Annotated in this window: 60 protein-coding genes and 1 pseudogene (1 of these 61 cut by a window edge); 30 read left to right on the forward strand and 31 right to left on the reverse strand. The window is 45.3% G+C overall.

The genetic code is table 11. From position 1 onward, the window contains the following. On the forward strand, nt 1-125 hold the final stretch of the coding sequence (locus M5J74_RS29940; protein ID WP_250017590.1) for a transposase. Its footprint begins 784 nt before the window's first position; only the last 125 of its 909 coding nucleotides appear in the window; its start codon lies off the left edge, out of view; the stop codon is at nt 123-125. 139 nt (nt 126-264) lie between these two features. On the opposite strand, the gene M5J74_RS29945 is transcribed toward M5J74_RS29940, so the two are convergent. The 6 genes from M5J74_RS29945 to M5J74_RS29970 all read right to left on the reverse strand — a co-directional run bounded on the left by M5J74_RS29945 (nt 265) and on the right by M5J74_RS29970 (nt 3,421). Then, the gene (locus M5J74_RS29945) at nt 265-495 is read right to left on the reverse strand and encodes a hypothetical protein (protein WP_250017591.1); all 231 of its coding nucleotides are present in this window, start codon (nt 493-495) and stop codon (nt 265-267) included. 126 nt (nt 496-621) lie between these two features. Next, nucleotides 622-1,506: an ArdC-like ssDNA-binding domain-containing protein gene (locus M5J74_RS29950; protein WP_250017593.1), complete on the reverse strand. Its 885-nt coding sequence runs from the start codon at nt 1,504-1,506 to the stop codon at nt 622-624. A gap of 89 nt (nt 1,507-1,595) precedes the next feature. Further along, entirely contained in the window at nt 1,596-1,988 is a 393-nt protein-coding gene (locus M5J74_RS29955) for a DUF3268 family zinc-finger domain-containing protein (RefSeq protein ID WP_250017595.1), read from the reverse strand. After that, nucleotides 1,985-2,524, reverse strand: a complete 540-nt coding sequence (locus M5J74_RS29960) for a hypothetical protein (protein WP_250017597.1) — start codon at nt 2,522-2,524, stop codon at nt 1,985-1,987. The genes M5J74_RS29955 and M5J74_RS29960 overlap by 4 nt, the downstream gene beginning before the upstream one ends. A 50-nt stretch (nt 2,525-2,574) precedes the next feature. After that, on the reverse strand, nt 2,575-3,087 hold the full coding sequence (locus M5J74_RS29965; protein WP_250017599.1) for a methyltransferase domain-containing protein: 513 nt from the start codon (nt 3,085-3,087) through the stop codon (nt 2,575-2,577). A 193-nt stretch (nt 3,088-3,280) separates the two neighbouring features. Beyond that, nucleotides 3,281-3,421: a hypothetical protein gene (locus tag M5J74_RS29970; RefSeq protein WP_250017601.1), complete on the reverse strand. Its 141-nt coding sequence runs from the start codon at nt 3,419-3,421 to the stop codon at nt 3,281-3,283. On the opposite strand from M5J74_RS29970, the gene M5J74_RS29975 reads away from it, so the two are divergent. The 3 genes from M5J74_RS29975 to M5J74_RS29985 are packed head-to-tail and all read left to right on the forward strand — an operon-like array spanning nt 3,415 to nt 4,940. Further along, nucleotides 3,415-3,648: a hypothetical protein gene (locus M5J74_RS29975; RefSeq protein ID WP_015163053.1), complete on the forward strand. Its 234-nt coding sequence runs from the start codon at nt 3,415-3,417 to the stop codon at nt 3,646-3,648. The genes M5J74_RS29970 and M5J74_RS29975 overlap by 7 nt on opposite strands. Beyond that, nucleotides 3,638-3,844, forward strand: coding sequence for a glycosyl transferase (locus M5J74_RS29980; protein WP_250017603.1), 207 nt, complete (start codon nt 3,638-3,640; stop codon nt 3,842-3,844). The genes M5J74_RS29975 and M5J74_RS29980 overlap by 11 nt, the downstream gene beginning before the upstream one ends. Nucleotides 3,845-3,887: 43 nt before the next feature. Further along, complete coding sequence (locus M5J74_RS29985; protein WP_250017604.1) at nt 3,888-4,940, forward strand: Fic family protein; 1,053 nt, start codon at nt 3,888-3,890, stop codon at nt 4,938-4,940. A 205-nt stretch (nt 4,941-5,145) separates the two neighbouring features. On the opposite strand, the gene M5J74_RS29990 is transcribed toward M5J74_RS29985, so the two are convergent. Together M5J74_RS29990 and M5J74_RS29995 are read right to left on the reverse strand one after the other, a co-directional pair. Next, the gene (locus M5J74_RS29990) at nt 5,146-5,727 is read right to left on the reverse strand and encodes an ImmA/IrrE family metallo-endopeptidase (RefSeq protein WP_250017605.1); all 582 of its coding nucleotides are present in this window, start codon (nt 5,725-5,727) and stop codon (nt 5,146-5,148) included. A 45-nt stretch (nt 5,728-5,772) separates the two neighbouring features. Then, nucleotides 5,773-6,123 carry a helix-turn-helix domain-containing protein gene (locus tag M5J74_RS29995; RefSeq protein ID WP_250017606.1) on the reverse strand — a complete coding sequence of 117 codons (351 nt, stop codon included), beginning with the start codon at nt 6,121-6,123 and terminating at the stop codon, nt 5,773-5,775. 38 nt (nt 6,124-6,161) lie between these two features. Between M5J74_RS29995 and M5J74_RS30000 the strand changes: the two genes are divergently transcribed. Genes M5J74_RS30000 through M5J74_RS30010 form a run of 3 tightly spaced genes read left to right on the forward strand, consistent with a single transcriptional unit; the run spans nt 6,162 to nt 7,564 of the window. Continuing rightward, a complete protein-coding gene (locus tag M5J74_RS30000) occupies nt 6,162-6,746 on the forward strand; it encodes a multiubiquitin domain-containing protein (RefSeq protein ID WP_250017607.1) in 585 nt (194 codons plus the stop codon). 3 nt (nt 6,747-6,749) lie between these two features. Further along, nucleotides 6,750-7,130 carry an E2/UBC family protein gene (locus M5J74_RS30005; RefSeq protein WP_250017608.1) on the forward strand — a complete coding sequence of 127 codons (381 nt, stop codon included), beginning with the start codon at nt 6,750-6,752 and terminating at the stop codon, nt 7,128-7,130. Beyond that, nucleotides 7,127-7,564: a Mov34/MPN/PAD-1 family protein gene (locus M5J74_RS30010; protein WP_250017609.1), complete on the forward strand. Its 438-nt coding sequence runs from the start codon at nt 7,127-7,129 to the stop codon at nt 7,562-7,564. Before M5J74_RS30005 ends, M5J74_RS30010 begins: the two co-directional genes overlap by 4 nt. On the opposite strand, the gene M5J74_RS30015 is transcribed toward M5J74_RS30010, so the two are convergent. After that, on the reverse strand, nt 7,550-8,917 hold the full coding sequence (locus tag M5J74_RS30015) for an IS4 family transposase (protein ID WP_250017610.1): 1,368 nt from the start codon (nt 8,915-8,917) through the stop codon (nt 7,550-7,552). The two genes, M5J74_RS30010 and M5J74_RS30015, sit on opposite strands and share 15 nt — an antisense overlap. A gap of 364 nt (nt 8,918-9,281) precedes the next feature. On the opposite strand from M5J74_RS30015, the gene M5J74_RS30020 reads away from it, so the two are divergent. Both M5J74_RS30020 and M5J74_RS30025 read left to right on the forward strand, forming a co-directional pair. Continuing rightward, a complete protein-coding gene (locus M5J74_RS30020) occupies nt 9,282-9,650 on the forward strand; it encodes a hypothetical protein (RefSeq protein WP_250017611.1) in 369 nt (122 codons plus the stop codon). Further along, entirely contained in the window at nt 9,647-11,101 is a 1,455-nt protein-coding gene (locus M5J74_RS30025) for an SAVED domain-containing protein (protein ID WP_250017612.1), read from the forward strand. The genes M5J74_RS30020 and M5J74_RS30025 overlap by 4 nt, the downstream gene beginning before the upstream one ends. A 166-nt stretch (nt 11,102-11,267) precedes the next feature. Here the strand turns inward: M5J74_RS30025 and M5J74_RS30030 are convergent, their stop codons facing one another. Then, nucleotides 11,268-12,287 carry a tyrosine-type recombinase/integrase gene (locus tag M5J74_RS30030; RefSeq protein ID WP_250017613.1) on the reverse strand — a complete coding sequence of 340 codons (1,020 nt, stop codon included), beginning with the start codon at nt 12,285-12,287 and terminating at the stop codon, nt 11,268-11,270. 256 nt (nt 12,288-12,543) lie between these two features. Here M5J74_RS30030 and M5J74_RS30035 point away from each other — a divergent pair, with 256 nt between their 5' ends. The 6 genes from M5J74_RS30035 to M5J74_RS30060 all read left to right on the forward strand — a co-directional run bounded on the left by M5J74_RS30035 (nt 12,544) and on the right by M5J74_RS30060 (nt 15,845). Next, nucleotides 12,544-13,296 (forward strand): Uma2 family endonuclease, encoded by a 753-nt coding sequence (locus M5J74_RS30035; RefSeq protein WP_250017614.1) that lies wholly within the window; start codon nt 12,544-12,546, stop codon nt 13,294-13,296. A 25-nt stretch (nt 13,297-13,321) separates the two neighbouring features. After that, on the forward strand, nt 13,322-13,873 hold the full coding sequence (locus tag M5J74_RS30040; protein WP_250017615.1) for a hypothetical protein: 552 nt from the start codon (nt 13,322-13,324) through the stop codon (nt 13,871-13,873). After that, complete coding sequence (locus M5J74_RS30045) at nt 13,870-14,622, forward strand: hypothetical protein (RefSeq protein ID WP_250017616.1); 753 nt, start codon at nt 13,870-13,872, stop codon at nt 14,620-14,622. Before M5J74_RS30040 ends, M5J74_RS30045 begins: the two co-directional genes overlap by 4 nt. A gap of 85 nt (nt 14,623-14,707) precedes the next feature. Further along, the gene (locus M5J74_RS30050) at nt 14,708-14,887 is read left to right on the forward strand and encodes a hypothetical protein (RefSeq protein WP_250017617.1); all 180 of its coding nucleotides are present in this window, start codon (nt 14,708-14,710) and stop codon (nt 14,885-14,887) included. 73 nt (nt 14,888-14,960) lie between these two features. After that, entirely contained in the window at nt 14,961-15,329 is a 369-nt protein-coding gene (locus M5J74_RS30055) for an MbcA/ParS/Xre antitoxin family protein (RefSeq protein WP_250017618.1), read from the forward strand. 27 nt (nt 15,330-15,356) lie between these two features. After that, nucleotides 15,357-15,845 (forward strand): RES family NAD+ phosphorylase, encoded by a 489-nt coding sequence (locus M5J74_RS30060; protein ID WP_250017619.1) that lies wholly within the window; start codon nt 15,357-15,359, stop codon nt 15,843-15,845. A 233-nt stretch (nt 15,846-16,078) separates the two neighbouring features. Here the strand turns inward: M5J74_RS30060 and M5J74_RS30065 are convergent, their stop codons facing one another. The 11 genes from M5J74_RS30065 to M5J74_RS30115 all read right to left on the reverse strand — a co-directional run bounded on the left by M5J74_RS30065 (nt 16,079) and on the right by M5J74_RS30115 (nt 25,297). Then, nucleotides 16,079-16,297: a hypothetical protein gene (locus M5J74_RS30065; protein WP_250017621.1), complete on the reverse strand. Its 219-nt coding sequence runs from the start codon at nt 16,295-16,297 to the stop codon at nt 16,079-16,081. 86 nt (nt 16,298-16,383) lie between these two features. Beyond that, the gene (locus tag M5J74_RS30070) at nt 16,384-17,856 is read right to left on the reverse strand and encodes a toprim domain-containing protein (protein ID WP_250017622.1); all 1,473 of its coding nucleotides are present in this window, start codon (nt 17,854-17,856) and stop codon (nt 16,384-16,386) included. Nucleotides 17,857-18,672: 816 nt separating this feature from the next. Next, on the reverse strand, nt 18,673-18,921 hold the full coding sequence (locus tag M5J74_RS30075) for a hypothetical protein (protein ID WP_250017624.1): 249 nt from the start codon (nt 18,919-18,921) through the stop codon (nt 18,673-18,675). 52 nt (nt 18,922-18,973) lie between these two features. Next, nucleotides 18,974-19,960, reverse strand: a complete 987-nt coding sequence (locus M5J74_RS30080) for a ParB/RepB/Spo0J family partition protein (RefSeq protein WP_250017625.1) — start codon at nt 19,958-19,960, stop codon at nt 18,974-18,976. Further along, on the reverse strand, nt 19,891-20,520 hold the full coding sequence (locus tag M5J74_RS30085; protein ID WP_250017627.1) for a ParA family protein: 630 nt from the start codon (nt 20,518-20,520) through the stop codon (nt 19,891-19,893). The genes M5J74_RS30080 and M5J74_RS30085 overlap by 70 nt, the downstream gene beginning before the upstream one ends. 403 nt (nt 20,521-20,923) lie before the next feature. Continuing rightward, entirely contained in the window at nt 20,924-21,343 is a 420-nt protein-coding gene (locus M5J74_RS30090; RefSeq protein ID WP_250017629.1) for a hypothetical protein, read from the reverse strand. Nucleotides 21,344-21,449: 106 nt separating this feature from the next. Then, nucleotides 21,450-21,845 (reverse strand): single-stranded DNA-binding protein, encoded by a 396-nt coding sequence (gene ssb, locus M5J74_RS30095; RefSeq protein WP_250017631.1) that lies wholly within the window; start codon nt 21,843-21,845, stop codon nt 21,450-21,452. A gap of 162 nt (nt 21,846-22,007) precedes the next feature. After that, a complete protein-coding gene (locus tag M5J74_RS30100) occupies nt 22,008-22,193 on the reverse strand; it encodes a hypothetical protein (protein ID WP_250017633.1) in 186 nt (61 codons plus the stop codon). 188 nt (nt 22,194-22,381) lie between these two features. Next, complete coding sequence (locus M5J74_RS30105) at nt 22,382-23,317, reverse strand: hypothetical protein (protein WP_250017635.1); 936 nt, start codon at nt 23,315-23,317, stop codon at nt 22,382-22,384. Between the two features lie 118 nt (nt 23,318-23,435). Beyond that, nucleotides 23,436-24,686 carry a PcfJ domain-containing protein gene (locus M5J74_RS30110; protein ID WP_250017636.1) on the reverse strand — a complete coding sequence of 417 codons (1,251 nt, stop codon included), beginning with the start codon at nt 24,684-24,686 and terminating at the stop codon, nt 23,436-23,438. Nucleotides 24,687-24,952: 266 nt separating this feature from the next. Beyond that, nucleotides 24,953-25,297, reverse strand: coding sequence for a helix-turn-helix transcriptional regulator (locus M5J74_RS30115; RefSeq protein ID WP_250017638.1), 345 nt, complete (start codon nt 25,295-25,297; stop codon nt 24,953-24,955). Between the two features lie 91 nt (nt 25,298-25,388). On the opposite strand from M5J74_RS30115, the gene M5J74_RS30120 reads away from it, so the two are divergent. Together M5J74_RS30120 and M5J74_RS30125 are read left to right on the forward strand one after the other, a co-directional pair. Further along, nucleotides 25,389-25,838: a beta-lactamase hydrolase domain-containing protein gene (locus tag M5J74_RS30120; RefSeq protein ID WP_250017640.1), complete on the forward strand. Its 450-nt coding sequence runs from the start codon at nt 25,389-25,391 to the stop codon at nt 25,836-25,838. Nucleotides 25,839-25,890: 52 nt separating this feature from the next. After that, the gene (locus M5J74_RS30125) at nt 25,891-27,315 is read left to right on the forward strand and encodes a rhodanese-like domain-containing protein (protein WP_250017641.1); all 1,425 of its coding nucleotides are present in this window, start codon (nt 25,891-25,893) and stop codon (nt 27,313-27,315) included. Between the two features lie 7 nt (nt 27,316-27,322). Here the strand turns inward: M5J74_RS30125 and M5J74_RS30130 are convergent. The 3 genes and pseudogenes from M5J74_RS30130 to M5J74_RS30140 all read right to left on the reverse strand — a co-directional run. After that, a pseudogene (locus M5J74_RS30130) lies at nt 27,323-27,745 on the reverse strand (cation diffusion facilitator family transporter); the annotation flags it as partial. A gap of 397 nt (nt 27,746-28,142) precedes the next feature. Further along, entirely contained in the window at nt 28,143-29,123 is a 981-nt protein-coding gene (locus tag M5J74_RS30135) for a cation diffusion facilitator family transporter (RefSeq protein WP_250017643.1), read from the reverse strand. A 16-nt stretch (nt 29,124-29,139) separates the two neighbouring features. After that, nucleotides 29,140-30,021, reverse strand: coding sequence for a lipid kinase (locus tag M5J74_RS30140; protein WP_250017645.1), 882 nt, complete (start codon nt 30,019-30,021; stop codon nt 29,140-29,142). 611 nt (nt 30,022-30,632) lie between these two features. On the opposite strand from M5J74_RS30140, the gene M5J74_RS30145 reads away from it, so the two are divergent. Beyond that, nucleotides 30,633-32,000 (forward strand): IS4 family transposase, encoded by a 1,368-nt coding sequence (locus M5J74_RS30145; protein WP_250017610.1) that lies wholly within the window; start codon nt 30,633-30,635, stop codon nt 31,998-32,000. Between the two features lie 113 nt (nt 32,001-32,113). Here M5J74_RS30145 and M5J74_RS30150 read toward each other — a convergent pair whose 3' ends face one another. Then, nucleotides 32,114-34,096: a heavy metal translocating P-type ATPase gene (locus tag M5J74_RS30150; protein ID WP_250017646.1), complete on the reverse strand. Its 1,983-nt coding sequence runs from the start codon at nt 34,094-34,096 to the stop codon at nt 32,114-32,116. Between the two features lie 233 nt (nt 34,097-34,329). Between M5J74_RS30150 and M5J74_RS30155 the strand changes: the two genes are divergently transcribed. Both M5J74_RS30155 and M5J74_RS30160 read left to right on the forward strand, forming a co-directional pair. Then, entirely contained in the window at nt 34,330-34,476 is a 147-nt protein-coding gene (locus M5J74_RS30155) for a hypothetical protein (RefSeq protein ID WP_250017647.1), read from the forward strand. 304 nt (nt 34,477-34,780) lie between these two features. Further along, nucleotides 34,781-35,914: a M23 family metallopeptidase gene (locus M5J74_RS30160; protein WP_250017648.1), complete on the forward strand. Its 1,134-nt coding sequence runs from the start codon at nt 34,781-34,783 to the stop codon at nt 35,912-35,914. Nucleotides 35,915-36,027: 113 nt separating this feature from the next. Here the strand turns inward: M5J74_RS30160 and M5J74_RS30165 are convergent, their stop codons facing one another. Further along, nucleotides 36,028-36,864 (reverse strand): CPBP family intramembrane glutamic endopeptidase, encoded by an 837-nt coding sequence (locus M5J74_RS30165; protein WP_250017667.1) that lies wholly within the window; start codon nt 36,862-36,864, stop codon nt 36,028-36,030. Nucleotides 36,865-37,533: 669 nt separating this feature from the next. On the opposite strand from M5J74_RS30165, the gene M5J74_RS30170 reads away from it, so the two are divergent. The 5 genes from M5J74_RS30170 (at nt 37,534) to M5J74_RS30190 (ending at nt 43,338) form a co-directional block, all read left to right on the forward strand. Next, entirely contained in the window at nt 37,534-38,532 is a 999-nt protein-coding gene (locus tag M5J74_RS30170; RefSeq protein ID WP_250017649.1) for a bestrophin family protein, read from the forward strand. A 106-nt stretch (nt 38,533-38,638) separates the two neighbouring features. Beyond that, nucleotides 38,639-39,613: an RNA polymerase sigma factor, RpoD/SigA family gene (locus M5J74_RS30175; protein WP_250017650.1), complete on the forward strand. Its 975-nt coding sequence runs from the start codon at nt 38,639-38,641 to the stop codon at nt 39,611-39,613. Nucleotides 39,614-40,026: 413 nt separating this feature from the next. Then, nucleotides 40,027-40,518, forward strand: coding sequence for a hypothetical protein (locus tag M5J74_RS30180; protein WP_250017651.1), 492 nt, complete (start codon nt 40,027-40,029; stop codon nt 40,516-40,518). Nucleotides 40,519-40,795: 277 nt separating this feature from the next. Further along, nucleotides 40,796-41,710 (forward strand): cation diffusion facilitator family transporter, encoded by a 915-nt coding sequence (locus M5J74_RS30185; protein ID WP_250017652.1) that lies wholly within the window; start codon nt 40,796-40,798, stop codon nt 41,708-41,710. Nucleotides 41,711-41,955: 245 nt separating this feature from the next. Continuing rightward, nucleotides 41,956-43,338, forward strand: coding sequence for a proton extrusion protein PcxA (locus M5J74_RS30190; protein ID WP_250017653.1), 1,383 nt, complete (start codon nt 41,956-41,958; stop codon nt 43,336-43,338). A 176-nt stretch (nt 43,339-43,514) separates the two neighbouring features. On the opposite strand, the gene rppB is transcribed toward M5J74_RS30190, so the two are convergent. The 5 genes from rppB to M5J74_RS30215 form a co-directional block, all read right to left on the reverse strand. Next, a complete protein-coding gene (rppB, locus tag M5J74_RS30195) occupies nt 43,515-44,909 on the reverse strand; it encodes a two-component system sensor histidine kinase RppB (RefSeq protein WP_250017654.1) in 1,395 nt (464 codons plus the stop codon). Next, the gene (rppA, locus tag M5J74_RS30200) at nt 44,866-45,570 is read right to left on the reverse strand and encodes a two-component system response regulator RppA (RefSeq protein ID WP_250017655.1); all 705 of its coding nucleotides are present in this window, start codon (nt 45,568-45,570) and stop codon (nt 44,866-44,868) included. The genes rppB and rppA overlap by 44 nt, the downstream gene beginning before the upstream one ends. Nucleotides 45,571-45,720: 150 nt before the next feature. Continuing rightward, nucleotides 45,721-47,181: a TolC family protein gene (locus M5J74_RS30205; protein WP_250017231.1), complete on the reverse strand. Its 1,461-nt coding sequence runs from the start codon at nt 47,179-47,181 to the stop codon at nt 45,721-45,723. 67 nt (nt 47,182-47,248) lie between these two features. Beyond that, nucleotides 47,249-50,368 carry an efflux RND transporter permease subunit gene (locus M5J74_RS30210; protein WP_250017232.1) on the reverse strand — a complete coding sequence of 1,040 codons (3,120 nt, stop codon included), beginning with the start codon at nt 50,366-50,368 and terminating at the stop codon, nt 47,249-47,251. Between the two features lie 11 nt (nt 50,369-50,379). After that, nucleotides 50,380-52,059 (reverse strand): efflux RND transporter periplasmic adaptor subunit, encoded by a 1,680-nt coding sequence (locus M5J74_RS30215; protein WP_250017234.1) that lies wholly within the window; start codon nt 52,057-52,059, stop codon nt 50,380-50,382. A gap of 524 nt (nt 52,060-52,583) precedes the next feature. On the opposite strand from M5J74_RS30215, the gene M5J74_RS30220 reads away from it, so the two are divergent. The 5 genes from M5J74_RS30220 to c2c8 all read left to right on the forward strand — a co-directional run bounded on the left by M5J74_RS30220 (nt 52,584) and on the right by c2c8 (nt 56,727). Beyond that, nucleotides 52,584-53,069 carry a DUF2808 domain-containing protein gene (locus M5J74_RS30220; protein WP_250017235.1) on the forward strand — a complete coding sequence of 162 codons (486 nt, stop codon included), beginning with the start codon at nt 52,584-52,586 and terminating at the stop codon, nt 53,067-53,069. 406 nt (nt 53,070-53,475) lie between these two features. After that, nucleotides 53,476-53,709 (forward strand): hypothetical protein, encoded by a 234-nt coding sequence (locus M5J74_RS30225; protein WP_250017237.1) that lies wholly within the window; start codon nt 53,476-53,478, stop codon nt 53,707-53,709. Between the two features lie 77 nt (nt 53,710-53,786). Continuing rightward, nucleotides 53,787-54,137: a hypothetical protein gene (locus M5J74_RS30230; protein ID WP_250017239.1), complete on the forward strand. Its 351-nt coding sequence runs from the start codon at nt 53,787-53,789 to the stop codon at nt 54,135-54,137. 329 nt (nt 54,138-54,466) lie between these two features. Next, nucleotides 54,467-54,811 carry a hypothetical protein gene (locus tag M5J74_RS30235; protein ID WP_250017241.1) on the forward strand — a complete coding sequence of 115 codons (345 nt, stop codon included), beginning with the start codon at nt 54,467-54,469 and terminating at the stop codon, nt 54,809-54,811. 404 nt (nt 54,812-55,215) lie between these two features. Beyond that, a complete protein-coding gene (gene c2c8, locus M5J74_RS30240; RefSeq protein ID WP_250017242.1) occupies nt 55,216-56,727 on the forward strand; it encodes a type V CRISPR-associated protein C2c8 in 1,512 nt (503 codons plus the stop codon). The last annotated feature ends 177 nt before the right edge of the window (nt 56,728-56,904 follow it).

The following is a 56,904-nucleotide window of genomic DNA, read 5'->3' on the forward strand; positions in this document are numbered from 1 at the left end:
CCTTTGCTGGGGTGAAGCGCTATCGAGCTGTTGCAGAAGTATACAGGAATCGTGTGTCTGGATTCGATGACCACTTGATGTTGACCGCTTGCGGACTGTGGAACTTCTACCTGAGTGCTGCTTAAGGTTAACGGAGTAGTGAAAGCGGGATGAAAGCTGATTATCTTGCCGTCTTTTCGCTATTGAGCAACAAGTCTATTGAACCATTATGCAGTTTACGCTACATACAATTCGGTAGGGCCATCATCTATGAGTTTTTACAAGCTAATAATTTTTCCGACTGAGTTTGTCCGCTCTTGCTTTCAATTCGATCGCGTAACTTCTAATGACTGAGAGTGCTGTATAAACTGCATTGTTATATGTTGTGGAACTACCCTCCATGACTGAACTTATCTCTAAAATTTCACACATAGATTTGTCTTGTAGGTCTATGCGATAGCCGTATTCTATGCCATCAAACCAAATTTCAATGTGAGGCTGGATCGAAATGTTCATTATTATGAGTTTTTCTAAAGGATTAAGTTGAGAAACTCAGCTCTTGCAGCTTGCTTTTGACTTGGAAACTAGAGAATCAAGGCTAAACTTAGCTCGATCTTTGTGGCAAGAGCTGAGAAAACCTAATTAGATTACTAGCGATCTTTGCTCCTCAATCATGTTAATGATTCGATCGCTGTTGATCTGGATGCAAGTGGCAGATTCTTTCAGTCGCGCGATCGCATCTACGCCATTACCCCAACCCGTAACGTAGCCAATAGAGAAATCGCTACTGTCCAAACCAAAGTAGTTCAACACAATAAATGCTCCACTTTCTGCCTCTATTTCCATCAATTCTCTGTGCTGAGCGTAGTCTTCTCCTTTGTGAGCTAAAGCATGGAATAGTTCGTGAGCAAGAGTTTTAGCTTTGTGTAATGGTTCTAAGTTATTACTGATGACAATTTTTTCGACGCGATCGCCTTTGCGGTCGAATTTGCAGTAACCGTTGCGAGAATCCATTGACTCCTCAAACACGGGAATTTGGCGCTTTGAGCAGACTCGAACCAGAGCAGCGTACAGTCCGGCATCGTCGCCGTGAAGGGGAGAAACCAGTTCGGGTAGCTCTTCGCCATCGGTCTGCGAGAGATCGAATACTGTCACCAGGTTGAAATAGGTAGACTTCTTTTCCTTACCTTCCTCATCAAGTTCTCCGGTTTTCTTTGTAAAGGGGGCGCGGATGGCGATGCCTTTTTCTCCCTTGCGAACCTGCCTGCCCGCTTTTTGCCAGTCACGATAGCCTGCAACAACTGTTGCATCTGGATTTTGCATGAGAACGAGCAGGCAATTCTGCCAACTATAGCGGTTCATAGAAAGGCTCTTCAATCGACTCATCATTGTCAACCATTGCTGCCAACGACCGGAGTCAAGCAGAGATTGAATGCCCTGTTCGAGTTTCGCCATTGCCGCTGAGCGTTTTTCTTGAGCAAGTTCTATGTCAGTTTTGAGTCGGCGAGATTTGTTTGTGGTTGTCATAGTTGCAAAATAGTCGGGGACAAGATAAAAGCCCTGAAACGATCCAGGTTTTAGGGGTTGAGGAGAATGTAGCTGTAGCGCATCTGTTGTTAAAGCTCGTTCTTTTCGTACCTCTGCATTAACTCCACAACCGCCTGGCAGCGCTCTATATCGAACATGGCGATGTGAGTTTGCGATTTAGGAATTCCAAGTTGTTGCGACAACCATTTGTATGCTGCATTGCGAGTCATCATGCCGGACTGCCATAGGGGATCGAAGGCAGCATGAGCAGCCTGCCGCCATTCTCGCAATTGTCTATTAGCTAAAGTCCCTTTGGGAGAGCCGTTTTGATGTGCGCCTACATAGGCATCGCAGTCAGGATATTTGGTACAAAGCCAAACTCTACCGTAGCCCTTTCTACCGTAAATTTTTTCTGCATTGGTCAGAGTTATTGGACTGCCGCAATAGGGGCAGCAGGTCGTTGAGGAGTAGAGCTGTTTCATGATGTCGATCGTTCTTCTGTTATCAGTTGAACGATCTGCAAGGCAGTATTTGAATGAATGAACTGCAACCTCATAGTTACAGAGTCTGCGCTGTCAACTTGACATTGAATGCTGCCTTTTTGAGTAATTTGTCTAAATGTATAACAGTCCTTTAAATCTTTGTTTAGGTAATAATCAGCTTTGCAAGCTACTAGTAATTTCGTCAAAGCTTCTTGACGTTCTTTTTCTGCTTGCTCTTTGGCAGAACGTTTTGCCAGTAATTGCTGCCATTCAATTTCTGCTGGAACTATCAATCGTCTCCCAATCTCAGTAAAAATGACTTTGGGAGATTTACTTAAACTAATACTAATTCGAGTATTTAAGTCGTGTATCTGAGCAATCAATCGCTTATTCTCCACGCTTAAATAGAGTTCTAACCCATCAGTTCTTGTGAATAAAACTTTGTTTGTTTGGTGGTGATAAAATTTAGGTGTCCATTCAGACTTTTGTAAGAAGAGATTCCTTACTTCTAGTAGATTGTTCTCGAAATTATGCATTGTGTTATATTTATTTCAAACTTAGGAATCAAGGTAGGTAAGCATCCTAGTTATTTTTTGTGAATAAATGCAACCCCAGGTTTGGGAAATTCAACTCTTACTACCCCTAGACTTTGAGCAATGAAGCTGCTAAATTCTGCTTGCGAGTAATACTTCTGATACGTGCCTACTCGCGTCAATCCTTCGCCTTTGCCATCAGTTCTGACAGCAATGACGAGCGATCGCCTCGTCAATTCCCAGCAGTACTGAAGGACTTCGGTTCTTTCTGTTGCGGACTCGATCGTGTTGATAACGTAAATGCAACTGATACAGTCAATTGGCTGCAATAGAGCTAAATCGTATTTCCAGTAGGGATCGAAACCGATGCAAGAAACGTCTAGTTTCTGAAGGTGCTCTAGATCTTTTCCTCTACCGCAGCCAAAGTCCAGAAGCAGGCTCGATGGTTTCACTACCCCGTATTTTACGGCCACCTTCATCGGCATGGATAGACCGCGCCGAGCAATCGAGCACTTCCAGCGAGGCGTAGACCAGGTTTTGTAGTCGAGCCAAATAGGATATGTCATCTGTCATAATTTCACCAGCCTTACTCCCATGAAGTCCGCCGCTAGGCGTTTGCCGTTGTGTTGGATTGAGGTGCAGCACTCGCTTTGCTGCTGATTTCTAGAGCGGACGCGGTAATACTTGCAGTGCCAAAATGCCGTTTGAGCAGGAATTAGACATCTAACGCACGATCGCGCTTGACCCTCATCGTTTTAGTTACGCCAGAAGAGGAGCAGGTTCTAGCAGTGGAGAAAGTCTTATGCGATCGCGCTGGCGGATGACGACTTCAATCGTGTAGGAAATAATATCTGTAAGTGCAAAAGCCTCATGAAGGATAAACTTAACAGGTAATGGCAAACTCAATTGAGGATACTTACCCAAATATTGCTCGCTGGGTGAACGAGCATGAAGGCTGGATTGAAATTGGCTACGATCTAGACAGTCCCCTAAGTTCGTTTATCCGCGCTTTAGATAGTGGTGGGATGCTGTGGCAAGGTAAAGACAGCTATGGCAGTTTAGATGAAGCGTTGCAAGAGTTAGATTCTGGATTGGCACAGGTGTTGCAAGAGATTTATGGCGAATAAGTACGAATTACCTCAGTCAGTACCAGCGATCAACAACGCGGCTCGGCGACAGGCAGTAGGAAATCCAGGAGGAATTGCCCTAGCTCAACAAGTAGAAGTTTGCGAGCGCATAAAAGGCTGTTGCTGCTACTGTGAAGAATTTGAAGGCTCAAGTTTGCCCTTGCCGCATAGCAGAATTTGCCAAAAATGGATATAAATGGATATATGTGGATGTAAATGGATAGATAAATGGATATGGCATGAAGATTGGGGCGCTTTCGATCACGCCGGAGATCCTGCGACTGATTGCCGAAATAGATGAATTCAAGGGAACGTGGCGGACTTTGACGACGCTCGCTCCAGAGCGGCTGGCTGTGTTGAAGCGCGTCGCCACGATCGAAAGTATCGGCTCCTCGACCCGCATTGAGGGGGCGAGGCTGAGCGACAGGGAAGTAGAAGAGCTGCTCGGTCGCTTGGAACGCCAGGATTTCGTCTCGCGCGACGAACAGGAAGTTGCGGGTTATGCCCAGGTGATGGATGCGGTATTCGATTCCTACACTGCCATCCCACTGACGGAGAACTACATCAAGCAACTGCACGCGATGCTGTTGCGCCATTCGACCAAGGACGAACGGCATCGCGGCGAATACAAGAAGCTGCCGAACAATGTCGAAGCTTTCGATGCAGACGGAAAGAGCGTCGGTGTTATCTTTGCCACGGCATCGCCCTTTGATACGCCCTTCAAGATGCAAGAGCTAATTGCTTGGACTCGCGAGACGCTGGCTGATGGGGCTTGGCATCCGCTTATCGTCATCGGGCTGTTCGTCGTCGTCTTTCTGGCAATCCATCCATTCCAAGATGGGAACGGTCGGCTCTCGCGAGTGCTGACAACGCTGTTACTGCTGAAGGCAGGCTACTCCTACGTGCCTTATAGCTCGCTGGAAAGCGTCATCGAGGCGAACAAGGAAGGCTATTATCTGGCGCTGCGGCGGACGCAAGGAACGCTCGATCGCGAGTCACCCGATTTCGAGCCGTGGCTGAGGTTTTTCTTGCGATCGCTCAAGAGTCAAAAAGATCGGCTGGCAACGAAGATCGCGCGCGAGCCGCAAGCGGAAGGGCTGCACCCAGACGCGATTGAAATTCTGTCAGCAGCGCGGCGAAACGGCCGCATCACCACGGGTGAAGCCCAGAAACTTATAGGCGCACCGCGACCGACAGTCAAGACGCGCCTCTCCGAGCTGGTCAAGCGCGGTCTGCTCCAACGTCATGGACAGGGTAGAGGAAGCTGGTATGGTCTGCCACCCGCTCGATAGGCATAGTGCTAGACAAACTGTGATGCCCCTTAGCAAGTCGCTCTACAATCCTTCCATCATATGGTAAGTATATTTCCTTTCTACGCTAACTGTAGTAGTGCTTACATTGTCTACAACGGAATGTTTAGAGGCAGAGGAACTGTCTTTCTAGGCGATAGAAGCTGGTTATTCTTCAAGCGATTTCGATTTAATTTGACATGCCGATTCAACTAGCGTGCCAACGAGATGAAATTCTTTTTCGCGCTCCAGTAACATTAATACGCATATTGATAACTTCCTTGCTAGCGCGGTAATATTCAACAGCCTCATCTATTGTCATTCCAGTTTTAACGATATAGAGTGCAGCTTCTTCTGAAATTAAAAGTGCCGGAGCTAACCAGTTTGCTTCATCTTCGTATTCTTGGTTAAAATTCCGGCATCCGCATTCGTTGAAAACTTCATCTGGCTGGTGTTGAAGGATGCCATGACTTAACTCGTGAGAAACATTGGAAGCCTGACGTAGAGAACTGTGAGCGTCATTGTGAACAATTATTCTTTGTGTACCATAAAACACTGTGATCGCAGAAAAACTTTTTCTGTCTTTTTCTGTGAAATAGCGAACTGCTTCAGGAATTTTATTTTGAAATTCCGACAGTGGAACAATGGAAATTGCTAAATGTTCAGCAAGCTGCCAAGGGCATAAAGGAGCGTATGGTTTTAGACCAAGCTCAGCTCTAAACTCCCTAGCATAAGCACTTGCCTCCTTCTTAAAGCCACGGCGGAACTTCTTCTTACCTGGCATAAGCATTTGCCTCTTTCCTAAAACCACAGCGTAATGTCATCGTTTTATCGATCAAGAGCGAAGTTTCTCGTAAGCAGCTTTAATGACGGCTTCCATTGCAGATGCAGCTTCTGGCGTTAAATGGGGGTCTGCACGCAAATACGCCGTAATTTTAGCGAGTGGTTCGGATTCGGTTGGAGTATCCTGTTCGCGCTTGATGAAGGAGTCTGCTTCCAGCCCAGACCATGCTAGCAAAGCTGCCATACTGTCTACATCTGGTCGTCTACCTTGCGCGATCCGAGTTAAGGTAGACGCACTGACACCAGATTTTTCGGCAACTTGTTTCCAGGTCAAACGCTTAGACAGCCGCTGGCTGTCCAATGCTGCATAAAAGGCTTCAACATCAAACTGTCCTTTTGCCATTTCATCCTCAATTTCACTCTTGCAATTTTAAAGCATCTGTGCAATATAATGGACGAAATTTCACTTGTGAAATTGAAAGTCAACTTTGCAACAAAAATATGACGAATAATATCATGGTTGAGGAAATTGAACTGGAAGTGTGGATCAAGCAGCACGGAGCTGTACAACCACCGCTTGCAAAACACTACTTGGTGCGGATTGATGACCGAAGTTACAAAGTAGACGACCCCGCGATTACGGGAGGACAGCTGCTTGATGAAGCAAACAAGAGACCTGTGGATGAGTACCTTATCTTCCAAGTGCTACATAATGGTCAGTTAGAAGAAATCCGCCTTGATGAAACTGTTGAACTCAGAAAGCCTGGTATCGAGCGATTCATTACTTGCAAGAGCGATCGCTCCTTCCGTTTTGTTATCGATGGTCGGCGATTTGAGTGGGGAGCACCAATTATCACAGGGTTAAAGCTGAAGGAACTTGCAGGTGTTGACCCTGTATCTTACGGGGTGTGGCTGGAAGTACGTGATGCAGAAGACCGCCCGATTGCTGATAACGAATCTGTCAATTTGCAAGCCCCAAGAGTCGAGCGATTCTTTACTGGTAAAAAGACTACAACGGAGGGTTAAGTAATGAGCTTTTTACCCTCAAACGACCGCCAATACTTGGAAAACAGAGGTTTACCTTTTGAAGAAGTAGTAGATGCCAGTCAAAAGGGCGTTATTTTACGGGAGTTTCAGTTACCACCTGGACGTTTTGATATCGAACGGGCAGATGTCTTAATTCTATTGCCGAGCGGATACCCAGATGCGCCCCCCGATATGTTTTACCTACTGCCGTGGGTAAAGCTGGTACAGGGTGCAAAATACCCAAAGGCAGCCGACCGAGCACACCAATTTAATGGTCATAAATGGCAGCGATGGTCAAGACATAACAATGAGTGGCGACCTGGTACAGATGGTATATGGACAATGCTCAAACGGATTGAAAATGCTTTGGAGGTGGCTGCTTGAGTACTGCAAGCTTGACATTGCAAGAGCAACATTCAAATTACCTGCGGGAATTGCTATTAACCACAGATGCTAAAGAGCGAGCAGCCTATATCTTGTGTGGTCAGTCCGTTATCAATGCCGACCCTTGGGATGGACAGCCGCACCAAAAATTCATTTCTTATGAAGTAATACCAGTGCCAGAGGATGAATTTGTTTCTTTCTCTGCCAAACACATTACCTGGAAAACAGATTCTTTTGTTCGGGCATTGCAAGTGGCACAAGCAAAAAACCTGACGGTAGCCGTTTTCCACAGCCACCCAGAAGGTTTGGAAGAATTCTCTACCCAGGATGATACTAACGAACCAGACTTAATTCAACTGGCACAAAACCGCAACGGCTCAGATACGAATGGCACTAAGATAAGCCACAACACTGTTAAATCAAGCAGCCTGTAATTGTTGGCGCAATTGATTTCTGGGTTGATTCATCAGTGGGTAAGCTTTTGGGCGACGCTTTCTTACTCTGGGTTCAGCTCGACCAGGGCGGTGCGGGACTGGTTTGTGAACAATAATCGTGAGTAAAGTTTGATAAATGTGATGGCGTTTTACCCCAGAGTTAGCTAACATTTGTGGGATAAAATGATTCAAGTGTTGACGAGTTCCTTGTAAAGATAAGCGTAGTGGTGGTACACCATAAGTTGTACCAGAGAGCCACATTAAAGTACGTAGCAGATTATAAGCGAGTAAATAAACATAAAGTTCTTTGCGAACCATGAGAGGAGTTTTGCAGCGTAAAACATCCATGCCTAAAGTGGATTTGAGATGTTTTAAATCTACTTCAACATCCCATCTCAAGTCATAAAGTCGCACAAGTTCCAAGGTTGGATAAATTTTTGTATCTAACAAAGTAGTAATTAAACTGACACTGGTAGTCCGAAAACCAGGGATAATGATGTAGTAATAAATCTCTCGCACAACCAGAGTTGAGGGAAGCGCAGCAAATGCATCCTCGCTGAGTCCTTGCGGGCATCTTTTAGGTTTGTGCCAAGTTACTAATTTGTCGCTTTCTCCAACAATTCTACCTCTGTACATAGGGGTTTTTCGAGACTGATGCTTCCGAAATACTGCATCACAGTCAAGATTTTTAATCGTCACTAAATCGGCATAAGCACAGAAGGCTCTATCCCCTAAAATTACATCAAAGGGGTTGAGAAATTGGTATAATTTTCTAGCAAGCTTTAGATCGTGAGTGTTTAGAACATCGATAACTAGGGCTATAGCAGCACCTGTAGTTAGACTAAATATCATACCAATCTTGGCAATTGGGAACCCACATCCAGGTTTTTGACTTTTCGGTTGAGGATAAGCTTTTTGGTTCTCTACAGTGTCAGGCATTGAGACAGTTGAGCCGTCTATTACTTTCAGATGACGACCGCACCACAAATCTTCTGCTGTTACTTTCTCTTCTAAATCTTGTGCTACTTTCCCAAACAGTTTCTGCAATAATTCTTCTGGTAACCTGGCTCTTGCTTGACAATAAGCACTCGTGTCGGTTGAGGGAATTTCTACTCCTTCGCTCACCAAATAAGCAATGACTCTACTGGTGGCATTGTGGCAACTTTTATCAACATCTAAAACTTGAGACAGAAATACCCATATAGTTACGAATGGGTCAAACAGGCGGCGACGATACTTAATTTTCAGTTCGTCTATCGCTTGCTCAATTACAGACTCTGGCAATAGCTCTCTAAATGGCAATCCCCAGCTTTGACTAAATTTTTGCTTGAGAATTTTCACGCGGTTTGTCACAGTAGTACTAGTCTTATTGGCTTCCAAGTATCGTCAATCAGTATTTCACGGACTTGGAGGCTTTTTCTAGTTACGGAATCTTTTTAGCTAATGCCTGCACGATTGCCTTACACATAAGCACCTGCTTGAAACCATATACCTAATCACTTTGCTGGCTGCCGGATAGTATACAAGGCTGTATAGTTTACTGTCCGAGCCTTTCACCTTATCTTAGTGCCATTCGCATCTCAACCAACTAAATTTCATGGGATTGACCAAGTTTGAATACTCTCAACTGAAACCGACCGTAAATCTGTCACTCCAGAGCCTACATATTCTGCATCGGTTTCCGGGGTTTACCTATAGGCGTGAACGCGGAGCCGGGGTGTGGAGAGGAACACTGCAACCCCGTCTACTGTCTCAAAAATATCGCGTAGCGATCGGCTACAAGCTTCACTGTCACCCTACTGTAAAAGTCATCACTCCCACATTACTGCCTAAAGCTCCGCACCGCTGGAGTGATGGAACACTCTGCCTGTTCTACCCAAAGGAAAGCCCTTGGCGACAGGATATGTTGATTGCTACAACCATCCTCCCGTGGACAGCGTTATGGTTGGGCTACTACGAGCTATGGCTCGACACAGGGAAATGGCTGGGTCCGTCTTCCCATGCCTCTGCTCGACAACTTCAAGGAGGTTGCGCTAACCCTGATGAAGACAGCAAGGAGTTAGCTGAGCTGGGAGCAATTGTATGACTGACCGCGATCGCCTCACCCCCTCTCTTCTAGAACCCCAATCACGTGGTGGAGATATAGCAGAAGGTGGGTTCTCTTTCCAGGATCACGTTATCCTCGCTCGGCTTCCTGAGTGGTTAGCACAGGAGGGCTTTACGGCAATGGTTAAGGAAGCAACAGGCGACGTTGAAGCAAAATTTTGCGTTCCCAGCCAAGGCTTTGTCAAGGCTCTAATCGAGGTCAAAGACCACATGCTTCAACCAGCTGAGTTCTGGAAGGAGGTCAAGCGGTTCCGGGAAATAGATGCTGGCAGCCCTAGCACCTACCGCCGCTTCATACTAATTGGAGCAGGCGCGTCGAAAGAATTGCAGCCGATACTCAATGGTTTGCAGCGAGTGCAGGGATCTCAGGATTTTTATGATGAGCAGGATACTGTCAAAAGCAATTCCGTTCAGGAGTATGTTCGACTGATTGAGGACAAGGGTGGTATGCAGCAGGACGCACTCTTCCTCCTAGAAAAAGTGACCGTTGAGACAGATTGGAACACTGCTAAACCTCAAGGTGAAGCCGTATTTAAGCAAAAGCTGGTCGATCATTTGGACGAATACGGTGATTTGTCAGGGCGAGTTCTTGACGATATCTATAATCACTTGAGTACCTTTATAAGGAAGAGCCGCAACCGCCCTATCTTTCGTAAAGAGTTAGAAACTAGGCTCTGGGAGAAGATCCCGACCAACCAGCAACTCACCCTTCGACCCATTCAGATTTACACAGCCATTGCTGCTGATGATAACCCAGTTCATCCAGGCTTACGCTTCGATTGGATTCCCTTTTCTGGTGGTGAAACTCGGGCGATTGCCCCGTCCCAACAGTGGAATCACTTACTGATTGAATTACAGGATACTCGAAGCTGGATTGAAAAGTATAGAAATACTCAGCGAATCAGGCTTGCTGGCAATCGTCGTCTGGCAGCGTGTCTTGCAATAGGATCTGTTTTCTCAGCTGTTAGGGGCTACGCCATCGAGATGGAATACCGTGGAGAGGTATGGGCGACAGATGCTCATGCCACTCAAAAAACTCCTGTTTATCCTTTAGCTCATCAGATTATAGGCAGAACAGGAACCCGCCTGGTTGTTAGCATAGGTATTCTTCGAGATATTATTCCTGAAGTGGAAGTCAATCTGGAGAAGTATGGACTTACAGGTGAGCCACTGCTTCACATTAGAGCAGAGCAGCCTATTACTTCCCCACAACATGCCAACAAAGCCGTTGGAAGTATTAAAAAATTAATTGTCAATAACTTAGTGCGCGTAGGCGGTAAAGAAATCCATTTATTTCTTGCTGGACCTGCTCATCTTGCTCTATTTCTAGGACATCGCTTAGACGCTACAGCACCAGTTACTTGCTACGCATGGGTATCTAATGGTCAATACTCTAAAACATTTCAACTCTTCTCTGGAATTTATAGCTAAATTTTCTGATGAGATAACCCACTTGTAAATGATTAGATTCATTTTACCCCTTTCACTATCTTGGTGATGATACCGCTCTAGAGCGAGAGCCAAAACTATTTCGCTCGACTCACTAGAATTAAATCTATAACTCCAGTCATAAGTCCAGTCTCAAATTCAAGCCTTTTCAAGCCTTTTCAGGCTCGCTTTCACCGACTGCCTGATAAAAAGCTTTCTCGGCGGCGATTTGGTCAGCCCGTTTGGTATAGCGTTTGAAACTTTGCATCGACTTATGCCGAGTCAGCGTCATTACGTGATAAGTATCCATGCCCCTAAGTACTAAATCGGTAGCAAACGTGTGCCGGAAGCGATGAGCGTGTAGATCGATCCCCGTCACCTGCTGAATCGCATCGACAACATCTCGAATTCCCCAGTAGGTGAGGCGTTTGCCAAAACTGCGGCGCGATCGCGAGATAAATAAAGGACTGGCGGGCTGAAGTTCTTCCCCTTGCTGCGATCGCCATTCCAGGTAGGCATCCAAATCCATCCTGGCTCTTTCTTTGAGCGGTACGTAACCCTTACTGTCACTTTTGGCTTTACGAACGTGCAACCTCCTGCCGTCGTAATCTTCTAGGTTGAGTGCCGATACTTCTGCTGCCCGCAACCCATGTAGCAGAATCGAAACCAAGGCAGTATTGCGCTCGCAGTAATTACTCTTTACTGCTACCTGATAAATACTTACTAATTCCGCCTCGCTCAAGTCTTGTGCCTCTGGTGATTCTAGCTCCAGTAGATCAATTGTTTTGGTAGGGTTTTTGGCAACGTACTCGGAATCCACCATCCATCCATAAAAGTTTTTTAGAGTTGTCAGCACTCGATTGACTGTCGCTGGAGCGAGGAATTTTTCTTCTAGCAAGTCATCTTTAAACAGCGCCACCTGCCTGGGAGTTACAGATGCCCAAGCTGTCTGCGTCCAATCCATAAACCGCTGTAAGTCTTGCTGATATGCCTTCTTGCTATTGTCCGAGAGCGATCGCGCCATCAAAAACTCGTCCACCCGCGACTGCCGCAGATCTGTAGGTTGTTTAGATGGGGTTGTAGCTGATGTTGGACTAACAAAACGAGCAATTTGAGATGAGGACGGGATAATAACGGGATCTGGGATAGGGCGGCGAAGCATAGAAGCACGTATTCCAGCAATTTTCATTGACTATCAGTTTAAGCGATCGCGTCAAGTGGCGATCTACCGCCAGGATGTTTGAGTAATTATACTTAGCGGGTTAATTTAAATCCCAAATAAGTATCATTATCTGCTCTAAGACACAGCTAAGACAAAATGAAAAAAATAAGTGAGATCCAACAGCCGAAAAACCTTTGTACTGTACGATTGAGGAATCAGTCATTTGATGGGAAAAACTCGCACGCAATCGATGTCTAAATGTTAAGTAAACTGGCGTTTATCTATGTTGAGTCGTCCTTCAATTCCACAAACCGATCCGCCTCGCTCTGCTAAAGAGACGCTGCCGACGATGTACGATTTACCCAGCGAAGATCCCCAGGAGCCAGGTTGCAGAGGCGAATTTCACGATTTTCAACCCCAACTGCTACGCGAAACATTTTCTCCTCCCGACTATTCGCCGGATCGGGTTTTCGTCGCCAGCGACCTGAATCTTTATTACGACGTGCGCCATCCTCTGTGGTACAAGCGTCCCGACTGGTTTGCTGTCCTAGGGGTGGAGCGGTTGTATGAGGGAAGAGATTTACGCATGAGCTATGTCATGTGGCAAGAGGGCGTAGCTCCTGCTGTTGTCGTCGAACTCCTGTCGCCAGGCACGGAAAGAGAAGATTTAGGACGCACGCAAAGGGAAACTAATCAGCCACCGACGAAGTGGGAAGTCTACGAGCAGATTTTGCGCGTTCCCTATTATGTTGTATTCGACCGCTATAGCGATCGCCTGCGAGCTTTTACTTTAACAGCCGGACAATACCAGGAAGAAATACTCGAACGATCGCGCTTCTTTTTACCTGGCTTGAATTTAGGTCTGGGACTTTGGCAGGGAACTTATCAGGGAATCGAGCGACAATGGTTGCGGTGGTACGATGCCCAGGGCAACTGGATTCCTACCGCAACAGAACAAGCACAAGCAAGAGCCGAACGATTAGCCGAGCGCTTGCGGGCAATGGGAGTTGACCCAGATGCGCCCGATGGTGAATAAACTCAAGCAGCATGGCTAACCAAAAATGTCCAAATCAACTGCTAGAAAAACTAGAGCAAAACGAGCGCTCCTCCAAGAACCAGTAAGGAAAGCTAGGGCGATCCCAGACAAGTGCCTCAAGTGTGCCACGCTCTCGGCAGAGCAGGCTCAGGCAATTCATGGTGTAGATGGCGATAGATGTTGGAATCCAGCTGTTTGCTACAGCCGCCGTTCCCATGCCCGTCACCGCGATCGCCGCAATTCCTCACGTAACCAAAAACGCTCGCGGCAGTTGGAGCAGATTGAAGTTGAAACTGAGGCAACGACGGCTCAATTCTTTGCCGTGCTAGTGGTGTACCGCGCTTCCGGAACAGATACGCCCATCCATGCCATTGGTGCAGAAATTTGGCAGGGGCAGCAGAAATATGGCGAAGTCAAAACAATTCGTTGCGGCGGCATGACACCCAGCCAGGTACATGCATACGTTAAAAAGATGTTGAGCGTCTTGTCAGAAAATTACGGTATTAAGAAGTTTGCCGCACAGGAGCGATTAGACCCGCAGCTTTGTCCCGTACAACAGCAGGCAGGGATCGCATGAGTCAGTTCGTCCAGTTGGAATTAAACTTGTGGGAAGTGTTGTCAGAAGCAGCTTTGGCTCCAGAAGATGCCGACTTGCAGCAGTTGTGGTTGATGTTGGAGTCAACTGTCGCACCACTGGAATTACAGGACAAACTGCGGATAGCAGCAGAAGCGATCGCGAAAATGGCTCAATTGGTACGCGATCGCTCGTTACTGACAATGGAGGAATTGCAGGCACTTGGTAGCGATGAAGGACCAGTCATGCCATCGGATGCCTTCGATCGCTACGTGCGGCAAACGATGCAGGTCGATTTCGAGCAGTTTATCGAGCCTTTACCAAGTTTGCCCAGAAAAACGCCTGCATTTGGGTCAAACCATTTTCCCGATGATGGTCGCTCGGTTGTAGCCGTTTTGGACAAGGAAACACTACTGCAAGCTTTGCCAGAATCGGAAATTGAGTCTCAATTAGATAACGATGCCATGAAGCAAAAGCTGCTCGACATTGCCCATGCTGAAGATGTAGAGGTTTGGGTACAGGCGATCGCTAATTGTTTTGGCAACACAAAGGCAGAGTACTTGACGCTAGCCCATCTGGTACGAGAAGTGCAGGATCTAGTTACCTCAGAGAATGAGGTGAAAGGCTCGTCGCCACTGGTTAAAACTTGGCTAGCCCTGTTGTTAGGAGGATTTCAACTAGAACAGCGGCTGGAATTTTATGACATTGAAGGCATCTGGGTTAGCTTGGGGCATCGATCGCCAAAGATTTAACTTTATGGAGGGAGCTTGCGAGTTACATATCCTCAAAAGTGAACCGCTTATGAAAAAGGGGTTTTCGTAATTCAACTACCTACGATTGTGCAGGGATTTTGGGTATCAATCCCTGCACGACTTCTACAGCGAACCTACAGGCGATCGCACCTACAGGCGATCGCATAGTATTCCACTTCCAGAAGCAACCCAGGTGTCTCAAGCCTGTAATTCAACCCAGAGAAATCGGGGAGACAGGTGGCGAGAACAAAATTTTTACGGCTAAAGAACACTCTAAGAACAAATTCGGAACAAACAAGCGTACAATAATTAAATAAGAGTAATTGAGGAAGTAAGTTGTGAATCGGCTGCTTGAACATACCATTTTAGCCGCTCACGATCCTGCTACTGGGCGGTTCGATGCCTCGCGCTTGGCAAAGGCTCTGAATCTAACAACCAAGGAAATGGCTGATATTCTCCACCGCACGCCACGCGGCTTGCTCAAAAATCCAGATTCACAGCAGCTGCAAAGTGAAATGGCGAGAATAGTGCGAACGATCGTGCAACTGCGCGAGCTACTAGATGGCTCGATGGAATACGTGAGGATTTGGCTGCGCTCGCCTCATCCTGACTTAGGGGGACGCACGCCACTGTCCTATTTAGTTGAAGGTAAACCAGAGGTAGTCGAGGCACTAATCTACGCTTACGAAGTTGGTCAACCTGGATAGCAGATTTTGGTCGCTGAGGATTGGTAAATGCTAACAGGTGACGAGTTAAGCGCAGCTCTGGCTGGTCTACCAGTCCTAAGTGAGTCAGGAGTTGCTTATCGGATCGTTCATGCCAAATACGCTGCTAGTACTATATCGTCGATTGGTTCTCTCAAGTTTGGTGGCAGATACAACCCGCCCCAGGCTTTTGAAGCACTATACTTAGCTAGCAATCCCGTCACGGCGTTGCAAGAAGTCAACGCTGTCGTCCAAACCGAAGATGGGCTGCTGGGGGTCAAAGGACCACCGCGTATTCTGCTATCGGTTGACTACCAACTACAAGCGATTCTAGACATTTGTCATCCTGAGAATCAAAGCGTTCTAGAAACGAATTTGTCCGAACTCATTGCTCCTTGGCGACCGCTTAATGCTAAAGGACAGATGGCACCAACTCAAACGCTTGGTTCTGCTGCCTACAATCTTCAAAGTATTGAAGCTTTAAAAGTGCCGCGACTCCCGCGATCCAAACACTTATAATCTGGTTGTTTTTGTCAATCGGCTCTCGGACAATAGTTCCTTACGGGTCTATGATGACTCCGGCATCATCGATGCACGACTTCCTTGAGCAATAGCAGGATAGTTGTCGAAATTAATTTGGTTTGAGCAAATCGATTTCGACAAAGTGCGAAAAGATTGAAATTGGAGATAATTTTGCACTACAGCATAACAATAACTACCTTCCAGACATTTTCTTCCAGTCAGGGGCGGTCTTAGTAAAAGCTCCGCATAAACTCAACATTAGCCTGGGTCCAGCAACCATCGCTGGCGGTAGACTCAAACCAAAATAGTAGTCCGTCCAAAAAGGCGCGATCGCTCTGGTCATTGCTACTTTGGCAGTCAAGAATGTACTGCTTTTCCTGGGATGTAAAATCGCGTGGTTCGTTGCCACAGGCTGAATCAATAGATTGACAAATGGATTTTTCGTTCATAGGTAAGTTATGACTGATAAACGCTTTTAGTGCTGTTGCAAAGTAATTTTTGAGATTTTTCAGGATTGGATTCGCGAGCGTAGACCTTATAGATGCTGCGAGAGTTTAAGATCCTGCTGCATTTGCAGTAGTATTTCTGCGGTTAGAGGTAAGGGGTGTTGCTCTGCGAAAAAAGCCAATGCAGTATCGGTAATCTGTTGTAAATCGCCAGCAGTTTTTTCTAGCATGACGGCGGCTCTCCACCATTTCCATAAAGAAGCTCCAATCTCTTGCCACTGACAAAAGTCTCGCTCCATAGATGCTTTAGCTTCTTTTAACAAAGGCTGACCGCTTTCTACCTCAACCGCCACAATTTTCACTCTTTGGACGTACTTATTTGTCTTGCCTATTGCCTGCGCGATCCGCCACCACTCGGAAACTTTATACCACTGCTCTAACTGAGTTGCTGTCATCTTTGCTTGGAGGAATTCGTTCCAATCCTTACCAAAACTTGGCGCAGCGCGGATAATATTGCCTTTACCTAGAGCCTTGACGACATTCCACGCCTGTTTCTCTCCAGCTCTATCGGCATCCTGGGCTAGAATAATTTGCCCTCCCCGTGTGAGACAATCGTGCAGTAATTCGAGTGGCAGCGTACCAGTACCGTCGGTAGCGAGGTACAGCGTGGTTAAGTGCTTGTATTTGGTCAGAGCAGCTACTGACATCGTGTCGATGGCTGACTCGGCAAGGGCGATCCGCTGTACTTCCCCTTGCCCCTGCATGAAGGAAAACCAACCTACATCCTTTCTAGAGCCTTCTGCCAGTCCCTTGAACTTACCCCGCACGTCTTTGAGCGAGGCTCCTTTAGCTTCGCCGTGTAAGTCTTGCCTGATGAATACGGCATTGGTCAATTTTTTGCCATCTTTCCCCTGCTGTTGCAGGCGTTTCAGTACGGCTGGCGCAATGCCACTGGCGTAGATTTTTCCATCTCGGTGTAGTGCCTCTACTAGCTCCAGAGGTAAAGCTCGTTGTGACACCAGATAGGACTGAACTTCCATCCACTTGCTTTCGTCCGGTATGGGAACGACGAACGGACGACAAGTTTGACGTGTACTCGTCAAACTGGCTATCGGCTTAAACTGCTGTCTCGTGGCAGCAGAACTGCGTGAGGAGACACAGTAAATTGGGCGCGATAGACCGAACTGGACTGCCAGCCAATCCCTCGCCGCTCGTCGGTCTATTCCTAGAACGTGCATCGCCAAGCTTGTAGCGTTTTTACCGCCCACGCCTGCATTCCAGTCGTACCAACCTTTACCTGCTGTCACGGAAATGTTTCTCAATTGCTCGTTACACCATTTACCTTTCTCTCCTTTCTTAGGTGCCATGCCCAGTCGGGTAGCCACGTCTTCTAAAGGCAGTGCCAGGATTTGCTGCGTTAGCAATTCTCGTTCTCTTTGCCTTTCTCTCGTGCGGTCGAGGGTAGCTCGATTGAAGGCGACAGTTGGTTTTATTTTTAACTGCGGCAGAAGTTGTTGTTTCTTGGCAGCGTCGGGTTGGCTAGGCGTAACTGATTCAGGCATAGTTGGTATATTGTCGCGTTCGAGCGATATTTTCACTCGCTCGAACGCTGGAGTGGTAGTGCGTGGAATAGTTGGAATACTTGCTAAATGGATATGGTTTCAGTGTTGCTGCATTCTCGCTGACCGATCCTGGAAACGGACTATTTCAAGCTAAATGCAATTACTGAAGAAAATATCCTTAAATGGCGATCGCGCTTTGCAGCAAATGCAAAGCAAACCTTCTCAGAAGTAAGCACTGCTTTTACCCCACCCTGATGCCCTCGGATCTATGGGCGCACAGAGTTTTCAGTTAAACTCAATTCAAACTGCCTGCAATTAGCGAACGAATCTGACAACTCATCAGAGTTACGATTATCAATTTAGCTAGATAAAACTTTGGGAAAAACTACTGCTATTTGAGAACACCCCGTCTGTAAATATTTATACCAGATATCTTGAGGCGTGGCAATCCCCCAGAACAGTTTTTTAGATCGGTTGCAGTACGAAATCGCTAGCGGCTAGATTGCTTTCCAAAGATTGCTATCAAGTTGCTAACGATCGCACAGAAGGCGCGTACTTTTTCATTGAAGGCGGAACATGGCAGAACGATTGCATTCGAGCGTAGTCTTAACGCTTTGCAAGCCAACCTCTTTCCGCCCTTTATGCGGCACCATGCAAAATCACTTACATCTTGCATTCTTCCAATTCCTTACCCGTCACAGTGTGGTAACGAAACTATCAGCAGCTTGTCTGGGTATAGGGAACGACTAACACCACGCCGTCAATACATCGATCTTCAACGGATTTTTCCCGTGACTGCAATTAATCTGCAAGGTGCTAAGACTTTGTTTTCGACTTCGAGCGTTTGACCAAGACGGGTCTGGGCTTGCGTCTTTTCAACTTACTCGCATCTTGAAGTTGATGAGGTAGGCGACAAGTTTCGCAGTAGAGCGGTCTGGGACCATAAGATTCTCTTTCTGTAGGCTGTTGGCACTGTTGGCAGATGAATTTGTATAAGCGAGTGTGGATTGTCCGCTCGTGCGCTCGGACAGTGTATTCTCTCACAAAAACCTGTTTGGATGGCATGGAATAAGAAAGTCTTGTTGCTGTGTAAACGCTATGATAACGAAAGAAGTAATTATTTAGAGGCTAATGCTTCTAATTCTGCTAGAAGCTTCTCTAGTCGCTTTTGCTTTTTGGGATCTGCCCAAATTTTTGACCTTTTCACCAGGCGGTAGGCCGCATCCATACGGCTTTTCAGTGATGAAGTTTCGCTGCTAATTGAATTTGCTAGCTCGTCAGCAATACTGGCTACCCATTCTCTAATTTGACTCAGAGATAAGTCTTGGGCGATCGCTGTCTCTAACAAAGCTTGTCTCTGCTCTTCATCCTTGACTCTAGCAATTGCCTGAGCTTTTGTATAAGCAATCTTTCCTTGGCGTAAAGCCTCTAGAATGTCGCTAGGGAGATTGAGTAAAGGCAAGCGATTAGTCACGAAAGATTCCCAGTCCATCAGCCCGATAGCTTCAAACGTAGCTTGGACGACCTGGTTTGGCAGACTACCCATAACGTTATGGGTAACTTTTCCTTTGACTTCATTTTGCATTCGGTATAGTAGCTTCGCTACTTCTGGTGAACTTATTTCTAACTTGAGTGCTAGTAGTTGTAAAATTCCTTCTGTCTCTTCTACAGGGTTAAGATCTTCTCGCTGCAAGTTCTCAATTAGAGCTAGCTGTAAAGCAGTTTCGTCACTAAGTTCCCGAACGACGACAGGGACTTCGATTAAATTGGCTTCTTTAGCAGCATGGTAACGCCGTTCTCCTGCAACTAATTCATACCTCCCTGAAGAGAGAGGGCGCACGAGTAGGGGTTGAAGAATGCCATGCTGTTTGACTGAAGCTACTAACTCTTTTAAAGCGAGAGGATCGAAATAACGGCGCGGTTGCTGTTGAGGCAGACAAATCTCGCTCAACCCAACTTGATGCTTGCCGTCAAAATTTATCTCATCTCGCTCGGCATTGGCGGCGATTTCTGATAAATTCTCTGGGACAAAGTTTAGGATATCTCGGAACTTATCAGCTCGGATATCGGACTGAGTTTTGCCAGTTCTATCCAATCCTGCCATGCTTTTTTACCTCCTTTCATACTATTGATAGGTAGCCCAACTGCTGCTGCATCTTTATAGACTTTGAGCAATCTGATGCTATGTTTTATAACAGGAAAATTTTTTTCTTGCAGCACCTTGAGCGCGTCTTCTCCGTCTTTCTGAGGAGGTGGCGGCACCATCGTCAGGAGGATATGGTAATTTGTCCCTTTAGGTAAGCTTTGGCTGGTAAGCATCATTGCTTTCATGGCAAGCGAGTCAGGAGTTGTAGGAAGTAGTAGTAGATCGCATCCTTCAACTAGCTCCTGCATTTCCACTTCGGCAGGTCGGGCAGGTGTGTCAATCACAACGAAATCAAAGTGAGTTTTTGCCATCAGCCTTGTTGCCGTGTTCTCGGTTGCCACCTTAAACGGTAAGTTTCCCGAACTTGCCCAAGCAGTTGCCGAGCGATTGGGATCGGAGTCAATCAGCATAACCTGTCCGTAGTTGGAAAACAAGCAGCTCAGACAGACAGCACTAGTCGTTTTGCCCACACCGCCTTTGTAAGAAGTCAGAGTAATAAATTTCGTACTTGGTTGCACAAGAATACTTCTCCTCGTTGTACAGACAAATTTAAACTGCATCAGTTGTGCAGTCAACAAAAAAACCAGGAATTTCAATTGAGTGAAATTTAACCATTGACTCGTTCCTTACTTCGATCGCTGTATTTCTCATTTCCTTCCTAGTTCAGGAGCATCTAAGCCTCTAGCCAGTCAGTGTGTTACAAACAGCGGTGATGATTGTCAGAAAAGACGATTGCCTAACCAGAGACTCCAAAAGCGATTTTCAGCACGAATATTTGCTCGACGAACTCCATACACTTGCTCCAATGGCATGACTTGGGAGCCAACTTCATTTCACAATATGTTGTTTAACAGAAAAAAAGAATTAATGTCAGCGCGAAGGCGACACTAATTCTGAATATTTTGTTGAATTGATCGGCGATTAGAATGGGATGTCCGTGTCGGTGTCATCCTCTATCTGAGGAATGCTGCCGTTACCGACCGCAGCACTGACTCCTGCAAGTACGGGTTCGGGTGCGGCAGGCGTGGGCGTAGCGGGGATCGTATCCGACTGGCTGGGAATGAAGCTATCGATGACAAGGCAGGGAATCTTTTCTTTGTATGTGTCTTGGTTAACGATAATGAAGTCTACGTAGCCGATAGCTATACCTTGAGTGCCTGTACCTGCTGCACCGATTTGCACGGCACCAGTGCCTCGGCAGCGATAGTTAATTTGTTCGGTCACGGGACCATCCTTTGAGTAGGTTTGAATTGACGCAACACCGTTACAGATTTTCATGCCTTCGGTGTCGTGTTGTTCGTTAATTGTTTCTACAGCGATCGTCAGAGTGGCGATGATCATGGTTTTAATTGGATGATGTTTGAGATTAATAATGGGGAACACAAGCTATTTCCCCAACTTTCGTTGCGAGAAAATTGGGGAAGCAGTATAGTTAAATTCGTTGGAATCAGAACTGGGCGTTGGCGATGGTGGCGAGGTCTGGCGTAGGAAATTCGCTGGTTGCCCCAGTAGATTCTTGTCGCTCGCGGGGCGAACCTAGCAATTCGAGCAGCTTGACTCTGATGAATGCTTTGCTGCGGGGTGCGCCTGTATTTTTGTCAACCCAATGGTCGAATACCAGTTCGCCTTTGACGGCTAACCCAGTCCCCTTACGAACGTAGTTAGCAATCACTTCTGCCTGCGCTCCCCAGGCTTCTACGTCAAACCACTGCGGTTCTTCAGCTTTATATGGCGGACGTACAGCCATCGATACCGATGCCTTGACTGCTCCGCTTTCAAAATAGCGGATATTGGGGTCTTGGCTAACTCGACCGATAACTGTGACGGAGTTTAGATATGTCATACGCCTATTTTGTGTTGAATGGTTCTAGTTGGGCGTGCGAAGCACTTAATTGCCTGGGTTCCTGACAAAAAATCCCTGAATTTTTCATCTACGCTCGAATATGTAGTATTGGCTTAGGCATCTATTGTTGTTTGAGTTGCTTTGTGTATGGACACGGAAGATTCAGGATCGCTTTAAAAGCTCTGAAACATACGCAACTGGCGGTTTTTTGAGAATAATTTGATATTGGTCTTTCCCTACTTTTTTGACGAAAAATATCGCGCCTGCTTGCCGCAGCCTGTTGGATATTTCGTTCAGAGCATCGAAGGACACTGTAATTGCATTGTTTGTCGTAGATGAAACGTTCATATTGTTAACACTCGATAACTTTATCTCGTTCGTGCAACGCGCTGCGAGTTATTTGAATTTTTAGCAACTGGTAAGATCGTGTCGGTTAGCGAAAAACTGACTCAAAATGCTGCGTTATGCAGATCCTTGACTAGATTGGATACAAACTCACTACTTTTCAGTATGTTGGTAGGCAAACAGTAAAGCGGTTAGCACTGAAGTTGGAATAGCTGACATGTTGCTAATGTATTCGTAGCGTGATTATGTGCTAGCAGCAGTTGATTGAGGTTATGAGCAAGCCTGCCGATATCGTGCTGCCTGCTGCCGTAATATCTGGGGTCAATCTGATACTGGCGCAGAATCTTGCAGGCACGACAGCAGCATCTGGGGGCGATCGCCTTAGTATCGGTTTTAGCGGCAGGATAGCGAACGAGCTTGCCACCTTGATTCATCAAGAAGTTACGAGCTATAAATGCTTCTTTAGCATAGGTGGAGCCATCAAAACTGACTTTTAGCTGGTTGAATGCTCTTGCATATCTTGGGCTGCAAAGTCCGAAAACGTGAAAATGAACGTTTGTGTCAAATTGACGTATTGCTTCAATAGTAGCCGCGATCGCGATTCGGCTGCTGTGAAAATTTCTTGCTCCTGCTACGAGTCCTCCAATTCCAACGGCACGATATCCGATCTCATACAGTTCGATCGCTCGTTGAATGCGTTCGGCTAGGGTGAGTCCGTGAACCACAGCCATTGGTATCCGATCGGGCAACTTCAATGCAGCTAACTTAATGAATTCAATTACCTGTTGCCCATTAAACTTTCTGCGCTCGTCAATGCGATTGCCTGTGAGTAGATGATCTGGTGCGACGATCGCATCTCCAGGTTTGCTCAAGCGTGCATATTGGTAAATACAAAAATGTGCGGTCACAAATCTACCGCGAATTTGAGGAATGTCGAGATTTCGGTAGCCAAACGCACCGCAATCCCAAATCATCGGCTGGCGGTCGGGCATCACTGTGGGTCGGCTGGCAAGCGATCGCAACCAACCCGTGGGTTGCTCGTCAAGCAGTTCCCAAATCGGTATCTTGCTTTCGTTTAATCTTATGTAATCGCTGTTGCCAATAACAGCATAGAAGCCTGGTTTCATATAAATCTAACCTGCACTCGTGCGTGGAGAGAGTGCAAGCACTTTCGTTGGTAGAAAAAAATTAGACCTCTGCCTTCACGAGTCAGGCAGGGGTCCCAGGTGCGCTTAGAGAGCGGGTTTAACTTGCGATCTGTGACTTGCTGGGAAATAGTTCTTCCAGCCTCGGTCGCAGAAATGCTTCGACTACCGCTCGGTCTTGGGCAGCCGGACGGCTGTTTCTCCGACCGCTAAACTGCACTATCCGACCTTGACGGTCGATCTCAATGGCATATTTCAGCTCTCCTTCCGCCATCACACCGAGCAGATAACAGTGCCGTTTTATCGCTTTGTCGGCGTAGCTCCCAATACAAATGTTGAGAGCGTTCCCCCACTCTAGTAGCATACGAGCGGTTCTGGGGATGACAAAGACAAGATCGTTGACTGCCGTGCCGTCTAATTTCTCTAGCATTTTGATCGGCAGGCGGCGTTTTTCTTCTCGTTCGCTGCGAAAGCGGTTGTAGTCGCGTTGTATCCAGTCGTGCAACTGACAGAGCGATCGCGGGCGCGGGGGCAGTTTGTAGTGGGGCAGATCCTTTGACATTTGCCAGTACATGTTAGCTGCATCTAGTAGGTAGCTGGCGTTGTACTCTTCTGCTGCCGATTCCAGTAACTTCAGCGTCCGCTGGGGCGAATACTGTTGCAATAGGTGATGCACCCGTTTGGGATCGATTTCGACTGGCTTCAGTTCCAACAGGGTATGGATGTAGTCGAGTTGCCACTGCTGGGCGAAGGACACTGCTAGCGCCAACCAGTTGGTTTGAACTGCCCACAGACATTTCCTCTTATATTCTACTTGTGCCTCCAGCAGTCGTGCCGCGAGTTTGAGCAACTGCTTGCTATCCCTGCCAAACCAGATTTTGACAGCATCCTTGAGATTTTCTCGTTTCAATCCCTGCCGCAGTATAGGGGGAATCGGAGGAATGGAATCATACTGTTGGAGAAATGGCAATGCCTCAGCAATAGTTGTTTCGTAAAGGTTGGGGCATTTCTCGATTTGCAACAGTTCGGCTACGGCTTGCTTCACCAATGCTATCGGTAAATTCCGAGAGTCGCAGCCACCCACCCGTGCCGCTTTCGCAAGCTTGTAAATGATGCACTCGGTGTCGCTGTAGGTAACATCGCGCACTCCATATCGCTTGCTCCACATGTAGACGCGCAACTTGCTCGTTCTCAGGGAAAAACAGAGCCATTTGGTAGTCTTGAACTCGCCTTTCACTTTTTGGCGCAACCGCAAAGACACTTTATTTTCTGCACGGTCGAGAAACAATATGCCGTATTTCCCCTGCCAGTAGATGCCGCCGTTGGCAGCAATTTTGTAAGTCTTGTCCATTCTCGCGCTCCATCGATATTCTCCATGTCGATGCGCAGCATTTATTATTGATGGCAATCCGCGAGCCAACTTGTCAAATGATTGGAACTCGTGTAGAAGAATGATTCAGCAAAAACTGTAAATAATTGCCGTCGTGTCAGTATTTTTTGTCTAAAAGACAGAAACTTCTGCCGCCAGGAAGCTTCGCGAACTTCATGCGGTGGATTTAGCAGCACTCGACTTTGGCATATTGTCAATTCAAATGCAAACAATTCCTTTAGGTCTATTTAACGATCGCGTAAGTTCTGAAGGTCCTCTAATTGTTGGGTTTGTTCCTCAAGTCTTACTGCTAGGCGATCGCAGACTATTTCGCAAAGCTCAAACACGATCGGATCGGAGATCTCGTAAAACACGCTAATTCCCTTTGGACGGCGAACGACCATACCTGCTTGCGTTAGCATCTTGAGCTGCTTGGAAACATTCGCTTGTCCCAGTCCAGTTGCAGCGATAATTTCCGTCACGTTTTTCGCTCCCGACTTGAGAGAACACAAAACTTGCAGCCGACTGACTTCGGACAAAACTTTGAAAAACTCTGCCACTGGAGTCAGGGCTTGAGGAGAAGGCTTTAGCATACAAACCTAAAAACGACATCTAACTAACGCAGAAACACTACCATATTACCAAATGGTAATATGGTAGGTACAAAAAGACTAAGAGGTAAGTATGGAAAACGTCAAACAGATTAATGACGAGCTATCAGTGGCAGGGCAGGTAACACCAGAGCAATTGCAGCGGGCAGCTGGCGAGGGTTTCAAGTCTGTGCTGAATTTGCGATCGCCTGAAGAACAAGGTTTTCTTCAAGACGAGCAACAACAGGCAGAAGCCGTAGGATTGCAGTACGCCAATATTCCAGTCAAGCCAAACGAGATGACTGACGAGTTAACTACCCAAGTTTTAGAGCAGATCGATAAATTACCCAAACCCGCTTTGATTCATTGTGCTAGCTCTATGCGGGCGGGTGTAATGGCGTTTATGAACGTGGCAACACGGCAAGGCATGACTCCAGAGCAAGTATTTGAGAAAGCAGGCGAAGTTGGCTTTGACTGTAATGCCAATCCTCAAATGAAGCAGTTTTTAGAGCATTACGTTGCCACGCACCAGCAGCAGGAATAAGTCAAGTTTATGTGGTGCGATCGCCTCATGTACGATTGCAGGAGAAAGTAAAATGGCACTAGTTTTTGAACAGATCGATGCCGAGGGATTAGCCCACCTATCCTATATTGTGGGTGACGACAAAGCAGGAGTCGTAGCAGTTATCGATCCCCGTCGCGACGTAGATATTTACATTCAAAGAGCAAGAGAACTTGGTGTGAGGATCGTGCAGATTATCGAGACTCACATTCATGCCGACTTTGTATCCGGTTCTCACGAACTGAAAGCTAGAACGGGTGCGCCGATATACGGTGGCAAGAGTAGCGATTACCAGTTCGAGTTACAACAACTGAGTGAAGGTGACGAGTTAAAACTCGGTAACGTGACCCTACGCGCCTTACATACCCCAGGACATACACCTGAACACGTCTCCTTTTCGATCTCCGATGCTAAGCAGGGTGAAGCACCATTTGGCATCTTTACGGGCGACACCTTATTTAACTTAGATGTTGGACGACCCGATTTATTGGGTGGAGGGACTGAAAAGAAACTGGCAGCACAACTCTATCATTCGTTATTTGACAAACTCGTACCATTGGGCGATCGCATGGAAATCTATCCCTCTCACGGTGCGGGGAGTGCCTGTGGAAAATCGATTGGCGATCGCCGACAGAGTACAATTGGTAACGAGCGAATCTTTAGCGAAGCATTCAAGGAACGTAGCGAAGCAGAGTTTGTCGAGTGGATTTTGGCTGGCATGCCAGAACCACCAAGGCACTACGCCAGATTAAAAAAAGTCAATGCCAAAGGTGCAAAGATTTTAGGTGACGTGCCAATTTTACCGCCGCTGTCGCCTCAAGAATTCCAACAGATGATGCAGGATGAAAATACTGTTGTCATCGATGCCAGATCCATCCTCGCCTTTGGTGGCGGACACATTCCTGGTGCGATTAATATTGCCCTGCGTCCTGAATTTCCTAACTGGGTTGGTTGGACGATCGATCCTGAGAAGAACATTTTGTTGGTGTTGGAAAGCGAACGCGGCGTAACTTTAGCTTCCCAACAGTTATTCAGACTGGGCTATGACAACATTGCAGGCTATCTCCACGATGGCATGACGAGTTGGCAGAACGCAGGCTTACCCCTAAAACACCTGGGTGAGTGGACTGTGCATGAGTTGAACCAGCACAAAGACGATCCAGATATTACGGTGTTAGACGTGCGATCGGATGGAGAGTACAGCAACGGTAACGTGCCTGGTGCTAAACACATTTACGTACCGCATTTAGAGGAACATCTTGACGAGTTAGATAAAACCCAAACTATTGCCACCTATTGCGGCAGCGGTTATCGGGCTTCGATCGCTGCAAGTATCTTACAGAAGCATGGTTTCGAGCAGGTCATCAACGTGCCTGGTTCGTGGAATGCTTGGCAGAGTGCGAACTTACCAGTCGCCTCTCGCGACAGGCGTAAAGATGCAGCAGTCAGCACGAAATAGCTTGCATCTAGACAAGATTGTCGGGAGCTAAGGCGCAAGGGTAATTGGGATCGCCTACTTCGACTTGAAGCGTGACGTGTTCGATACCGAAACGATCGCGCAGTTCTCGACTGACTTGAACGAGAAACGCATCGCTTGGATGACCTGCGGGCATGACTAAATGAGCGGTGAGGGCAGTTTCCTTTGTACTCATTGCCCAAACGTGCAGGTCGTGGACAGAAGCTACACCAGGACGTTCGGTTAAATAGGTGCGGACAGCTAGCGGCTCAATCCCCGCTGGAACCGCATCTAGAATTAAATTGAGAGACTCTTGGAACAGTTGCCAGGTAGTTATGAGGATGACCGCAGTGACGATTAAACCGATCGCTGGATCGAACCACAGCCAACCTGTGGCAACAATGGCAATGCCAGCCAGGACACCCCTCATGGTATTTACAATTCTATTTGCGCTTGCGACAGGCTTTGATACAATTCCAACTTGCTTTTCTTCCTACGGTTTGCTTCCAGAGAGCCTTCATCTGTGGGAGTTACTTTAGTACCTCATCGCTCAAAGCTTTAACCACTGACAACATCTTTTTCAGAATTTGGGTTGAGAGCAAGTTGGATTCGCTTGAGAAGTTTAAAATAGAAGCAGTATGCTATGCTTGTTTTTTCAATCTCACTATTTGTGCGATTACCTGCTTTAATAACTGTTGCTCTTTGGTGACCTATATCAGTCGCTGTTTCCTTATTTCGTTCGCGCTGACTAATAGCGCGTATGTATTGAGCTTAGATAGAATAAATCTTTTCACAACAAGAACTCATTTAAAATTTCTAGCGATCTCTATCTAGCAAAGGTAAGAAGTGCGTTCGCGTAGCGTCTCCGAAGGAGAATCGCTTTCGTTGAGGGCTACTATCTGCAAAGTGGACTCGCCAATTCCAAACGCTTGTTCTAATTGAGCTTGCAACTGCAAGAGCAGACTATCTCGCTCTTGAGCGTTCAGAGATTCCACAGCTAAATGAGCGCACAGCGCCACCTGCCCAGAGGTAATTGTCCAGATATGCAGCTTGTCTACTTGTCGGACGCAGGCGTTGGCACTTAAGACAGCTTCAACCGCAGATACGTCAATATTTGGAGGAGTGTATTCCATCAGAATTCTCAAGCTATCCCAAACGAGCGGCAAGGCACTCAGACAAATGAGACAGGCAACGAACAAACTAGCAACTGCATCTGCCAAAAACCAATTGAACCAATAAACTACTATTGCTGCTAGAATTACGCCGAAAAAGCTGGCGGCATCGGCAACCACATGGAGGAAAGCACCCCGTAGATTCAAGTCCCGATCGCTGTCTTCGTGCAGCAAGCTGACAAGCAAGCTATTAATCGCCAAGCCCAGTGCCGCTACAATCAGTGTGGGTAAAGCTAAAACTGGTTCTGGAGCTTGGAATCGCTCAATCGCTTTCCAGGCGATGAGAGCGGCGATCGCGATTAGGATCGATCCATTCATCAGTGCCACTAAAATCTCTAGCCGTCGATACCAAAAAGTAGCCTGACCTATGGCTGGACGCTGTGCTAGAGAAGCTGCTATTAGCGCCGCTCCTAGCGTGAAGATATCCGAAAGCATATGTCCTGCAACTGCTAGCAGTGACAGACTATGAGTCCAGAACCCAATTGTCAGTTCCACTAGCAACAGGCTACTCCGCAATCCCAGGACAATCCAGAGTCGCCGTACCTTTTGCTTTGCGTACGCGACTTCTGCATCGCTCTGATGGAAGTGTTTGCACTCAGGAGCGATTGCAGGGTGATAAATATCAGAATATTCCTTCACTACTAAAATCTGAGGATTAAGAATGTTTTTTGGGAATCAACACAGATAAAGCTTTGGGGATGATACGAAATTGAGCGGGTGTGTGGGTAGTTAGTTCACCATCTGTGTTGATAAGATATCGCTTGTGAGTGTAGACTTCAATTTCTTGACATTTGCAAGCATGGACACTCGACCACGCCCTATGTTGTCCTTGCCACACAGATGGTAGTGCGGCAATCAGCTGCCACCAGTGACGAACATTCAGACTGTACAGATGTAGTTGACAGTCATCGATTGCTGCATCCTCACAGACTATCATGCCACCACCATAATATCGACCATTTCCCACGGCAATCTGCACGGTCTTAACTCGGATTAATTCGCCGTCAAGACAGATGTCCGCTTGAAAGGGTTTGACTTGCCAAATTACTCCTAAAGCTGTAGCTGCATAGCCTAGCACTCCCCAGCGACGCTTGGTTCCTTGATTGAGCCGCTCCGCGATTTGGACGCTCAGCCCTAAACTAGCAACATTGAAGAAGTGCTTCCCATTCACCCAGCCAAGGTCAATACGCTGTAGTTGACCTTTTGCCACGATCTGGCAAGCTTCAGGCAGGCTTGGAGGAATTCCCAAGGTGCGGGCGAGGTCATTGGCGGTTCCCAAAGGGAGAATCCCCAAAGGGAGCTGAGTTTCTACCAGTCCCTCCACTGCCGCGTTCAGCGTGCCATCTCCTCCCCCAACGATCGCTAGGTCAACTTGGTGGCAGTGATGGCGAATCGCGTCAGAAAGATATTGCGGTTCTTCTACCTCGACCTCTATCAGGTCAAAGCCTAGCTCTTGCAGTTGGTTTACTGCCTGGATTAAACTATTTCGTCCTCGGCGAGCGTAACGATTTACTATCAGCAGGGCGCGTCGAGTCACGAGTATCAATCTCCGATCTTAAGACTCTGGTGGCATTAAAATAGCCAGTAGAGCCACATATACAGTGGATATTGGTTTACTACAGATGCTTCCAGCATCATCGCTAGCTGAAAACAAGTAGTATTCTTTGACTTAGAATTGCATGACTTGCAAAACTCAGTGGCTTATACGCAGGACGCTGCCATACTCAATGCAGAACTTGGCATCATGAGGGTTTTCTCTTTCGCAGCTTAGACAGATAACTATTGGGGCAGGTGCAGCCATTCCATCATAGTAACTCGGGTCGTCATCGTGATGCCTATTGCGATAACGAGCGCGAGCACGATATCCGCTGTGACGATCTTGGCGATGATGTCTGTGGCGATCGTCACCCAATAGCTCTCTGAAGAGAATGGCACTAAGATAAGGTGAAAGGCTCGGACAGTAAACTATACAGCCTTGTATACTATCCGGCAGCCAGCAAAGTGATTAGGTATATGGTTTCAAGCAGGTGCTTATGTGTAAGGCAATCGTGCAGGCATTAGCTAAAAAGATTCCGTAACTAGAAAAAGCCTCCAAGTCCGTGAAATACTGATTGACGATACTTGGAAGCCAATAAGACTAGTACTACTGTGACAAACCGCGTGAAAATTCTCAAGCAAAAATTTAGTCAAAGCTGGGGATTGCCATTTAGAGAGCTATTGCCAGAGTCTGTAATTGAGCAAGCGATAGACGAACTGAAAATTAAGTATCGTCGCCGCCTGTTTGACCCATTCGTAACTATATGGGTATTTCTGTCTCAAGTTTTAGATGTTGATAAAAGTTGCCACAATGCCACCAGTAGAGTCATTGCTTATTTGGTGAGCGAAGGAGTAGAAATTCCCTCAACCGACACGAGTGCTTATTGTCAAGCAAGAGCCAGGTTACCAGAAGAATTATTGCAGAAACTGTTTGGGAAAGTAGCACAAGATTTAGAAGAGAAAGTAACAGCAGAAGATTTGTGGTGCGGTCGTCATCTGAAAGTAATAGACGGCTCAACTGTCTCAATGCCTGACACTGTAGAGAACCAAAAAGCTTATCCTCAACCGAAAAGTCAAAAACCTGGATGTGGGTTCCCAATTGCCAAGATTGGTATGATATTTAGTCTAACTACAGGTGCTGCTATAGCCCTAGTTATCGATGTTCTAAACACTCACGATCTAAAGCTTGCTAGAAAATTATACCAATTTCTCAACCCCTTTGATGTAATTTTAGGGGATAGAGCCTTCTGTGCTTATGCCGATTTAGTGACGATTAAAAATCTTGACTGTGATGCAGTATTTCGGAAGCATCAGTCTCGAAAAACCCCTATGTACAGAGGTAGAATTGTTGGAGAAAGCGACAAATTAGTAACTTGGCACAAACCTAAAAGATGCCCGCAAGGACTCAGCGAGGATGCATTTGCTGCGCTTCCCTCAACTCTGGTTGTGCGAGAGATTTATTACTACATCATTATCCCTGGTTTTCGGACTACCAGTGTCAGTTTAATTACTACTTTGTTAGATACAAAAATTTATCCAACCTTGGAACTTGTGCGACTTTATGACTTGAGATGGGATGTTGAAGTAGATTTAAAACATCTCAAATCCACTTTAGGCATGGATGTTTTACGCTGCAAAACTCCTCTCATGGTTCGCAAAGAACTTTATGTTTATTTACTCGCTTATAATCTGCTACGTACTTTAATGTGGCTCTCTGGTACAACTTATGGTGTACCACCACTACGCTTATCTTTACAAGGAACTCGTCAACACTTGAATCATTTTATCCCACAAATGTTAGCTAACTCTGGGGTAAAACGCCATCACATTTATCAAACTTTACTCACGATTATTGTTCACAAACCAGTCCCGCACCGCCCTGGTCGAGCTGAACCCAGAGTAAGAAAGCGTCGCCCAAAAGCTTACCCACTGATGAATCAACCCAGAAATCAATTGCGCCAACAATTACAGGCTGCTTGATTTAACAGTGTTGTGGCTTATCTTAGTGCCATTCCTCTCTGAAGATATGACCCAATCCCATTTTTCAACCTCCATAAATCGATGAAGAATTTTTCTGTTTGACTATTTCCTGACTAATTTCCTCTCAGAACTCTGCCGGCATTTAATATGGCAAGCAAAGCCACACCCACATCAGCAAAAACGGCTTCCCATAAAGTTGCCAAACCGAAAACCCCTAGCAAAATAAATACACCTTTGACTGCCATAGCCAGAATGATATTTTGCCAAACAATTTGACGAGTCTTTTTGCCAGTCTTTATTGCCTCAGCTACCTTTGACGGCGCATCGGTCATAATCACTACATCCGCAGTTTCGATCGCTGCATCAGAGCCTAATCCTCCCATTGCCATGCCCACGTCAGCCCTGGCAATTACTGGGGCATCGTTAATCCCATCACCGACAAACACAACTTTATGATTTTTTCCAGATTGTAGGATTAGTTTCTCGATCGCCTCGACCTTACCTTCTGGTAGTAACTCGGCATAGTAGAAATCTAAACCAAGATTTTGTGCCACCCGCTCGGCTACGGCTCGATTATCTCCCGTTAACATGACGATTTGCTCGACCCCCTGTTTCTTCAGGGCTTGAATTGCTTCAAACGCATCGTCTTTGAGTTCGTCAGCGATCGCAATGTATCCAGCGTAGCGCTTGTCTACAGCTAGATGTACGACAGTACCATTTATATTACAGTCATCATGCGAGATATTTTCTCGGTGCAACAGGCGGTCGTTTCCGGCAATAACTAACCGATTTCGGACTAGAGCGCGGATGCCATGACCAGCAATTTCTTCGTAAGCCTCAACTTGGGAATCGTCGATTTTTTTTCCATACGCCTCTCGGATAGATTCAGCCACAGGATGGTTGGAGTGTGACTCTACCTCTGCTGCTAGTTGGAGTAGCTCATCTTGGGTAAACCCATTTTTTGGTACGATCTGCGCTACTTTAAACACGCCCTTAGTCAGCGTTCCTGTTTTGTCAAACACTACCGTCTTGACTCTAGTTAGGGCATCTAAAAAGGTAGAGCCTTTGACCAAAATCCCGCGCTTGGCAGCACCGCCAACACCACCAAAGTAGCCGAGGGGGATGCTAATCACGAGTCCACAAGGACAGGAAATCACCAGCAAGATGAGGGCGCGATAAACCCATTGATATCGGTCTGCTCCTGCAATAAATAAAGGAGGAAGTATCGCTACTCCCAGAGAGAGAACAACGACAACAGGGGTGTAGTACCTGGCGAATTGAGTAATAAATTTCTCCGACTCTGATTTTTTACTAGTGGCATTCTGCACCAAATCCAAAATTTTGGATACGGAAGACTCACCGAATAGTTTGCTCACCTCGATTGTGAGAACGCCAGTTTTGTCGATCGTGCCTGCCAAAACGGAGTCTCCAGCTTTTGCAGTTCGCGGCACTGACTCTCCAGTTAAGGCAGAGGTATCGAGCTGAGCCTCACCCTCTACGATCTTGCCGTCCAAGGGAATCTTTTCCCCTGGCTTGACAACGATGATATCCCCTACTGCTACTTCATCTGGCGATACTTTTTTGAGTTCACCATTCGTCTTCAAGTTGGCATAGTCAGGGCGGAACTCCAATAGAGACTTAATCGATCTCTTGGAGCGACCGACAGCAAATTCCTGAAATAATTCGCCCACTCTGAAAAACAACATCACTGCTACGGCTTCTGGTAGTAGATGAATCGCGATCGCCCCTAACGTCGCTATAGTCATCAAAAAATTCTCATCAAATACTCGACCTCGGAGGATATTGCGTCCAGCGCTCGTCAAAACATTCCAACCACTCAAGAGGTAGGCAGGGATGAAAACCAAATACTCGCCGACTGAGTAAGGTGTACTATGCAGCTGCTTTTCAAAAATCAAACCGAGGGTAAATAAAATGACTACCAAGATCACCGGAGCCAGTTCCGCCTTTAGGTTAAACTCTCCATCACCATGACTGTGACCGTGGTCGTGGTCGTGGTTTCGGTCGTCGCGATCGTGCTGATGCTCGTCACCAGCGCAGCTGGAGCAGCCCGAATGGTTTGAACTTGGCTTTGGCATGATGTTTCTTCGCTCCAAGCAAATAAATAATGAATATCTGAACAGTAATTCAAATTTATTTTTTATTCTACACTCTCTTACTCTCAAACGTGCAAAAATTGCTGCGAGTCATGCACGGTTTATTAATGCAAATTCATAATGAAAACTATTATCACTTTCACCGACAATTAATAGAGTGATAATCATTAACAAGAGGAACGAGTTTTTAGGCACGATTTTAATTTTCACCAAAAATGCTGTTAAGTACGGTTAAATTTATCTTCATTGCCAGAAAGGAAGCTATTGAAGTCATTAGAGTTGAAAGCTTAAACTATTTTGCTCCAGATGCCGATCGCTTCCATGTTGGGGAGATCGAGCCGATGTACGCCCAGATTCATTAGGAAATAGAGTAAAGCCTCCTTTTAGGCTAAACTAATAAGTCGCTGAAGTTTCGAGTAGTTTGGGAGTTTTATAGTCTAGGTTTTGGTTATTTGAAAAACAAGGCGAGCGAATTTATGCTAGCCGCTCTAGCTATGATGTTCTAATTTTTACTTCACTCAAGTTTGAGCAAGAGTGATTATCCGTTCGACTCAAAGCTTTTGAGAGGAGCGTTCAGCTAGAGAATTGCTACGATAAACCCTTGACAAATTATACAACGTTGTTTATATATAATGCTGAATAAATTTACCTAAGCGAACGCAAAGAATGAAGAAAGTAGCGGCTATTTTCACTTTGACAACCAATAACAAAATATTAGAAGAATACACTAACTTTATTCGACAAAAAAATAAGCGGCGGATACGAACTGCGACTGTGACGCTCGGTTTAGTCGTTTCAACAGGAGTTTCTAACCTTTTGATGATTCAACAAAGCGATCGCGCATTGGCAGTTAAACTAACAAGCAACGAACCAACAGTCAGTACTATTCCTATTGGAGCTGAAGTACCTCGACGCAAGAGTATAGGTTTAAGCCAACCAGAAGCAGCGCGATCGCGATCGCCATTTAATCCGCACGTCCAAAAGCTACATATGGAGGTTGAGAAACTACAACAGAAATACTCGACTCGAAGCGCATTTGCGCCGAGATCGAGTGAAGGTAGTACTTTAGTCGCGCCTCTCCAACCAATCGCCCCTAGCAAAGCAGATAGTTTAACTGGAGAACTGAATTTTCTACGGCATCTTAATTCGTCAGCCGAGCGATCGATGAAGCCAAAATTGCTTACGGCTCAAGTGCCTGACGCTCCAAAGCCAGCTATAAAAGCACGGCATTCAACTCCAGCCAATACCACTACTCCTAAATCTAGCTCTAGTGTAGTAACAGCACCCATAGTAGGGTTAGAGACTTCAGGAATGCTCGATTTGCTCAAAGAACAGCAAATTTCTCCAGATTTACCGCCTTTGGGTGCAGTAGATACTTACTTACCCAAACCTTTCAAGACTTCAACCCCCGCCAAGTATTACGCTTGGCCCGCAAAAGGCAGCGTGACTTCTAACTATGGCAGACGCTGGGGACGGATGCATCAGGGAATTGACATCGCCGCCGCTGTAGGAATGCCAATTTTCGCCTCAGCTCCTGGTGTTGTAGTCAAGGCAGGCTGGAATTCTGGTGGCTACGGCAATCTAGTGGAGATCCAACATAGTAATGGCAGTCTGACTCGTTACGCTCATAATCAACGGGTTTTGGTTCGGGTTGGGCAACAAGTTGGGCAAGGTCAACAGATCGCTCAAATGGGTAGCACTGGTCGGAGTAGTGGACCGCACAGCCACTTTGAGTTGCATCTCCAAGGCAAGGGGGTAGTCAATCCCATTGCTTATCTACCGCGTCAAGTTCGTGTATGACGATCTCGTTGAAGCTGTTTCCTCTTTGAATGCTCAACTTTAGTTCCAAGTGGTTGCCCCATTGGATTTAGAGATCTACAAAATTTAACAGCGATCGCGCCAAGAAAATAGCTTCAATCTAGCGTCACTCCAAATTCCCCTATCTTTCGCACTACAAAGGCAAGCGCACAGAGAAACCCAAAGCCTACAATCCCTGCCAAAGGATTTTGATTGATTCCTGTCACCCATTCTGGAACTTGATTCGTGTAATTTATCCAATCCGATACGTCAACTAGGTAGTAACCCCAAACCAATCCAGCGTGAAGCCCAATGGCAAATCCTAAGCGCTTTTGGTGTACCTGCCTTGCCCATCCCAAGGTTAACCCTAACAGTAGCAGCCCTGGAAAACTCGGCAACGTGCGGACAATTTCCGTCCAAGGTTTAATAAAGTGTAGTGCCGCATAGATCGTGCTACTAATCCACACAGCCGTCTTAAAGTTACAGTTCCAACGCAGTTCGTCAATCAGCCAACCTCGGAAGAGCAATTCTTCAGCAACTCCCACACCTAATCCAACTAGCAAACCTTCCAACCCAAAAGAGAGATGGACTCTAGGGAGAGGTTGCCAAATTAACCATCCCATCCAACCCTCAAAGAAAAAAAGAGTAAAAAGGCTAATGAAGCCAATTCCCAGCGATATTAAGAGTTCAAATCCGTTCTGGCGAGTTCTTGCCAGTCCATGATACTGAAGTGGCTGAGATTGGCGATGGACTTTCCTGCCCCAAATCTGCAACAGCCAGACAAACTCAACGTACAGAATCAACAGAGCGATCGTACTGCTGGTATTAACTGTTCCCCATACCCAATAGATGGGAACAGCGATAGGTAGCCACAGCAACATTAGTATCAGCAGAAAAATGCCGATTCTGGCTGGGACAGGATAGGAAGCGATCTTCGGACATAGAAGTGGCATCAAACTGACTTGTCTCCAGCCATAGACTCGACTAGATCGGGAAACCGTCTAAAACAGACAATAAAGGTAACGAATAGCAAAGCTAATTGCATCTACCTAAAATCAACCAAGAAAAAGACCGCTATGGCATAGAACGTAATACCAGTAGAGCTAGAGACACCTTGCCGATCGCAACCGTTACTTTCTGCTTTTTTCATCCTTCTTGCTAAAACCAATTTTCTTTTTAACTAAAGTATACCCATGTATTTAGACAAATTGTGTGAAAAAGATAGAGTTTTGCAAGTTCATGTTTCAACTAGTCTTGAGTATCTTCATATTAGTTGTATTGTCTCTATTAATCTTGAAGTAAAAATGTAACTTAAAAAAAACTTCTATTTTGCAATAAATTTCATCTCAATTTCATCTTGTTTTCCATATAATAAAGGTTAATCACTAACACCTCATGCTTAGCTTAGTTTCAGGCTTTTAGTTTACGAGCTTAAAAGCCTGAATTTTTACCACAACAAGAATGAAGTCAAGGTCATCACTCAGAAAAACTAGCTTCATCTCCCGATCTATCCTTCGGACTATAGGAAAAAGTAGTTAAATTTATAGTAAAAAACAAACTTTTGCTTTTTAATTTAGTGTATGTACTTTGATTCAGTTGTTATTCCAAGATTTTAGGGAAAAATGAAAATCAAGAAGTATACTAAAACTCATTCCTTAAGAGCATGGGAGCAAAAATTTTACGACTATACTGGAGAAAGGTTAAATTGGTTTTATTTAATCTTACGATTACAAGGCTCAGTTGTTCCAACTATTCTTCCTTGGATATTTTTCTTTAGTATCTATAGTTTTGCAATTGCACTACTCTATTATGAAAAAATTCATATAACCCTACCAAAAATAGATGGTATTCCTAATGTGGTGTTAAGTTTTAATCTTGTTTTGAGTTTGTTATTAATATTTCGGACTAATACAGCTTACGATCGCTTTTGGGAAGGACGTAAACTTTGGGGAAATTTAGTCAATACTGTTCGTAATTTGACTCGTGGTATTTGGATAATAATTAAAGAACGAGAAGCGGCAGCTCGAGAGGAAAAAAAGGCAGCGATGCGGTTAGTGGTTGCTTTCGCGATTGCTGTGAAGCTACATTTGCGTCGCGATCCTATGAATGAAGAGTTGCTTTCACTTATGTCCGTATCTGAGTATTCAAAGCTACAAAATACAAGCCATCCATCGCTAGAGATTACTTTCTGGATAGGAGAGTACTTACAGCATCAGTATGATTGTCAGTCGATTGATGTTTATCAACTAAATGCTTTGCAAAAATTGCTAGATGAGTTAGTGAATATTCTAGGAGGTTGCGAACGAATTTCAAAAACACCAATGCCTTTGAGTTATGCAATTTATTTGAGGCAGCTAGTAGTGTTATATTGTCTGACCTTACCTGTTGAATTAGTGAGTGGCTTGACTTGGTGGACTACTCCAGTGATGGTTTTTATCAGTTTTTTTTTATTTGGGATTGAAGAAATTGGCTCCGAACTTGAAAATCCTTTTGGACACAATCCAAATGACCTACCATTAGACGTAATTTGTAACACAATGCTTTGCAACACCGAAGATATCATAGCAGTTAATACAAATAGCGATCGCTTTTCTAGAAAAGATAGCAAATTCAGATTGTAGAGGAAAACTGTAAATATTATTTACTCAAACAATCAAAAAAGCAGAGATATTAAGTATTAGAACACTTAGTATTTCACAATATTGCTACTACATACCCAAGACTCCCATGCTTACTCCTTTAAAAACTGCCCAAACAGACACCGATCTCATTCGTATTTATTTACGAGAAATTGGTCGCGTACCACTGCTAACTCACGAACAGGAAATTTTATTTGGTAAACAGGTGCAGCGATCGCTCGCCTTGCAGTTAGTGAAAGATTCGCTAACCGCGCAGTTAGGTCGAGAACCGTCGCTTGATGAATGGGCAAAAGCTTCAGGCAAATTAGATAATACTGGGCTAACACAAGCGATCGCAGATGGTGAGAATGCTAAGCGCAAGATGGTAGAAGCTAATTTGCGACTGGTGGTTTCCATCGCCAAAAAGTACACCAAGCGTAATTTAGAGCTTCTGGACTTGATTCAGGAAGGAACCATTGGCTTGCATCGGGGTGTGGAAAAGTTTGACCCAACTAAAGGTTATCGGCTTTCAACTTATGCCTACTGGTGGATTCGTCAAGCTATAACTAGAGCGATCGCGCAGAACAGTCGTACCATCCGGCTGCCTATCCATGTCACTGAGAAGCTGAATAAAATTAAAAAGACACAACGCCAGCTATCCCAACACTTGAAACGCACGCCGTCAATTTCTGAGTTAGCAGCAGCACTAGAATTGACTCCCAACCAGGTAGTCTCGTATCTAGAGGTAGCACGTCAACCTATATCTCTAGAAAAACAAGTAGGAGAAGATCGAGATACAGAGCTGGGTGAAATGTTGCAAGATCCTGCTGCTTCTCCAGAGGAGTTTGCGATTCAGTCATTAATGTCCGATAACTTAAAGCAATTGATGGCAGCAGTTTTGACAATACAACAACAGCAGGTATTGAGCTTGCGTTATGGTCTAGAAGATGGACGATCGCTTTCGCTGAAAAATATAGGCGAACGGCTTAACTTTAGTCGCGAACGGGTGCGGCAGATTCAGCAAGAAGCCTTAGCCAAACTCCGCCAGTGCAGGGTTGATATGGATAAATACTTAATTAGTTAACTAGAGCTTTGCATAGTCCATCAATTTAACCAAGTGGCGGGTATACACTTGTAGCCGTGCCGTGTTTGCTCAAAGTCATCAATGGCGAAGGGATCGGTGGTTGCATCAAAGATGGCGATTATTCTCAACGATTTCCTTGTCTGGCTTTGTCGATCTTGAACCTGCATCTGCCGCGAAGAAGTAAACTCACAAGCAGTTGGAGCGCGAGTTCAACATCAAATCTTACAGTTTTAGTTCTTGAGTTTTGTCAGTCAACTAGGTAACAGACTCTCGTTTCAATATGGCATGAGTACCTCGTCTAAAGATAATTGTGTCTCTAGGCAAAATTTCATCTTGATTTCATCTTTCTCTGTTAAGCTATTTAGCAAAAGGTTAACTCATCTTCGAGCGAGCAAATTTCTTCAAGGTGTGAGATGAAAAAAATCTTAATTTACCTTCCTACTAGCTTGATTTTAGCTATTACAACTTCTATTTCAGCTAGCTATTCAAGTGAAAATATTAATACAAATACAAATAATAGTAGAGTTTTTAGTATTGAAGATAATTTACAGTTTCCTGCTACTCGTTGGCGGATCGTTAAACATGCTTTTCAAATACATATTCCCAAAAACATCGGTGCCCTTTCTCAGCTTATTATTGATACTCCATCCACGGTAGCTGTGAGCAATGACATTAACGTATCCGATCGAAATGGTCAGAGAATTAATACTAATGTTTTTGTTGATGATAAAAGAATCATTATAGTTTTTCCTAAAAAAGATATTTCTAACACAAAAATCTCGATCGAACTTAATAAAGTCAAGCAACCAGTTCTTGGTTCTGATTCTATATATAGCCTATCAGCTAAAGTTGTTGGCAACGATTCGGAAATTCCCGTAGGTGTAGCTCGATTCCGCACATTTTAGTACACAGATTTGACTAGTAAATATAGAAGTTTTATTATGATTGCATGACCTGAGTTCCAGCTAGTAAACAAATACAGCATACTTTTTCAGTAGTACCTTACCAGAATTATGACATGTGCTTTGATTGGATTTAAGTTAACACTCTTAGTTACGATCGTGTTCGGCTTCTAGAGTTTGGAAGATTTAACTTTAAAGGTCGAGTATAGAGGCAATTTTTGGCTTTAGCTCGATCGCCGATAATGTTAATTTATTTAAAGCTGGCGATCGCTAGAAAATCATGTCTCAGCAGAACAGTCGCGGACATAACCACAGACAGGCTAATTATAACCGTGCCTTTACCATCAGCGTTGCTCTCAATGCAGGGTTTGTCATTGTGGAGGCAGTTTACGGTATTATTGCTAACTCCCTCGCCCTACTTGCTGATGCAGGACATAATCTCAGTGATGTTTTGGGGCTGCTGCTAGCTTGGGGAGCAAGCATTCTCGTCCGCCGAAAGACAACACAACGTCGCACGTATGGGCTGCGACGCTCTTCCATTTTGGCGGCGCTGTTGAACGCCGTCTCTCTCCTAGTTGTTGCAGGTGGTATTGGCTGGGAGGCAATCCAACGGTTTCGCGAATCTGCTCCGGTAGCGGGAGGAACGGTGATTGCAGTGGCGGCGATCGGAATTGCGATTAATACGGGCAGCGCTTTGATGTTCTTGTCGGGGCGCAAGCGGGACTTGAATATCAGAGGTGCATTCCTTCACTTAGTTGCAGATGCTGCGGTATCTGTAGGGGTTGTACTGACTGGCATTGCGCTCGTTGCTACGGGCTGGCTTTGGTTAGACCCAGCTGTAAGTTTGGTTGTTACACTGATAATCATAGTTGGTACCTGGCAACTATTTCAAGAATCCTTCAATCTCATCTTAGATGCAGTTCCAGTAGGCATAGAACCATTGGCTGTCCGCAATTACCTAGCTGAACTTCCCGATGTGATTCAAGTCCACGACCTGCATATTTGGGCAACGAGTACTACAGAGACAGCACTCACGGCTCACCTAGTCATGCCCGCAGGACATCCTGGTGATGCTTTTTTAGTACGAGTAGTCCGAGAGCTTCACGAGCTTTTTGGCATCGATCACCCCACTCTGCAAATCGAGGTTGGCGATCCCAGTTACCCATGTCCTTTCGCTCCAGATAATGTTGTTTAAAGCTTGGTGTACCGAGAGGAATAACTACAGCATTACTGTTAAAAAGTTCCAGTTACTAAGTTATCTCCAAGTGTTCTACTGCAATTGCAAAAATTCTACAGAGAATTTTTAGATATAGAGTTATTTAACAAGCAAAAATTTCATTTCTATTTCATAGAACTCTGTCAATATATTGATTGATAGCTTCATTCACTAAGAAGAGAGCTGTCAATTATTTATCATTTGAAAATTACGCTTTTTTTCTTATGAAGAAGTATTGGCACGATGCTATCGATTGGCTGTGGCAAACCCCCGAACGTTCTCTAAATGCTGCTTATAATGCAGCACTTGAGATAAAAAGGATAGAAAATGAGTACCTTAGAGGTGGGCAAGTTTCATCACTGGATGATTATAGCGATAATGTTGTTAACTATATTGAATCTGAATTGTCTAAATATCTACAAATCGCTCAGACCAGATTATCAGAATTTAAGCTAAGCCGTTCTATTCTCAATATATTCATTATAAATGTTTCCTCTTATAGTAAAAATTCAAATAATTTTGACCTGGAACAAGAGGACATAATAGATGATCGTCAGACTATAGAAGTAAAAGCCGTTACTTGCAAAACAATAGAAAAACTAAACTTCATTGAGGAAGTTCTTATTAAATATAAATTTTCAAATTCAAAAAATAAAGTTGAGCGCAATCTAATATCTCAAAAAAGTGAAACAGATGGCGACACTTCCTTAATCCAGCTTGGCAAACAAATTCCTATGAAACAGACTCAAGCACTGCAAGATAAATTTAATAAACTCATCTCAGAAAAAAAATCAGTATCAAGGACATCACTTGATGAACCTAGCGTTATTCCCCGTTCCATTGGTCGAACTATAGAAAAACTCAAAAGGAACTTGAACCCAAACGCAGAAACTGAGTTGATTCAAGAGTTCCGCCGCTCTCGGTATCGAACCATCGTTTCTATACGTTATTTATTAATTCTTGTTCTAGTACCTTTTTTAATGAATCAGCTAGCTAAAGGGATTATAATAAGTCCTTTAGTAAATTCATTTTGGAATAATAACCAATCAAATATTTATTTAAATTCTTCTCAAGAAGAAAGAGCACTGACTGAATTAAAAAGTTTTGAAGAGAGGCTTCGTTTTGATTTTCTAGCTGGAAGATCTCTAGTTCTTACTCCAGAAATTACAGAAAAAGAGTTAAAGCAAAAAGCTTCTGAACTAGCTCAAAAATATAAGCTTGAGAGTAATAACGCACTCAAAAGTATTTTTGCAGATTTACTGTCAGTGGCTACGTTTGTGGCTTTACTTGTAATAGGAAAACGACAGATAGCAATATTTAAGTCTTTTATTGACGAAATAGTTTATGGATTAAGTGATTCTGCCAAAGCATTTTTAATTATCCTGCTTACCGATTTATTTGTCGGCTTTCACTCTTCTCATGGTTGGGAAGTAATTTTGGAAAATACTTTACAGCATTTCGGTCTTCCAGAAAATAAAGATTTTGTTTTTATGTTCATAGCGACTTTTCCAGTGGTCTTGGATGTGATCTTTAAGTATTGGATCTTTCGTTACCTTAATCGCATTTCACCCTCGGCAGTTGCTACTTACCGCAACATGAATGAATAAGATGAATCCACTGTAGATTGAAATTTTAGCCCGACGAACGACGCGAATTCATTAGCGGCGTAGAAGGAAAGAAGTTACTAAGATGGCTTCGCGCTAAGGTACAAAATCAAGTGGCGATCGCAACCAACTCCTCGGACGTGAACTAACATAACGCTTTTGTTTCATGCAGCAATGCCTTAGTTTAAGGGTAGCCGAACAGTAAACGTACTTCCCCTACCCAACTCACTTTGAACCTGAATGCTGCCATGATGTGCTTGGACGATCGCTTGAGCAATCGCTAGACCTAATCCAGTACCCCCCGACTGGCGAGAGCGGTCGCTGTTCACGCGATAGAAGCGGTCGAAAATTCGTGCTTGGTGTTCGGAAGCAATGCCGATGCCCGTGTCTACAACCTGAATGATGGCATAATGCTCGTGTCGGTCTAGCACGAGCGTGACTCTACCCCCTGGGGGAGTGTACTGCATTGCATTGCTCACGAGGTTAGAAATTAAGCGACCTAGATGCTCTTCATCTCCGATCGCGTAAAGGGCTTGGCGTACCCGTATATCAGCTGTTAGCTTTAAAGTAGCAGCAATTTTCAGAATAGAAAATCCTTCTACTACATCACTGACTAATTCGTTTAAATTACAGGAACTCAGTTTCATTACTAACGCTTGCTGTTTGTGCAATGTTTTTGCCGGATTTTCCATCCGCGAAAGTAACAAAAGATCCTCAACTAATCGAGAAAGGCGATTATTCTGACGTTCGATGGTTGTTAGAGCATTCTCTATTTCTTGCTCGGACCAAGGCTGCTCGATCTGGCTTTTGTTTTCCATAGTGGCTTGGATCGTTGCTATGGGAGTCCGCAATTCATGGGCAGCGTCAGCTGTAAACTGTCGCATTTTTAAATAAGAACTATAAATTGGTTGGATCGTTACTCCTGAAAACCACCAAGCTGAAGCTCCGATCGCAATGATGCCAATTGGTACTCCTGCTAATAGAATTAATCGCAAGTAAGCAAGCGACCGATCAAAGTCCTCCAGCGATCGCCCCACCTGGATGTATCCCCAAAGCAGATTCTTGTTAGGATGAAGAGATAAAGAAATTTGATGATAACGCCGACCATCGCGGTCTTGGAGGATTTGCCAAGTGTTCTGTTCTAGTAAAATTGGCAGCCCCGTAGGGTGAAAACCTGTTACGGCAACCAGGTTTCCAGAGGTGTCTAATAAACGTAGGTAGTAGTTGCTTTGGTCAAAGATACTTGTAGAATGAGACTTGGCTACTGCTGTTCGCGTTAAGCAGCTTATCCCATCCGTGCATAGACTTGGTAGGATTTTTTGAGCGTCCGGTTTTACGCGATTAGGGTAAACTAGGCTCGGTTCGAGGCTATCGTGCAGCGTACTTGCTACAGACTTCAGTTCTCGATCTAAAGCTGCTAAACCTATATGGGCGATCGTGTGATAAAGAATAAATCCAGCTAGAGTGCAAATCAGTCCAACAACGCTAGTATATATTCCTGCCAGTCGCCAGCGAGTCAGTAGAAATAGCCTATTCTGGATCGAGGATGATGTTGAAACGGTATCCCATGCCATAGAGAGTTTCAATCGAGCAACTACTGCCAATTTCTGCCAGTTTGCGCCGTAGCAGACGGATTTGGGCTGCTAGAACGTTACTAGTTGGTTCTGTACTTGCCGCCCAAATGAGCTTGACAATTTGCTCACCGCCGATCGCCTGGTTAGGGCGCTTCATGAAACATTCTAGCAGTTGAAATTCCTTTGGTGTCAGTAAAAGAAACTGCTTGTCACCGCTTTGCTTTTGAAGACACACAGTGTGAGTGCCGTAATCTAAGATGAGATCGCCGACCTGAAGTTGCTGGGGTTGGATTTGAGGCGATCTGCGCTGCAATGCCCGCAACCGTGCCAGCAGTTCTGCCATGCCAAACGGCTTCACCAGATAATCATCAGCTCCTGCATCTAGCCCAGTCACTCGATCGCTAAGATCGCATTTAGCTGTTAGGATTAAAATCGGCATCGAATTATTCCGCAGCCGCAGCCGCCGACACAGTTCTAAGCCTGATAGCCCTGGCAGTAACCAGTCGAAGATAGCTAGTGTATATTCTGTCCAGTATGTTTCTAGATACATCCAAGCTTCATCGCCATCTAAAACCCAATCAACAACGTACCGCTCTTGCTTTAACCTTTGCCTAATTGCATCACCTAAATCCGGCTCATCCTCCACTAATAGAATTCGCATAACAACCTACTTCGTCCTAGCCATCGTTTCTATGAAGGTGCGTTTGAGTTCCAGTAATGTTTTCCATTGAACGCATTCCAAATCCTGCAAAATTCCAAGGGTACAAGAAAAGCTACTGGCAATTGCATTACTTTTCCTGCTTTCTTCTATTTACTCAGAAGAGTTGGTAGATTTACTTTTAGAAAGATTACTAACAGCGCGTTGTAGCGTTGCCAGTGCGCGGTTATAATTTAAAATTGCATTAAGCCGATTCACATCCGCTCGTGTCAAGTCGTTTTCGGCAGCAATTACGTCTAATTGAGTACCAGCTCCTCCTTGAAAGCGCACGCGGGCAATTTCTAAACCCTCTTGAGCCTGTTGCAATGCAGCGGCGGCAGTTTGAATGCTGCGGGCATTTGCCTGGAGGTTTTTATATGCCTGCTCCACCTGAAAACGAATTTGATTGCGAGTTTGAGCGAAACGGGTTTCAGCGATCGCTCGGTTGGCATCCTCCTGTGCTGCACCAAATCTAGCAGCTCCGGCATCAAAGAAATTCCAGCGCAGCCTGGCTCCTGCTGCATATCCATCTTTTAAACTAAATTCGTCATTAAAGTCATCCAATATTTGATAATTGGCAAACAGACTAACCTGCGGTCTTACATCAGCTAGAGCAATTCGTCTTTGCTGCTGGGCAATTCTCCGTTGCGCTAGCTGTTGTTGCAGCTCTACTCTGTTTTTATACGCCAGCAAAATACTGTCCTCAAGCGATAGCGACCATCTGCCTGCTTGCCGCACTGGATCGGCAGCACTTACATCTACTGTCTCGCTCAAGCTCAACAATTCTACTAATCGACGACGGGCGATATCTTGCTGGCTTTGAGCGTCGATCAGTTCCTGCTCTGCATTGCCAAGCTGGACTCTGGCACGCACGACATCAAATCCAGTCCCCAAACCGCCTTCTTCTAATGAAATAGCATCTTGTAAACTCCTGCGGGCATTAGTAACAGCAGCTTGGGCAATTCGTACCTGTTCGTCGGTTTCTTGTAGATCGTAGTAAGTATTTGTGACATCGAGGCGAGTTTGTTCGTTCAGTCGCTGTACGTCTAATCGATTGAAACGTACCAGCTCTTGGGCAGATCTAATTCTTGCAGGTCTTCTACCAGCAGTAAAGATGTCGTAACCAACTTCTATGGTACCGCTGAGAACGTTAGCAGGAGAGGATTTTTCATTTAGATATTTCAAGTCGTCAAGAGTCTCTCTGGCAGTCCGTTCATTGGCAATTTCTGCCTGAGTGTTTAATGTGGGTAATTGAGCTGCCTGCACTTGTCTTAAAGCAGCTTGACTGCGCTGCAAGGTTTGTCTTGCTATCTGGAGATCTCGATTGTTCTTTCGTGCCAACGCGATCGCCTGCTGCAAAGTAATTGGCTGTGCCTGTTGGGATCGAACTTGCTCTGGACTAGTTGGCAGGTCGAGCGGATTCGGACTTGGATTGAGCGAGTCCGGCGGTTGGACAGTCTGGCTTTTTGAGACAGTTGGAGAAATTGGTTTGGATTGGGCGATCGCAGATAGAGTCTGAGTAGAACTAAAGATTGCACTGACGATCGTTAATACCACAAAACGAGCACTAACCATAAGTTTTCTGTCAGTTTGAAACACCCTTTCAATAGGGGATGAAATAGTCATGAAAAGTGCTGCGATCTTACGCGCTCAATTGTTCTGCCACCCGCGATCGAGCAGCGTTAGAAACTTTCTTGGGGAGAACAAATTTACCGAACTGCGCGTATAAGGCTGGAATCACCAGCAGCGTCAGAGCGGTTGAGGTAAACATACCACCCAAAACAACTACTGCTAGGGGTTGTAGCAATTCCTTACCCGAACCAGAGCCAAACGCCAGTGGCAGCATACCAAAAGCAGACGATAGAGCGGTCATTAAAATAGCGATTAGGCGCTCCATTGACCCCTCGATCAGCACGTCGTGCAGTGGGAGTCCGGCTGCCAGTCGATGGTTATAGTTGTCAACCAACAAAAGTCCGTTACGGATGGCAACGCCGAAAAGTGTGATGAACCCGACCATTGAGGCTACGGATAGAATGCCACCGCTCAGTGCTAGAGTGAACACACCCCCAATCATCGCCAAGGGTAGGTTGAGCATAATCATTACCGTAGCAGGAATGGAACCAACCGAGAAATAGATTAATATCGCAATGATCGCTAGCGCCAAAGCGCCGATCGCCAGTAAGGTTTGTGTGGCGCGCTCTTGTGACTCAAATTGACCGCCATACTCAATGAAATAGCCAGGTGGTAGTGTCACTTCCCGCTTAACCTTGTCACGAATTTCCTGAATTACGGAACCGAGGTCTCGACCGTCCACATTAGAAGAAACAAGAATCCGGCGAGAAACACTTTCTCGGTTAATCGTGTTAGCTCCCGTACTATAATCGACTTTTGCTGCCTGTGCCAAAGGGATCTTTCGACCTTCGGGGGTATCGATCAGTAGCTCTCGAATCGTTTGCAGATCTCGTCGCGCCTTTGGCTCCAGCCACACTAGCAAATCAAACACCTGCTGCTGTTCGAGAACCTGAGAGACAACCCGTCCATTTAAGGCAGTTTCCAGCGTTTCAGAAATTTGCCCTACCGTCAAGCCGTACCTAGCAGCGGCATCTCGGTCGAACTCAATCTGAACCTGTTTGACAGGAACTTGGGGTTCCAGTTGCAGATCGACGACACCTGGCACGCTACTCATCACCGATTGAATTTGTCCTCCCAGCGTCCGCAGTTGTTCTAGATCTGGTCCAAAAACCTTAACGGCGATCGCCGACCGGACTCCAGAGAGAATTTCATCAATCCGGTGAGATAAAAAGCCACCGACATTGGCAGCTACACCAGGGAGTTTTTCAAATTCAGTCCGCAAGGCTTCAATCGTTGCCTCTCGGTCTTTCATGCCTTCTTCGCTTAGCTCCACATCCAATTCTGCAAAGTTTACCCCTGCCCCTTCGGTGTCTCCTGGCGCGCGACCAGGACGCAGCTGGAGTGCTGTAAATCTGGGGTCGTCTTTAAATTTATTCTCCAGCACTGCACCAGCGCGATTTGTCGTATCCAATGACACGCCTGGATAAAGATTCATCGCCACCACCAGTGAAGGTTCTTGAAACTCCGGCAGAAACACCTGTCCCACTCCGCTTAGAATAACCATAGAGGCTACAAAAGCAGTTATTGCCGTCAATAGAACCAATTTAGGGCGATGCAACGAGAACAGCAGCGCCGGACGATACAAGCGGGCAGACAAACGCGATATCCAGGTTTCTTCTTCACGTAACTGCCGATTTACTAGCATTAAGGCACAAAGGGCTGGGGTCAAGGAGAGTGCTACCACCGTCGAGGCAATAATTGACAGCAGATAAGCTACTCCCATTGGGGTAAAAATTCGCCCTTCCACGCCTTCTAGAAAGAAGATCGGAGCGAAAACTATCACAATAATCACTGATGCCAGCAAGATACTGACGCGCACCTCCACCGATGCGTCAAAGACTACTTGTAGTGGCGGTACGGGATTCCCCTCTTGTTGATTTTCCCGCAGGCGACGGTAGACATTTTCCATACCTACAATCGCATCGTCCACTACTGAGCCGATGGCAACCACCAGCCCCCCTAGTGTCATAGTATTGATCCCATCCCCTGTCAATTTCAGAACTGCCATCCCTAATAGGAGAGATAAGGGCAGGGCGCTCAGGCTGATTACCACCGTACGCCAGTTCATCAAAAACAAAATCAGGACGACTGAGACGATAATCACGCCATCCCGCAACGCCTCTTCCACGTTTTTGACGGAGGCTTCAATAAAGCTTTCTTGGTCGTAGGTTGTAGTAATTTTTACATCCTTGGGCAAACCAGGTTTTATTTCTTCCAACGCGGCTTCCACGGCTTTTGTCACGGTGACTGTATCAGCCGCTGGCTGCTTGTTTACCACAAGCAGAACTGCTTTTTTTCCATTAAAGCTGGCATCTCCCCGCTTTAATTCCGCCCCAATCTGCACGTTGGCAACGTTATCGAGCAGCACGGGAACACTATCGCGCTCGGTCACTACCGCTTTCTTCAACTGATCGATCGATTGCAAGCGACCAGTCCCCCGAATCAAAAATTCTCGGTCTGGATCGATCAGAAAACCACCTGGAGCATTGACATTTGCCTCTTCAACTGCTTTAGTAACTTCTGCCAGGGTGACGTTAAACGCCCTTAGCTTGGCAGGGTCAACCAGCACTTGGTATTGGCGGACATCGCCGCCCCAAACGGTAATTTGAGTCACCCCTGGTACCGCCAGCAGGCGGTTTCTGACTTGCCAGTTCACAATCCGCTGTACGTCCATCATCGGTGTAGTGTCAGCAGTGAAGGCAATTTTGAGAATGGTGCCAATGGGCGAACTGACAGGAGCAAGTTCGGGACGCTCTATACCTTCCGGTAATTTACCCTGCGCCTGCTGTACCCGCTCAGTCACTAATTGTCTAGCTTTATAAATATCCGTACTCCAGTTAAATACAACTCGCACCATAGATAATCCAACTCCAGAAGAAGAACGAACGGATTCTACTCCTGGAGTACCATTAATGGCGCTCTCGATCGGAAGAGTTACTAAAGACTCCACTTCTTCTGGTGCAAAGCCAGGGGCTTCCGTAAGGATTTCTACCTGCGGCGGTGCAAAGGTGGGAAACACGTCCAGGGGCATCTGGAGCAGCAACTGCAAGCTCCACACAGCTACAATAATCCAAGCAATGACGACCAGCCAGCGTTGGGTAATTGACCATTTAACAATGGAATTCAGCATAGTTAATTCAACTATTGATGGGGATTTCGGCTTGCTTCAGGCTTCTCATCTCCATGCTCAAAGGGAAATGAGCCATTTGATTTGGAGCCATCTAGATCGACTCCAGTTTCGTAAACACCTGAATCAATCTGGGAAATCGGGTTAGACCGAAGACGACGCTTTGTCCAGAATGAACCCACCCAGAAAGCTCCAGCCAGGCTTGCCCCACCCAAGGGTAGGATGAGCCACCAGGGTAAAGGAAAGGAGCTTGGGGATTTTACCTCTTCACTAGGGGAGCCTGATTCTTCACCGTGGGAGTCTCCTTCTTCCTTGCCACCACCTTTTAGAGATTGGGCATAGAGGAGGGGCGCACCCTGAGTAACAATGCGATCGCTAGCAGATATGCCACTTTTTATTTCGATCGAATCGTCAGAGGTGCGACCCTGTGTCACTTCAGTAGGCTGATAAGTATTATCTTTTTGGACGTAGACAACATCTTTGCCGCCCGCTTCCACGATCGCCGCACTGGGAACCGCCAGTACTGCTGTTGGAGTGCGATCGGTCAAAATCTCTAACTGAGCAAACATTCCCGGCTTCAGCACGCCACCTGGATTGTCTAGTTCTGTTCTCACTGGAACAATGCGGTTTTCTCCTTCGATCGCCGAACCGATCACTGCTACCCGTCCCCTAAATGTACGATTTGGCAAGCTGTCAATTTTTATTCGTACTGGTTGACCAACTCTGATTTGGTTACTATCTTTTTCGTAAATATTTGCCGTGGCGAAAACTCCACTGCCATCGACAATCGTCATGATCCTCTTGCCTGCATCCTGTCCTGATTCACCTATCGTCGCTTCTCGGTTAGCTACAACTCCAGCAATAGGAGCCATAATGGTTATCGTGCCATCCGCGTTAGGGGTAGCTCTCAATTGCCGGAGTCGGGTTTGATAAGTTTGATTGCTCAGAGCTACCCGCGATCGCGCTACTTCCAGTCCCGACTGGGCGCGCTTTAGTTGTGCCTGTGCCTCTGAAACCTGCAAGCGGCTTTGGGCTTTGGCAAGGGCTGCTTTTGCAACTGCTAGTTGAGTTTCAGACTCCCACACCTGCCGTCGGGGAATGGCACGCTTATCTAGTAACTCCTTGTCTCGGTCATACCTCTCCTGTGCAAAATTCAGGGCAGTCTGGGCTTGCTGAATGTCAGTAGCAGCTATCTTCTGCTGCTGTACGTAATTTTGTTGCGCCAGCCTTAGGTCTGCTTGTGCTTGCTGTACGCTGGCGATCGCCTCTGCCTGTCTGTCCAAAGCACTGGTGCGAAGTTCTGCCAAGTCTGGGCTAGTCATAATGGCAACCGCCTGACCTACTTTCACCTGTTCCCCTGGATTGACTAACAGTTTGATTACTGTTCCCCCTACCGGAGTTGTCACGTCCACCCGACGATTCGGCAAAGTTTCAATCTGACCTGTGGCTTTAATACCAGTTGCCAGTCGCTGCTGGATGACAGGCTCTACTTTAATTCCCAATTGTGCTGCAATGCTAGTATCAATTGGAATCGGTTCAGTCATTTGACTTGCATTGCTACCGCCCTGAAACTCAGAGCCTCCATGCCCAGCGCCAGCAAGAACTTTAGCACCTGGGGTTAGAAGCAGCAGGCTTAGGAAAACTCCAGAAAATGCCTCCCGCTGTATTCGAGAAAGGTTCATTTTGTAAGGCATTAGAAATCCTTTGTTTTGAATTGAGCTAGGTGAAAGGCAAACTTTAATAGCTCGGAGCATGGAGAGATCCTATAATACTGCGCGAGAGGAAAAAGCCAAAACTCTTGCCGATCGGCTAAATTTGAATTTGAGAAGTGACAGGCGAACGCTAAACACCTATTGTTTCACATAACTATGAAATAGAGATGAAATTTTTATAGGAACAGATGATTTTTTTTATGCTACTGATGATTAGAAGCCACTGCCATTAACATTTGAAGCATTATTTTTTCAGATAAAGTCAATCCATTCATTTTTATCATTTCTAACTGTTTTGCGTATTTTGACATAGTACCATTCACAAACACTAATTTTCGTCGGATCTATCAATCACCGCTTAAATTGATAATTTTAATTTTAATCGACTAAAATTTCATTCCTATTTCATAATCTTCTGTTAATTTGATTACGTAAAGGTCGATTTAATTCAAGTAAACCTAAAATCTCAGTTGATTTAGCCGACTATTTAGTAAAGTCGAGTCAAAATGCTCGAAGCCCTAATTTATGCTGCTACGTTTAGTTTGACAGTCGCAACAGCGGTTCCATCTGCTTACGGAAGTTCCATAACAGCTCCTGCAAAGGTTCCACGTATTGTTAGCTCTGTCCAATTTCCTCAAAGCAGATGGAAAATTGTTAGACACACTTTTCGTTTGCAGATCCCTCAAGAGAGTAACCCTCTCTCCCAGTTGACGATTAGCGTCCCCGCTGGTTTGACTGTCAAAAACAAAAGTAAGATCGGTGTGTTTGACCAATCTGGTCGCCAAGTTGATACAAATGTTTCTGTTGATGGTAGCAAAGTCACATTAACATTTCCTACACCTGTCAATCCTGGAACTGAACTCAAAATTGCTATGAGAGATGTAAAAATTTCAGGCGTTACCAATGCTTGGTTATACAAGGTTCATGCTAGACTCGTTGGCATCAATGCAGATCTACCTATCGGGTTTGCTCGCTTTCGGTTTTACCGATGAGACAATTCTGGGAGTGAATTTTAATATTTCACCCTAAATTCATCTCAAGCTGTCAAGATAGTAAATAAAGGGATGAGCTGCTGCCTTTCTTTAAGGAAGACGTTAATCTTACGTTCGGACTTGAACGCATAGGTACTCAGATACTAATATTTTGTTGTATCTTCAAACGACTTCTTTCAACTAAATTAGTCAATCTTAACTAACTAAAAAAACTGAGAAATTAGTTGGATAAAATTTTTTAGTTGACTAATCCAGGTTAAGATTTGCAGCTAAATTAGCTTGTAGTCTCAAGGACAATTGCTAGCCTAACCGTTTTCACTCACGTATAACTAGAGCGATCGGAATGACTAATAGCTAGTTCTAACTTTAGGTTTGTAAAAAACTTGAGCTAGACCTCTGGCAGCTTTTGTTCAATCTATGTCTACGGGAACGGCACTTTCAATTTTTAGGCAGAGCATTTGTCAGTTTTCACTTGGCTTACCCAGCATACGGTAGAAGTATTGGAATGAATGCCAACCGAAAAATCAGTATGGTTCAGATTCAAACGAGTCCTCATCCGATCGGGAAATTTTCTCTGATTGCAGAACATATCAGCGAAGCCTCAATTTTGAAGCCTCAATTTTTAACCGTTAAGAGTTAGCGTGGGAAAACTAAACTTTTATCCCACATTAAGTTTGACTAGTCTTGCTATTTCACCTCTTCATTTGGAGTTTTGTCATGAAAAGATTTGTTATTAGTACCGTATTCGTCCTAGCTATACCTGCGATCGGCTTTACTAACACTTTTTTCGGTTCTGCTGCCTATGCAGAAAACTCGAACAGATCTAATAAAGGAGCTTGTCAATCCATTCCCCCAGCCAGACCTACTGGGGGAGGTACTAGGGAAAGAATCGCAGCTATGAAAAAGTGTGATGCAGCCCGAGCGAGCGAACAACAGATGCCTAGCACTTCATCAACAGAACAACCTAGCTCGCCATCTGAAGTACCAACCCAGCAAAATCAAGAGCCAGATAGTTCTGAGCAACCATCGGCACCAGGGTCGGTGACTATACCGTCAACCACACCCTAAAAAATGATGCTAGATGTGGATTGAGGCTACTCCTTGTAAAAAAGGTTTGTTTTTTCGCCAACTTCATGACAGTTCTGCCTCAATCTTCATTACAAGAATCGATCTGAGGCTGAGTCTATACTTAGTCCTCTGCTCTAATAGCTTTGAAACTTGATTTTGTTTGCTTGCTGCTTGAAAAACTACTTGATTTGTTAAGGCAAAGCTAACAGGGATTTTGTTCCAAGCTCAACTGAGACTCAAAAAATTATTTTTCGCTTGCAGTAGTGACAGACTTCAGTATCAAGTTTGAACTTCTTCAGTCAGGCGGAGTTTGTTTAGGATGCACAACCATGAAATTTTTTATATCCAGTAGCTTAGCAGTTTTGCTGATTTCTGCTGCAACTGTACCTACAGTGAAAGCTGAGATAGCAGCATTCACCAACACAGCAAATAATGCTACTATTAGTCAGCTAAAACCCTTTAACCTAGTCCATATGGCTTATCAGGGTTACTTCCGAAGCCAAGGTATACCTGGCTACGGCGCTTTCCTCTCAGCTTACAGGATGGGTAGAATAACCCCCAAAAAACTCGTTCAAAGCGCAGTTGAAAGAAACAAACTTTCAGCTCAAGTTCTAAATAATAAAAGATATCTGAGGGCTGTTGAAGCTCAACTGTTTTCGTTAAGTAAACGTTAGGCAAGAGTAACAAGTTTGTTAGGCTTACAACAGTCTAGTAATAGCTGTTTGACGCATTAATTTGGTTGAACTGCCTTAGCTTACAAGCTTTCCTCAATCAGCCAAAAAAAAGCAATCTGCTTTGAAGATAATGGACTGTGTTTGGGAAGGGTGAATCAGGAAAGAAGCACCGCAACAACGGCTTTCTTTGACTGAAATTTATTTCATCGTGATTTCATTTAAAGCTGTCAAGTTATTAAGTTGTATATCCATTGAGTGTTTTACTCAAGAAGTAGCGCGATTGAGAAGTTGGTTTACGTTACTACTTCCATAACTCTCTTTTTTCTACACTGCTTCGCTTTGTACATTTTCTACTCCTGCTGCCTGATGTGTGTCCACTGCTTGGAAGGGAAACTTAGTATATCATGCGGACTGTCGAATTCAAGTTAAGCCTCAATCGTTACCAACAGGCAAAAGTCGATAGCTGGCTTGCCATTCAGCGATGGATTTGGAATCAAGGATTACACTTGTTAGAGGAATTTAACAGCTTTAGTACTTGGGATAAAGTTTCCCAGACTTGGGTTCCCTGTTGTCCCATTCCCTGGACATATTACCGAGACTCTGTTGGGCAACTTATTGCTTTCACTCGGATAGCCAAAAAGAAACCGTACCGAATGAGCTGCCCTATACCCCAGGTTTATCGCAAACCTGTGTTAGAGTCACCCACGTTTTTTGGACTCCTCTACTACTTTGCTCAAAAGAACCATTCGGACAAGCCCTGGTTTTGCGACGTTCCTTGTAGATTTGTTGCCGGTACTTTGAAATCTCTGGCTGACGCATGGACTGCTTATAAATCAGGTAAACGCCAACGTCCTCGTTACAAGCAGTACAAGGATAAATTTAGAACCCTGATAAATAATAATGCTAAGCCTATTAAGATTTCAGGGAAGCGAATTACATTACCAAAGCTAGGAAAGGTAACGGTTAAGACTCTCGATCGACGTTGGTTAAAATCAGTCCCCATCGTTACTCTAAAAATAGTCAAAGAGCCTTCAGGTTATTACTTACAGTTATCAGGTTGTTTTCCAGTCAACAAAGAAAAGCCCACCAATAAAGCAGTAGGCGTATCGCTAGGCTATTCGCACCTTACTACTGATGGTGAAAAAGTAGTGGAGTCGCCAAACTTTTACCATAAAATGGAGAAACAATTAGCGCAACTCCAACGCCAGCTCTGTCGCCAACAAAAAACTTGTCCAATTTCTACTTATAACCCTAGCTTAGGAGAGCATTTTCTCAGTTGTCCTATCGATCCTGGCAAAGGAGCAAACCGAGCTAAGACCCAGCGGAAGATATCTCGATTGTATGAGAAAATTCGCCGTAGTCGTCTTGCCACTAATCACAAAATTTCAACATACTTAGTGCGAGAATATGATGCTATTGCTATAGTCAAGCCCGAAATTAAGAGAATTACTCGTAAACCTATAGCAATTGTGAATAAATTAGGAGAATTTGAACACAACGGTGCAAACCACAAAGCAGAGTTCAGTAAAGGCTTGCTGGACAATAGCTTGGGTCAGCTCGCTGGTCTAATCAAACAAAAGGCTTCAGTACAAGGGCGAGAGTTAATTTCGGTCAGCCCTAAAGACTTACCTGATGAACTGAAGCAATGTACTGAGAAGCGTCGCGAGCAATTGCAGTGGTCGCGCGCTGTCTATTCAACAAACTTCTCTAGAAGGTACCGCGCTTGGGAGTGGGAACTAACGCCTGGGGAGTCCACTGAGACGTTGAACCAGGAACCACCGCAGGGTGGACTTTCCTGCGATGCAGGGACAACCTCCAACTTTATCTTAGAAAGTATCGGTCTTTGTGGAGTAGGGGATATTCCTGAAATAATCCCGTTGCTTCAAAATCAGTCCGAGGCTAACTCTAGTTATTAGTGGAAGTTGCAAGAAACGCTTGTTTAGATCGCTTAATTTTGCGACTAATAGCCTTCATTCTTTTAGTTTTGAAGCTCTTACTTCTTTGAGCAGAACTACCAGTTTTAAATCCTTTGCGTATCAAACGCGTTTATGAATTTAGGATTTAAACACTTCACTTGTCAATCAGTAGGAAGT

The sequence above is a fragment of the Chroococcidiopsis sp. CCNUC1 genome, assembly GCF_023546805.1.
In the GTDB taxonomy this organism is placed as follows: Bacteria; Cyanobacteriota; Cyanobacteriia; order Cyanobacteriales; family Chroococcidiopsidaceae; genus Chroococcidiopsis; species Chroococcidiopsis thermalis.

Bases quoted from the DNA above. Each gene is read 5' to 3' on its own strand.
- M5J74_RS29945 (WP_250017591.1), bottom strand. From the start codon at position 495: ATGAACATTTCGATCCAGCCTCACATTGAAATTTGGTTTGATGGCATA.
- M5J74_RS29950 (WP_250017593.1), bottom strand. From the start codon at position 1,506: ATGACAACCACAAACAAATCTCGCCGACTCAAAACTGACATAGAACTT.
- M5J74_RS29955 (WP_250017595.1), bottom strand. From the start codon at position 1,988: ATGAAACAGCTCTACTCCTCAACGACCTGCTGCCCCTATTGCGGCAGT.
- M5J74_RS29960 (WP_250017597.1), bottom strand. From the start codon at position 2,524: ATGCATAATTTCGAGAACAATCTACTAGAAGTAAGGAATCTCTTCTTA.
- M5J74_RS29965 (WP_250017599.1), bottom strand. From the start codon at position 3,087: ATGACATATCCTATTTGGCTCGACTACAAAACCTGGTCTACGCCTCGC.
- M5J74_RS29975 (WP_015163053.1), top strand. From the start codon at position 3,415: ATGGCAAACTCAATTGAGGATACTTACCCAAATATTGCTCGCTGGGTG.
- M5J74_RS29980 (WP_250017603.1), top strand. From the start codon at position 3,638: ATGGCGAATAAGTACGAATTACCTCAGTCAGTACCAGCGATCAACAAC.
- M5J74_RS29985 (WP_250017604.1), top strand. From the start codon at position 3,888: ATGAAGATTGGGGCGCTTTCGATCACGCCGGAGATCCTGCGACTGATT.
- M5J74_RS29990 (WP_250017605.1), bottom strand. From the start codon at position 5,727: ATGCTTATGCCAGGTAAGAAGAAGTTCCGCCGTGGCTTTAAGAAGGAG.
- M5J74_RS29995 (WP_250017606.1), bottom strand. From the start codon at position 6,123: ATGGCAAAAGGACAGTTTGATGTTGAAGCCTTTTATGCAGCATTGGAC.
- M5J74_RS30005 (WP_250017608.1), top strand. From the start codon at position 6,750: ATGAGCTTTTTACCCTCAAACGACCGCCAATACTTGGAAAACAGAGGT.
- M5J74_RS30025 (WP_250017612.1), top strand. From the start codon at position 9,647: ATGACTGACCGCGATCGCCTCACCCCCTCTCTTCTAGAACCCCAATCA.
- M5J74_RS30030 (WP_250017613.1), bottom strand. From the start codon at position 12,287: ATGAAAATTGCTGGAATACGTGCTTCTATGCTTCGCCGCCCTATCCCA.
- M5J74_RS30035 (WP_250017614.1), top strand. From the start codon at position 12,544: ATGTTGAGTCGTCCTTCAATTCCACAAACCGATCCGCCTCGCTCTGCT.
- M5J74_RS30040 (WP_250017615.1), top strand. From the start codon at position 13,322: ATGTCCAAATCAACTGCTAGAAAAACTAGAGCAAAACGAGCGCTCCTC.
- M5J74_RS30045 (WP_250017616.1), top strand. From the start codon at position 13,870: ATGAGTCAGTTCGTCCAGTTGGAATTAAACTTGTGGGAAGTGTTGTCA.
- M5J74_RS30060 (WP_250017619.1), top strand. From the start codon at position 15,357: ATGCTAACAGGTGACGAGTTAAGCGCAGCTCTGGCTGGTCTACCAGTC.
- M5J74_RS30065 (WP_250017621.1), bottom strand. From the start codon at position 16,297: ATGAACGAAAAATCCATTTGTCAATCTATTGATTCAGCCTGTGGCAAC.
- M5J74_RS30070 (WP_250017622.1), bottom strand. From the start codon at position 17,856: ATGCCTGAATCAGTTACGCCTAGCCAACCCGACGCTGCCAAGAAACAA.
- M5J74_RS30075 (WP_250017624.1), bottom strand. From the start codon at position 18,921: ATGCCATCCAAACAGGTTTTTGTGAGAGAATACACTGTCCGAGCGCAC.
- M5J74_RS30080 (WP_250017625.1), bottom strand. From the start codon at position 19,960: ATGGCAGGATTGGATAGAACTGGCAAAACTCAGTCCGATATCCGAGCT.
- M5J74_RS30090 (WP_250017629.1), bottom strand. From the start codon at position 21,343: ATGATCATCGCCACTCTGACGATCGCTGTAGAAACAATTAACGAACAA.
- ssb (WP_250017631.1), bottom strand. From the start codon at position 21,845: ATGACATATCTAAACTCCGTCACAGTTATCGGTCGAGTTAGCCAAGAC.
- M5J74_RS30100 (WP_250017633.1), bottom strand. From the start codon at position 22,193: ATGAACGTTTCATCTACGACAAACAATGCAATTACAGTGTCCTTCGAT.
- M5J74_RS30105 (WP_250017635.1), bottom strand. From the start codon at position 23,317: ATGAAACCAGGCTTCTATGCTGTTATTGGCAACAGCGATTACATAAGA.
- M5J74_RS30110 (WP_250017636.1), bottom strand. From the start codon at position 24,686: ATGGACAAGACTTACAAAATTGCTGCCAACGGCGGCATCTACTGGCAG.
- M5J74_RS30115 (WP_250017638.1), bottom strand. From the start codon at position 25,297: ATGCTAAAGCCTTCTCCTCAAGCCCTGACTCCAGTGGCAGAGTTTTTC.
- M5J74_RS30120 (WP_250017640.1), top strand. From the start codon at position 25,389: ATGGAAAACGTCAAACAGATTAATGACGAGCTATCAGTGGCAGGGCAG.
- M5J74_RS30125 (WP_250017641.1), top strand. From the start codon at position 25,891: ATGGCACTAGTTTTTGAACAGATCGATGCCGAGGGATTAGCCCACCTA.
- M5J74_RS30150 (WP_250017646.1), bottom strand. From the start codon at position 34,096: ATGCCAAAGCCAAGTTCAAACCATTCGGGCTGCTCCAGCTGCGCTGGT.
- M5J74_RS30155 (WP_250017647.1), top strand. From the start codon at position 34,330: ATGCTGTTAAGTACGGTTAAATTTATCTTCATTGCCAGAAAGGAAGCT.
- M5J74_RS30160 (WP_250017648.1), top strand. From the start codon at position 34,781: ATGAAGAAAGTAGCGGCTATTTTCACTTTGACAACCAATAACAAAATA.
- M5J74_RS30165 (WP_250017667.1), bottom strand. From the start codon at position 36,864: ATGCCACTTCTATGTCCGAAGATCGCTTCCTATCCTGTCCCAGCCAGA.
- M5J74_RS30170 (WP_250017649.1), top strand. From the start codon at position 37,534: ATGAAAATCAAGAAGTATACTAAAACTCATTCCTTAAGAGCATGGGAG.
- M5J74_RS30175 (WP_250017650.1), top strand. From the start codon at position 38,639: ATGCTTACTCCTTTAAAAACTGCCCAAACAGACACCGATCTCATTCGT.
- M5J74_RS30180 (WP_250017651.1), top strand. From the start codon at position 40,027: ATGAAAAAAATCTTAATTTACCTTCCTACTAGCTTGATTTTAGCTATT.
- M5J74_RS30185 (WP_250017652.1), top strand. From the start codon at position 40,796: ATGTCTCAGCAGAACAGTCGCGGACATAACCACAGACAGGCTAATTAT.
- M5J74_RS30190 (WP_250017653.1), top strand. From the start codon at position 41,956: ATGAAGAAGTATTGGCACGATGCTATCGATTGGCTGTGGCAAACCCCC.
- rppB (WP_250017654.1), bottom strand. From the start codon at position 44,909: ATGGCATGGGATACCGTTTCAACATCATCCTCGATCCAGAATAGGCTA.
- rppA (WP_250017655.1), bottom strand. From the start codon at position 45,570: ATGCGAATTCTATTAGTGGAGGATGAGCCGGATTTAGGTGATGCAATT.
- M5J74_RS30205 (WP_250017231.1), bottom strand. From the start codon at position 47,181: ATGGTTAGTGCTCGTTTTGTGGTATTAACGATCGTCAGTGCAATCTTT.
- M5J74_RS30210 (WP_250017232.1), bottom strand. From the start codon at position 50,368: ATGCTGAATTCCATTGTTAAATGGTCAATTACCCAACGCTGGCTGGTC.
- M5J74_RS30215 (WP_250017234.1), bottom strand. From the start codon at position 52,059: ATGCCTTACAAAATGAACCTTTCTCGAATACAGCGGGAGGCATTTTCT.
- M5J74_RS30220 (WP_250017235.1), top strand. From the start codon at position 52,584: ATGCTCGAAGCCCTAATTTATGCTGCTACGTTTAGTTTGACAGTCGCA.
- M5J74_RS30230 (WP_250017239.1), top strand. From the start codon at position 53,787: ATGAAAAGATTTGTTATTAGTACCGTATTCGTCCTAGCTATACCTGCG.
- M5J74_RS30235 (WP_250017241.1), top strand. From the start codon at position 54,467: ATGAAATTTTTTATATCCAGTAGCTTAGCAGTTTTGCTGATTTCTGCT.
- c2c8 (WP_250017242.1), top strand. From the start codon at position 55,216: ATGCGGACTGTCGAATTCAAGTTAAGCCTCAATCGTTACCAACAGGCA.